We start from the raw sequence: 57,671 nt of genomic DNA, 5'->3' as shown, positions 1-57,671 counted from the left end.
CAGCACCCGGCCCGCACCCCCTCCCCCTCCCCGGACCCCCGCCACCCCTTGAGGGGTGACAAGGGTTTTCCCCGTATCGGGTTCACCACCCCGTTCCCTACTGTCCTCCCCACCGGCAGATATCATCCCCCGAGCGCACCCTGACAGGTGCATGCGGAGGGTGCTGTCCGCCGGTGGCGGCCTTGACCCGGGCCGTCGCGCCGGTGGCGGCGCACGGGCCCCCCAAGCCCAGGGAACGACGGAAGCGACCCCACTTCGCCCCGTGCGTCCCCGCGCCGCCGCCACTGCTCCGCAGTTACGTCGTACTCGAAAGGGCCACACCTTGAACGGTTCCAGGCGGAGAGTCATATCCGTGGTCGCGAGCGCCGCGATCCTCGGTGCCGCTGCCATGACTTCCGGGGCGTTCGCCGCCGCCCCGGTCGCAGCCACCCCGAAGCCGGCTCCGGCTTCGCAGGCGATGCGGGCGCTTCCCAGCGCCCCCGTCGAGAAGGTGATCGTCACCTACAAGACCCGGACGGCCGAGGCCGGTTCCAACACCGCCGCGAAGAGCGACACGGCCGAGAAGGCCGCGCAGACGGGCGAGAAGCTCTCGTTCGAGCGCCGCCTCGCCGGCGGTGCCGCCCTCGTCAACCTGGGCGGCCAGGCCACCAAGCAGGACGTGGCCGAGGTCATGGACGCCTTCCGCGCCGACCCGGCCGTCGCCTCGGTCGAGCCCGACATCCGCGCCTACGCGATGGCGGTCACCCCGGACGACACCGACTACGCCAAGCAGTGGGACCTCTTCGAGCCCACCGGTGGCATGAACGTTCCTGCGGCCTGGGACAGGACGACCGGCTCCGGCGTCACCGTCGCCGTCATCGACACCGGCTACGCCACCCACTCGGACCTGGCTGCCAACGTCATCCCGGGTTACGACTTCATCACCTCCTCCACCGACGCCCGCGACGGCAACGGCCGCGACGCGGACTCGAAGGACGAGGGCGACTGGAACGCCACCGACGGCGAGTGCGGCACCGGCTCCAAGGCCTCGACCTCCTCCTGGCACGGCACCCACGTGGCCGGCACGATCGCCGCCGTCACGAACAACACCAAGGGCATCGCGGGCATCGCGTACAACGCGAAGATCCAGCCCGTGCGCGTGCTCGGCAAGTGCGGCGGCTCGTCCTCCGACATCGCCGACGCGATCACCTGGGCCTCCGGCGGCACCGTGCCGGGCGTCCCGGCCAACCCGACCCCGGCCAAGGTCATCAACATGAGCCTGGGCGGCGCGAGCTCCACCTGCCCGAGCGTCTACCAGACCGCGATCAACGGCGCCGTCTCGCGCGGCACCACCGTCGTCGTCGCCGCGGGCAACAGCAACGCCAACGCCTCCGGCTTCACCCCCGCGAACTGCTCGGGCGTCATCACCGTCGCGTCGACCAACCGCGCCGGCAGCCGCTCGTACTACTCCAACTACGGCACCATCGTGGACGTGGCGGCGCCCGGCGGCGAGACCCGCAACGCCACCGACACGCCCGGCACCGTCACCACCCCCGAGAACGCGATCTACTCCACGCTGAACTCGGGCACCACGGTCCAGTCGACCGAGACGTACAAGCCCTACCAGGGCACCTCGATGGCCGCGCCGCACATCGCCGGCCTCGCCGCCCTGCTGAAGTCGGCCAAGAGCACCCTCACCCCGGCCGACATCGAGTCCACGATCAAGGCCAACGCCCGTCCGCTGCCCGGCACCTGCACCGGCGGCTGCGGCACCGGCATCGCCGACGCCGCGAAGTCCGTGGACGCGGTCCTCAACACCACCCCGCCGAGCGGCACCGTCTTCACCAACGCGACGGACGTCCAGATCCCGGACAACACCACCGTGTCGTCCTCGATCGCCGTCACCGGCCTCACGGGCAACGCCCCCGCCACCCTCAAGGTCGGCGTGGACATCAAGCACACCTGGCGCGGAGACCTGGTCATCGACCTGGTCGCCCCCGACGGCACGGTGCGCAACCTGAAGGCCTCGTCCTCCTCGGACAGCGCCGACAACGTCCTGGCCACCTACACGGTCGACGCGTCGAGCGAGGTCGCCAACGGCACCTGGAAGCTCCAGGTCCGCGATGTGGCCTCGGGTGACACCGGCTACATCGACTCGTGGAGCCTCACCTTCTGACGCACCGCCCGCACCACCTCTGAACCACCCCCCACATCAGCATCATTGCTGGTCAGCGACGCGCCCGTGGTCTACACCACTGGCGCGTTCTGGCGTTGCGGCGAGGGCGTGGGAGCGCATTCGCGCCAGGCCCCCTGTCCGTATGCCGGACAAGGGGCCTGGACTGTGCCGGTGGGCTCCGTATCCTCTGCGCACGGGGTCCATGGGCCGGACCCCGAGGGGCCGGAGGTGGTGGACAGTGACGACAGCTCCACAGAGCCCTGCCCCGGTGGGCCGCGAGGAACTCCTCACCCGGCTCGAACGGGCCCTTCACACACGGGGCCGCGCCCTGCTCACCGGACCCGCCGGCGTCGGCAAGACCGAGGTCGCCCTCGCCGAGGCGGCCCGTGCGGAGGCGCGCGGCGAGACCGTGCTGTGGCTGGCGACACTGCCGTCCGACCGTGAGATACCCGGGGCCGCCGCCGCGGCGCTCGTGGCCTCGGTGGCGGCGACCGTGACCTGGCCGGGCCTCGGCACCAGCCGTCCCGAACCGCCCGCCCCCGCCCCCACCGTCCCTCCCACCGAGCCGTACGGAGCCGAGCCGGCCGCCGCGGGCGCGCCCGCCGCCGGTCCGCCCGGCCCCGGCGCGCTCACCTCCGGGATCCTCGGCTCCGGCGTGCTGAACTCCGGGATCTTCTCCTCGGGCGTCTTCGACCAGCTGCCGGGACCGCAGCGCACCGCCGTCGCCATGCTCTGCCGCGAGGCGCCGATCGACGCGGGCGGCTGGGACCCGATCGCGCTGCGGCTCGGCATCGCCCGGATCCTGCGCGCCCTGACGTGCCGTGGGCCCGTGCTGCTCGTCGTCGACGGTGTGCAGCACGTCGACGCGGACAGCGCGGACCTGCTCCGGTTCGCCCTCCACCTGGCCCCGCCCTCGCTGCGGGTGGTGGCGGTGGAGACCCCCGAGCCGTACGCCGAGGCCCACGCCCCGTACCGGGAGAGCCACCGGTACGAGGACCCGCACGCCGCGCACCTGTGGGTGCCCTCGGAGGCGGACGTGCTGCGCGTCCCGCCGCTGCACGCCGACGAGATAGCCGAACTCCTCATCCACCACCGGCTGCCCTCCCGGATGGCCGGCCGCATCCACCGCGCCAGCGGCGGCAATCCGCGGCTCGCGCTCGCCGTCGGCCGCTCGCTCGCCGACGCGCGGACCCCGGTGCACCACGCCGAGGCGCTGACGCTCTCGGGGCGCGCCCGCGACCTCGCACGCCAGCTCCTGGGCGCCGCGCCCCCCGCCGTGCGCGAGACGCTGCTGCTCGCGGCGCTCGCGCTGCGTCCCTCGGCGACGCTGGTGCGGCGCGCCGGGCGGCCCACGGCGGAGGCGGACCTCGCGGCGGCCGAGCGGGCCGACCTGGTGTCGCTGTCCGAGGACGGCTTCGTGACCTTCACCGCGGGGCTGCTGCCCTCCACCCTGGTGCACGACGCCTGTTGGGCCGAGCGGAGCGCCGGGCACGCGGCGCTCGCGGAGGTCGTGGACGACCCGGTCGAGGCCGTACGGCACCGGGCGCTGGCCACCGAGCGGCCGGACGAGGAGCTGGCCGCCGAGGTCGCGGCCGCCGCCGATCTGGCCCGGCGGCGCGGGAACAGCGCGCTCGCCGCCGAACTGGCGCTGCTGGCCGCCGAGTCGACGCCGGGACGGCACGGGACCCGGCGGATCGCCCGGCTCGTCGACGCTGCCGAGGAGGCCGCCCGCGCGGCCCGTGCGGACCTCGCGATGCGGGCAGCGACGGATCTGCTCGCCCGGGACGCGGTGCCGTCCGACCGGGTGAGGGCACGGCTGGCCGTGCTCGACACCGCGGGTCAGGGACTCACGGGACTCGACGAGATGTACGTGCACGCCATGGAGGACTCCGAGGGCGACACCGCCCTGCGGGCCGCCGTGCAGCTGCGCCTCGCCGTCAAGTACGTCCTGGCGGACGGCGACCCGGAGCGTTCGCGCACGGCCGCGGTCGAATCGGCGGCGCTGGCCTCCTCGATGGGCGATCCCCGGCTCGCGGCGCAGGCCCTGACGGTGCAGGCGCGGATGGAGCGGGCCCTCGGCTCGCCGGACGCGGAGGCCGTGCTCGCGCAGGCGCGCGGTCTGGAGCTGGCCGAGCGTCCGCTGGGGATCCGCAACGCCGCCCAGATCCTGACGATCCGTCACGCCCTTTTCGACGACCGGCTGAACGACGCGAGGGACGAGCTGAACGCGCTGCTTCCGCTGGTCCAGCGGCGCGGCTCGGTGGAGGACACCATCGAGCTGTTCTCCACGCTGGCCGCGATCGAGTCCCGCAGGGGCGCCTGCGCGGCCGCCCTGTCGCACGCCGGGCAGTCCCTCGCGCTCACCCTGGAGGCGGGGCTCTCCCCCGGCCCCGCCTGGTACACCCTCGCGCTCGCGGAGACCGCCGGCGGCAGCTTCGCGCGGGCGGCGAGCTACGCCCGGCGCAGCGTGCAGGCCTCGGAGGAGGAGGGCGACCGCGTCTTCCTCTCCCGCAGCCGGTACGCGCTCGGACGCGTCCAGCTGATCACCGGCGACATCACGGCCGCCCTGGAGACGCTGCGGCGGGTGCAGGCCGACGAGCGCGCCCAGTCGACGGTGGATCCGTCGATGCTGCGCTGGCACGAGGAGCTGGCCGAGGCGCTGCTCGCGCAGGACGCGGGCGACGAGGCCCTGGCACTCCTGGCGGAGGTGCGGCCGGTGGCGGAGCGGCTGGGCCGGTCGACGGTCCTGCTGGGCTGCGACCGGGCGTACGCGCTGTGCCTGGCGGCCGAGGGGCGGACGGACGAGGCGGCGGAGCTGCTGACCCGTACGGCCGAGAGCTTCGGCCGGGCAGGACTGCCGCTCGAGCGGGGGCGGGCCCTGATCGCCCTGGCGCGGGTCGAGCGGCGCCGCCGTCGCCGGTCGGCGGCGCAGAGCGCCCTGCACGAGGCCGCCTCGGTGTTCGAGCGGGCGGGGGCGGCCCCGTGGCTGGCGCTCGCGAGCGAGACGCCGGCGGGCGAGGCGGCCGGTCCCGGCCCGGGGGGCGAGGAGTCGGTGTCCGCGCTCTCCTCGCTGACGGAGGCGGAGCTGCGCCTGGCCCGGCTGGTGGGCCAGGGCGCCAGCAACCAGGAGGCGGCGGCGAAGCTGTACCTGAGCGTGAAGACGGTGGAGGCGCGGCTGACCCGCATCTACCAGAAACTCGACGTCCGCTCCCGCGCCCAACTGGCCACGGCCCTGCGCCCGTGACGACGCGGGGGCGACGACAGCACGCCGCCCCCGGCACCCCCGGACCCGCACCCCGCAGGACCGCCCCACGCCCAGCTCGCGACGACCCTGCGCCCGCAGCAGACCCCGTACGCCGCCCCCGGCACCCGCCGACCCCCACGCGCACGACCGGCCCGCTCCTGCCGGGGCCCGGCCGGCCCCGTCCCACCCGAGGCCCCGCCCACGGCAGGCCCGTGCCGAAGCGCCCGGAGGGCGGGGTCCGTAAGACCGGACCCCGCCCTCCGGGACACCGTCGCGCGCGTCAGGCCTTCGCGGTGCCGAACCACTCCGTCAGGCGGCCGGCGAGCTCCTCCTGGGCCTCGCCGACCCAGACGACGTGGCCGTCGGGCCGCAACAGCACGGCGGGCACGTCGAGTTCCTCGCTGCCGTCGACGACGTGGTCGACCCGGTCCGACCAGCCGTCCACCGAGAGCCGGCCGGTCCGGTCGAGCAGAAGCCCGCGGCCGGCGTGCGTCAGCTCGTACAGGCGACCCTGCTTCAGCGTCAGGTCCCGCAGGCGCCGGCCGAGGAGTTCATGGCCCTCGCCGAGGTCGTAGCGGACGTCGACGGCCGTGATGATGCCGGTGATGTACCGGTTCACCTCCTCGAAGTCCATGAGCTTCGAGAAGAGTTCCCGCAGCGCGGTCGCCCCGGGATCGGTGCCGAGGAGGGTCATCTGCGCGCGGGTGTTCTCCACGACGCGGGCCCCGACCGGGTGGCGTTCGGCCTCGTACGTGTCGAGCAGCCCCTCCGGCGCCCAGCCGGCCACGGCGGCGGCCAGCTTCCAGCCGAGGTTGAAGGCGTCCTGGACGCCGAGGTTGAGGCCCTGGCCGCCGGTCGGCGGGTGGATGTGCGCGGCGTCGCCGGCGAGGAACACCCGGCCGACCCGGTAGCGCTCGGCCTGCCGGGTGGCGTCGCCGAAGCGGGACAGCCAGCGCGGCGAGTGCACCCCGAAGTCGGTGCCGGCGAAGGCCTTCAACCGGGTCTTGAAGTCGTCGAGGGTCGGCGGGGCCGTACGGTCCTCGGACACCCCGTCGGCCGGGACGACCACGCGGCACACGCCGTCCGCCAAGGGCTGGACGCCGAAGCGCAGTTGGGTCTTGCGGACCTCGGCGACGACGGCCGCGATCGTCTCCGCGTCCGCGGTCACCTCCATGTCGCCGAGGAGCGTCTCGACCGTGGCGGGCTCGCCGGGAAAACCGACGCCGAGCAGCTTGCGCACCGTGCTCCGGCCGCCGTCGCACGCGGCGACGTACCGCGCGCGCAATGCGGTGCCGTCCGCGAGCTCGACGGTCACCCCGTCCTCGTCCTGGCTCAGGCCGACCACCTCGCTGCCGCGCCGGATGTCGGTGCCGAGTTCCAGCGCACGCTCCTGGAGCAGCCGCTCGGTGACCGGCTGCGGCGTGGCGAGGCCGTACGGGTGGGCCGTGTCCAGCCGCTCGGGCCACGGCTTCGCCATGCCGCCGAAGAGGCCGCCGACCGAGAACGGCTCGCTGACCGCCCGGAAGCGCTCCAGGAGGCCCCGCTGGTCCATCATCTCGACGCTGCGCGCGTGCAGGCCCTGCCCGCGGGACTCCTTGGTCGGCTCGGCCAGCTTCTCCAGGACGACCACCCGCACGTCGTGCAGGCGCAGTTCGCTCGCGAGCATCAGGCCGGTCGGTCCGCCGCCGACCACGATCACGTCAATCATCCATACGCCCCGTGTTTCCGCAGTTCAAAGCTTCGAGCCGCGATTGTGCAGGACGCAGGGGGCCTTGCCGCAAGGCCCCCTGTGCGCTATATCTTGAGAGTGGCAAGGAGAGGACGTCCCTCCTTGCCTTCGTCGTTTCCGGGGCCGGTGGCCCCTCAGACGGTGAAGGGGCGTTGGTTCAGGAAGTCCTGGGACGGGGTGCCGGTCAGGTACAGGTTCGGGCTCTGGGTCGGGGGCAGCAGGCGCTGGATGCCCCGGTGGAAGCTGCGGTAGTCGCCGCGGAAGGCGCCCTCGTCCCACACCCGGAGCAGGGCCGCGGTGAAGGCGCCGTTGACGTCGCCGTCGGAGGCGACCTGGTTGTCCTGGCAGGCCGAGACGAGCAGCGCGTCGGGGGCCGTCCCGTCGGCGGGGGTGTCCTTGGCCAGGGTCCGCTGGAGCTCTTCGAGGGAGGACCGGTCGCGCTCGTAGAGCCTCTGCTGCCACGGTTCCGGCATGTAGCGGGCGGTGGTCTCCTCGGCGGCGCCGCCGGGGAGTTCGATGCTGCTGCCGCTGTGGCAGCAGTCGAAGAGGGCGACGATCCGTACGTCGTCGGCGAAGGCGCGGAAGGCCTGCTGCACCTCGTCGTCCAGGAACTGGCGGTCGTAGAGGACGAGGGTCTCGTCGAGTGCGTCGGGCTCGTCGTCGGGGCCCGTGACGTCGGGGACCTGACCGCCGTGGCCCGAGTAGGTGAAGAGCAGGATGTCGCCCGGGACCAGACGGGCGGCGGCCTCGCGGAGCACGGAGCCGACGTTGGCGACGGTGCCGTCGGCGGTGAGCAGCGTGGTGGCCTCGAAGCCGGCGGCCCTGGCGAGCCGCGCCATGTCGTGGGCGTCGTTCTCGCAGGCGTTCAGGGTGCCGTCCCAGCCCTCGTATCGGGCGGGGTCGACCCGGTTCAGTCCGACGTGCAGGGAGAGTCCGGTGGCCATGGGGTGCCTCCTCGTGCGGAGCGGAGGGATGCCGGGGCGGATGAATGTCGGTTTCCGGGACTGGGGGATGCCGCGGCGGGATGCCGGGGGGAATGTCTCGGCGGGGACGCCGGGGCGTCTGTTCGAGTGACCTGCGGTCCGGCGCCGAGCGCGACCCCCTCGGCGCGGTACTTACATCGTATGAACCCATCCGACGCGCCGCTCCCTCCCGACCGGGCGCCCGTCGCCGAGCGCCTGGCCGCCCTCGCCGACCGCACCGGCTACGACGAGGCCTTCCTCGGCCCCGTCGTCCCGCTCGCGCTTCCGGTCCGGGCCACCGTCGAGACGGTGATCCTGCCGTACACGCACTTCACCGTGGTCTTCCGGCCCGACCGGCGGCTCGCGGCCTCCACCGCGGTCTGCATCGAGGGCGCGCAGCTCCTGGAGGACGTGCCCCGGGAGGACGTCTGGGAGTACGACCCGCGGTTGCCGGAGGAGCAGCAGGCCGGCGACGACGTCTACCGCAACAACAGCCTCGACCGGGGGCATCTGGTCCGCCGGCTCGACCCCGTCTGGGGCGCGTCGGCCGTGGCGTCCCTGGCCAATACGGACACCTTCCACTTCACCAACGCCGCTCCCCAGGCCGACGTCTTCAACCAGGGCAAACAGCTCTGGCAGGGCCTGGAGAACTATCTGCTCGACCACGCCGCCGAGTACGACCGCAAGCTGACGGTCCTCACGGGCCCGGTGCTCCAGGACTCCGACCCGCCGTACCGCGGGGTGCAGGTCCCGATGCGGTTCTGGAAGGTGGCGGCCTTCATGCAGGACGGGGCGCTCGCCGCCGCCGCGTACGTCCTGGACCAGAGCCCGGACCTGAGCCGGGACGCGGAGCGGGCCCTGGCGGGCGCGAAGGCCGGCGCGCCGCCGCCGCTGGGCCCGTTCCGCACGTACCAGGTGCCCGTCTCGGACGTCGCGGAGATCACCGAGCTGGACTTCGGGCCGCTGCCGGACGTGGACGTGATGCCGCCGACCCGCGCGCCGGAGGAGCGCTGGCGGCGCCTGGAATCGTACGAGGACATCGTGCTGCACCCGTGACCACCGGCGGGTCGCGGGGCAGCGATTGCGACGGTTCGCGGCCGGTGAAACGATGAGAGGGATCAGCCAGTTCGTCTGGCCTCGGCCGGTCGTGTCCGGTCGCGACTGATCTCGTCGGGTCCGGCGCCGGAGCGACCGGCGCTGCGCGAAGAGCGCCGGGCAGGTGCGGTATGCCGCTCACCGAGACGGAGTGGGGGCTCGTCGCCAGCTGGGTGCGGGACCACCTCCTCGACTCCCCCGAGCCACGGGCGCGGCTGCTGCGCGCGGGCCTGCCCGCCGGCTTCGTCGAGGACCTGCCGCTCACCCCGGACCCTGGGCGCAACGCCCTGCTCGTGGTCGAGGCGGCCCGGCGCGACATCGCCCACCAGCGCCGGCTGCTCTCCGTGCTCGCGGGGCTCGACGCGCTGGCCGCGATCGACGATCCGCACGCCTTCGAGCAGGGCGCCGAGGCCCGCAACCTGCTGACCCGGCTGAGGGAGGACGAGCGGCTGCGCCGGTCCCCGCGGGATCCGTTCGACAGCACGCTCCTGAAGCACGGCACGGAGGTCTTCCTGGACCGGCGCGAGCTGCGCGGGAAGCTCCGGGAGTTCCTGGCCGACCCGGAGCAGACGGTCCTTGTCGTCGACGGGCCACCGGACAGCGGGCGGTCCTACACGTACGAGCTGATCCGCCACCTCGGCCAGCACTGCGACTTCCGCCCGGTCCGGGTCACGCTCTCCCGCACGTCCACGGCGGCGCGCCTGATGGAGCGGCTGTCGGCCTTCGTCGCGGGGCCGGAGGCCGACCGGGTGCCGCTGGATCCCACCCGGCTGAACGATCCGCTGCCCTCCCTCGAGGACGCCGCGCACCGGATCGTCGCCCGCGCCACCGCCGCCGAGGAGCGCTTCTGGCTGGTCCTGGACGACTGCGACCGGCTCGATCCGCGCTCGGACGTGTGGGACTGCATCGGCGTCCTCGCGCGGGCCGTCTACGAGCACACGCCGGTGCGGGCGGACACCGTGCCGCGTCTGGTGCTGCTCGGTTACGCGACGACGATGCGGCAACTCCCGTACGAGATCCGCAAGAACGAGTGCCGCGACACCACCCGCCTGGCCGACGAGAGCGATCTCCGGGACTTCTTCCGGGAGTTCTTCACGGACACGGCGGCGGCCGGGGGCGAGACGGCCGTCCGCGAGCTCACCGAGACGGCCGTGGCGGAGGTGCTGCGGGCCGTCGAGTCCCCTTCGGACGGCGACAGTTACATGCGCCGGCTGTGCACGGCCGTGGAGGACGTCGTACGGCTCCACCGGACGCTGCCTCCGACGGCGCCGTCGCCGGGCGAGGCCGGTCATGTGCTGCGCGACGCGCTGCGCACCGGCCTCGCCGCCCCCGCCGCCGCGCTGCCCGGACTGCGCAGGTCCTACCGCGAGGCCGCGTGCCTGCTGCAGGAGTTCGACCCGGCGCGGCTGCGGCTCCCGGGCGAGGAGCGGGCCACCGGGCGGGCCGTCCTGGAGCTGGTCGACGACTGCACGGCCCTGCCGGCCCCGGGGGCCACCGTGTGGACGCTCAAGCCGGAGGTCCGCGACGCGGCCCTGGCGGGCCTGGACGGCCCGGACGCCGCGCTGCGCGCCCTCCGGGCCAACATCGGCCTGCGCCCCGAGGGTCCGGGTCCCGAACGCACGGCACTGGCCCTGCTGACGGGTGCGGGCCTGCCCCTGACCGGGACCGGTCCGACTCCGGCGGCCACGGAGACGCCGGGCCCCGGCCCGGCCCCCCGCGACGAGGTCCAGGTGCTCTCCGACGCCCTCCAGGCCACGCTCTGGCTGAGCCGGGTCCCGGGGGTGACCGGGCTGCCGGGCGTCGACGAGGTGCAGCACCGTCTGGAGCGGGCCCGGCTGCTGCAGCCGATGCGCCGGCTCGTCCGGGGGACGTTCCACGGGCGCACCGCCGAGCTCGACGCCCTGCACGCCTATGTCGCGCTGCCCGAGGAGCCGGCGGAGCCTCCCGTCCTCCTGCACGGAGTCGGCGGCATCGGCAAGAGCACGCTGCTCGCCAAGTTCCTCGTCGACGCGCTCGCCGCGGCCGAGCCCGCCGGATTCCCCTTCGCCTACATCGACTTCGCGCGTCCGACGCTCTCTGTCCACGAACCGGCCACGGTGATCGCGGAGATGGCCCGGCAGCTCGGCGTCCACCATCCCGCCCACCGCGCCGCCTTCGAGGAGCTGGCGGACGAGTGCGAGCGGACAGCGGCGCTCCAGCGCGGCGAGCGCAACGAGCTCGACGAGCTGTACCAGCTGGCCGGCACCCGGGCGACGCTCGGCCGCGACTACTCCGCCGACTTCCACGCCCGGGCCAGCGCCCGTGAGCAGGAGCTCGCCCACCGGGTCGCGTCCCTGGTCGCCGAGGCGGTCCGGCCGGCGCCGGGCGCGTCGCCGCCGCCGCTGGTCGTGGTGGTCGACTCGTTCGAGGAGGCCCAGTACCGGGGTTCGCCCGTCATCGCCCGGATGTGGGCCGTCTGGACGGCCTTGCGGGCCGCGTACTCGCGGCTGCGGTTCATCGTCTCCGGGCGGGCCCCGATCGACCATCCGGCTCGAGTCCTGACTCCGCGCACGATGGAGCTGACGGAGCTGGACCACGAGGCCTCCGTGGATCTGCTGATGTCGTCGGGGGTGGAGGACGAGCCGCTCGCGGAGGACCTCGCCGACCGGATCGGCGGGCATCCGCTGAGCCTCAAGCTGGCGGCCCGGACGGCGGTCGCCCTGGGCGCCGACTCCCCGTCCCTCGGCGAGCTGCTGCGCGGACTGCCGTCCCGGCGGCGGTACTTCGACCGGCAGGTCGACCAGATGCTGATCCAGGGCACGCTGTACGACCGACTGCTCAAGCACATCGCGGAGGACGACGTCCGGGCCCTCGTGCAGGCGGGTCTCGCCCTGCGCTTCATCACCCCCGACCTGATCCGGGAGGTCCTGGCCGGGCCCGCGGGGCTGGTCGTCGAGAGCGCCGGGGAGGCCCGGCGGCTCTACGGTCTGCTCACCTCCCGCGTCGACCTGATGGAGTCGGCGGGACCGGAGGCGATCCGGCACCGCACCGATCTGCGGGCCATCATGCTGCGGCTCACGGACAGCGCCCGGACCGATCTGATGCGGGCGGTGGACCGCCGGGCCGTCGCCTACTACGCGGACCGCGAGGAGCCGAGGGAGCGCGCCGAGGAGATCTACCACCGGCTCCGGCTCGGCGAGAACCCCCGTACGGTGGCGGCCCGTTGGGAGCCGGACGTGGCGCCCTACCTGGGCGGGTCGACGTACCGCGAGATGTCGCACCGCTCGGCGGCGTTCCTCCTCGGCCGGATCGGTGGGCACGTGCCCGACCAGATCATGACCGAGGCGGACCAGGAGGACTGGGAGCGGATCGCCGCGCGCGAGGTCGAGGATCTGCTCACCCAGGGGTATGTGGAGGCCGCCGCGCAGCGGCTGGAGGAGCGCCGGCCGTGGACGCCGTGCAGCAGGCTGCACGCGCTGCTCGCGGAGACGCTCGCCCGCTCGGGGCGGACGGCCGAGGCGCGCGAGGGGGCCGAGCGGGCCGTGGACGGGGCGGAGGAGGCGGGCTGCGCGGAGACCCAGCTCGAACTGCTCCAGCTGTCGGCGCGGCTGGCCCAGGACTCGGGCGAGTTCGCGGAGGCGGACCGGGACCTCCAGGAGGCGGAGGAGATCGCCGCGGGCCTCGGGCTGCGCTTCGAGTCGCTGGGGGTGCTGGTCGCCCGCTCGCGCCTCGCGGCGCTCGCGGACGGCGACGCCGAGCCCACGCAGAAGCGGCTCGCCCGCACCCTGCGCGGGATGCCGGACGCGGACCTGGCCCGGCAGCCCTCCCTGGCGCGTACGGCGGCGGCCGCGGCCTGCCGGGCGGACCCGAGGCTCCTGGAGCACACGCTGCGGCTCGTGGGGCTTCCGGCGGACGAGGGAGCCGTGATCACCGAGCTGGCCCGCTGGATCGACACCACGCTCACCGACGAGCCCGGCCTGCGCGAGCCGCTGACCCGCATCCTGGAGTCCGCCGCCGGTGCGGAGCCCTCGTCCGGTGCCGGCCGTCCCGACCTGGAGCGGATCGAGCGGGACCTGCGGGAGGCCCGTCGGCGCGGCACCCTGGACGGCCTGGCCCGGCAGGCGCTGACGCTCCGGGACGGCAGCGGGGACCTGCTGCTCGGGGTGGCCTCCGCGATGGACGTCGGCCCGCCCCCGCGCGCGACCGCCCCGCACGGCACGGCCGCACGCGCGACGGCCCCGGCAGCACGAGGCGCCGAGGAGGGGCCCCGCACCGGCCTGTGGACGCGCCCGCCGCCGAACGCGGCCGGGGCCGCGCTCCGCAAGGTGCCGTTCCTGCCGCAGGAGGAGCTGGTCCGGGTCCGCAACGCCGCCCTGGAGGCCGGGCTCGCCGACCGTGCCCTGCGCCCCGCCCTGCTGAAGGGCATCCCGGGCCACTTCACGGCCACCCTGGAACCGCTGGACGACCCCCTGGAGCAGGCGCACGCCGACCTCAACGCGATGAACCAGGTCGAGCGCCTCGTCGACGGTCTGGTGCCGCTGGAGATCTGGCTGCACAACGCGATCGAGCAGACCCACGAGCAGGGCCCGCGCGCCGTCCTCCAGGGCGCTCTGGACGCGGTGGCCCGCGTGATCACCGGCGAGGCGGAGCTCCCGGCGGAGATGATGCCCGGGGAGATGAAGGAGGAGATCGTCCTCCAGGACGACACCGTGCCGTACGAGTTCCTGCACGGCGGCATCCGGGCCGGCGCGTCGGTGGCGCTGCTGCGGATCCCGCCGTACGAGTCGGGGGCGCCGCTGCTGCCCTCGTACCCGCACGGCGGCACCGGCTGGATGATCGCCCCGGGGCTGCTGATCACCAACCACCACGTGGTGATGGCCCGTTCGTGGGAGTCGGGGGTCCGGCCGTACGTCAGCGACGAGGACCTGCGGCTCCAGGCGCTGATGTCGCGCTCCCGCTTCGACTTCGTCGAGAACGCGGCGGCCGCGCCGGAGGCGACGGCGGGCGAGCTCGCCGCCTGGGACGAGACGCTCGACTACGCGATCGTGCGGCTCTCCGCCGGCCAGGAGGAGCGGCCGACGCTCCGGGTCGCCACCCGGCCGCTGCTCGTCCGCGAGCGGCAGCGGGTCCCGGTCAACATCATCCAGCACCCGGGCGGGCTGCCGAAGCGGGTCGCGCTGCGCAACAACCTGGTGTACCGGGCGGACGAGCGCGACATCCTGTACTTCACCGACACCCGGGGCGGCTCCTCCGGCTCCCCGGTCTGCCTCGACGACTGGACGGTCGTGGGGCTGCACCGGGGGACGCGGAAGGTGGACGAGGTCGAGTTCCAGGGCGCCCGGACGAAGTTCGTGAACGTGGGCACCCAGATGAGCGGCATCCTGGCCCATCTCAGGGAGAACCGACCGGAGTTGTACGAGGAGATCACGGCGGCCCAGTCGGGGCGGCCGGCCCGGGGGGAAGCGAACGCGAAGCCGAGGTGAACGACCATGCCGAACGGACCACGGAGCGTGTCGCCGGTGGCGACCGGAGCCGAGCGGATCTTCGACGATCTGCGGGAGGTCGCCGCACGGGTGCGCGCGGAGCTGGAGGCGGAGATCGCCGAGTCCACGCTCGAACTCCCCGCCGGCGTGGCACCGGCGGTGGAGATCTCCCGCTTCGCCCGCGAGGAGCGGGCCCGCGTCCTGGAGGCCGGGGTCAGCGGTCTGGAGAAGCTGGCCGCGCACCGGGAGGACGAGCTCGACGGGGACGAGACCTTCGGCGTGGAGGCGATCGTCCTCCTGGAGGGCCGGCCGGCGATCCTGGTGCAGCGCCAGGACTTCGCCCCGCAGCGGGACGAGTGGTCGGTCCTGGAGCCGCACCGGCCCGCGATCCGGGACTCGATCCTGCGGGTCGGCCGGGTCGAGGTCACCGGGCACCCCAGCCTGGACTGGATCGGCACGGCGTTCCTGGTGGGCCCGCGCACGGTGATGACGAACCGTCATGTGGCGGCGGAGTTCAGCCGTCTGGAGGGGGAGCGCTGGACCCTGGAGTTCGGCATGTCGGCGCGGGTCGACCCGGCGGAGGAGCTGCCCGTCGAGGGCGAGCCGGTCGGGCCCTCGGTGCCGTACGAGATCACCGACGTCATCGGCATCCACCCCGACGTCGACATGGCGCTGCTCCGCGTCGAGCCCTCCACGCAGGACGGTCTGCCGACGCCGCTCGCCGTGGCGGCGGACGGGCCGGCGGACCTGCCGGGCCGGCCGGTGTACGTGATCGGGTACCCGGCCTGGGACGGCCGGCGCAACGAGCCCGAGTCGATGCGCCGGATCTTCATGGACGTCTACAACGTGAAGCGGCTGCAGCCGGGCGCGGCCACCGAGTTCACCCCCGGTGGTCTGGTGATGAAGCACGACTGCTCGACGCTCGGCGGCAACAGCGGCTCCCCGGTGTTCGACCTCGCCGACCACCGGGTCCTCGGGCTGCACTTCGGCGGCCGCTACCGCACGGGCAACTTCGCCGTCCCGCTGTGGGAGCTGGTGGACGACCCGCTGCTCGCGAAGGCGGAGGTCAACTGGGTCTGAACTAAACCTGTTCGGCGAGGGCCACGGCGAACGCGCCGCGTGCGGTGGTCCCGTCGGCGAGCCGCCACTCGGCCGTGACCCGGCCGCGGCCCGGTCCGCCGTCCGCACCGGCGCGCAGGACCCGCCGGATCCGGAGCTTCAGCGGTGCGGCCGCGCCGGTCTCCCGTACCTCCACGTCGGTGTGGTCGGGGCCTTCCGTGACCCGTACGGGCTCCGCGCCGGTCGCGGCGGGTTCGAGAGAGGCGGCGACGGTCGGGTCGGGCGTGTTGTCGACGGACTGGGCCTGGGCCTCGGCGCGGCCGGCGAGCAGTGCGTACAACTCGGCGACGAGTACCGGGTCGTGGGTGCCGTCGTAGATCCAGCGGGTGCCGAGGACGCCGTGCTCGGAGGTGCCGATGAGGGCGTGCTCGGCGCCCTCCAGGGGCTCGCCGCGGTAGGTCATCGGGACCAGGTAGGTGACCGCGTCCGGGTCGGTGCCGTCGGTGACCGCCATGAACTCGATCCCGACCTCGCCCGCGGGGTCGTCGAGCCGGAAGCCGCCCGCCTTCACCGGGCTCGGCGCGTCGGCTCCGCCGGCGTACCAGGCGCGGCCGGGCAGCCAGGCGGTGAGCAGCTCCAGCTTGGTGGGCTGCATCGTGGTGTGGTGGATGACGGCCATCGTGCGCATCTCCCTCTGGGCCTGGGTGAAGACCCCGGCGGGTGGTGAAACCCGGGGGCGGTGAAACCTTGGACAAAGAACCGCAACCTAACAGACGAATCGGGTCGCGATGCGGGGGTGTCCACGCCGACCTAGCCTGGAGGTGGAGTGTTGTCCCCGGCCGGCAGGAGGCCCGCCGTGAGGTACTCGCACACACGGAACCGGCGGGTCTGCGCGACCCTCGCGGCCCTGGGCGTCCTCGTCGCCCCCGTGGGCGCGGGCGCGGCCTTCGCCGCCGAACTCCCGGCCCCCGCAGCCCTGGTGGCGTCGGACCCCTCTCCGTCGGCGGACGCCGGCTTCCCGGAGCTGACCCCGGCCGTCGCCGCGCGCCTTGACCGGGTGGTGCGGGACGTGATGAAGGAGACGGGCGTCCCGGGCGTCACGGTCGGCCTCTCCGCGCCGGGCAGGGGCACGTACATCCGCTCCTTCGGCGTCGCCGACAAGGCCACCGGGCAGCCCATGAACCCCGGGCTCTACATGCGGATCGGCAGCGAGACCAAGACGTTCACGGTGACCGCCCTGCTCGAACTGGTCGACCGGGGCGAGGTGAGCATCGACGACCCGATCTCGAAGTACGTGGACGGGGTGCCGAACGGTGACCGCATCACCCTGCGGAACCTGGCGTCCATGCGCAGCGGTCTCTTCAACTACTCGGCGGACGAGGGCTTCTACAAGGCGCTCACGTCCGACCCCTACCGGCCCTTCACCCCACAGGAGTTGCTCGCCTACTCGTTCAAGCACCCGGTCCAGTTCCAGCCGGGCACCGAGTTCGACTACTGCAACACGAACCTGATCCTGCTCGGCCTCGTGGTGGAGAAGGTCAGCGGGACGCCGCTCGACGAGTTCGTCCGGGAGAACGTGATCGAGCCGGCGGGGCTGCGCCACACGGTGTTCCCGACGGACGCGGCGTTCCCGAGCCCGCACGCCCACGGCTACACCGAGCAGACCGCCTCGGGAGAGCTGGAGGACTCCACCGACTGGAACCCCTCCTGGGGCTGGGCGGCCGGGGCGATGATCTCCGACCTCCGGGACCTGCGCACCTGGGCCCGGGTGGTCGCGACCGGCACCCTGCTGACGCGGAAGACGCAGGCCGAGCGGCTGCACACGTACCCCTCGGGCATCCCGGGCGCGGGCTACGGCCTGGGCATCTTCAACATCCAGGGCTGGATCGGGCACAACGGCTCCCTGCCGGGCTACGAGTCGCTCACGATCTACCTGCCGGAGGCCAGGGCCACCCTGGTCGTCCTGCTCAACACGGACGTGCTGCACGACAACACCGAGCCCAGCACGCTCTTCGGCCAGGCCATCACCCGCATCGTGACCCCGGATCACGTCTTCGACATCCCGGTGACGGAGCCCAGGCCGAGTCCGAGCGGAAGCTGACGCGCGTCCCCCGCTCCTCCCCCGACCCGCCTGTTAATCTCCGAATTGTCCTGAATGATCCTCGGCACTCGTGCGTGCCGCCGCAGAATCGGGAGCAGCAATGACCGGTGGACCCGAGCCCCTCAGCGCCGTCGCCCGTGAGGCGCTCGAGCGCGAGCTCGCCGAGCTGCGCACCGAACGGGAGGCCGTCGCCGTCACGCTGCGGGGCGGCGGTGGCGACGAGGTCGGCGACCGGGCGGACGAGGCCGACGAGTTGCGGCGCGCCGACGAGCTGGACCGGCTCGCCACCCGTATCGACGAGATCGAGGGGCGGCTCCGGGAGGGGTTCGTCGCGGGGGCGCCGTCCACCGACGCGGTCGGGGTGGGCAGCACCGTGACCGTGCGGTTCGCGGACGGCACCGAGTCCACCCTTCGGATCGGCGAGCTCGCGAACGCCCTCGACACGAACCTGGTCACCGCCGACAGCCCGCTCGGCAAGGCGCTGCTCGGCCACCGGGCCGGCGACACCGTCACGTACGACACACCCGAGGGCCGGACGACGGCGGTCGTGGTCTCCCTCGGCTGACGGCGTGCCGGAGACCCGCTCCCCCGCGCTCGCCCAGATCCGGGAGGCCGACCGGCAGGGCGGCCCCGGGCACACCGTCCTGGTCGCGCCGGCCCTCGCGGTGCCCGTCACGCAGCCGGCCTACACGATCGGCGGCGGCGACGGTGGCGCTGTCGCTGACGGTGCTCGTGCTGCCGTTCCTGGCGTTCGTCTCGGCCGTCGACGGGCAGGCGTGGACGTCGATCGTCGCCTGCCGGGTCACGGACGGCACGCGGGCCGAGAACGACCGTCTGATCGAGCTGAGCCGCAAGGGTGACGGCGTGGTCGGCTGGAACCTGGGCTCCGAGTAGATCTCCAACGGCCTCGCGTGCACGAGCGAGGCGAGCCGGTACGTGCGCGAGCCGTGGTGGCGGCGCTGACGGGTCAGCGACCGATGACGATTCCGGAGACCAGGTTGATGGTGGTGGCCAGGATGCTCGCGCCGAAGAGGTACGACAGCAGGCAGTGCCGCAGGACGACCGAGCGGACCGTGGGGCTGGACACGCTGGTGTCGGAGACCTGGTAGGTCATGCCGAGGTTGAAGCTGAAGTAGAGGAAGTCGCTGTACTTCGGCGGGGCCTGGGAGTTGAAGTCGATGCCGCCGCCGGGCTTCAGGGCGTAGTAGAGGTACGCGTACCGGGTGGCGTACATGAGGTGGAGCGCCGCCCAGGCCATGAAGACGCCGCAGAGCGCCGTCGCGGCCGCCGCGTGGCTGAGGTCGGTGTGGCCGACCAGGAGCAGTACGACGATGCCGACGAGCCCGCACAGGGAGGTCGCGACGACGACGAGCTCCTCGACGAGGGGCCGGAACTCCTCGCGCCGGACGTTCCGGTGGGTCGTGGTGGCGTCCATCGGCCACAGCACGAGCCAGCCGGTGATGACGAAGAGGGTCTCCGCCGCGGCGATGCCGGCGAGGACCCCCATCGGCGTGTGGGTCAGGGCGGCGACGACGGCGCCGGTCGCCGCGCCGAAGAGTGCCGAGACCGCGAGCCTCGGCACGGCGCCGCGCGGCGCCCGGTCCACGGCTCAGGGCTCCAGGACGACGACTGCCTCGTCCGTGTAGGCCAGGAACGTCAGGGTCTCCTGGAGGTACAGCTCGACGCTGCTCGCGTCGTGCGAGGTGTAGCCGATCGCCACGTCCTGGCCGAGGCGCAGCTCGAAGTCGCCGCCGCGGGTGGAGAGGACGAAGCCGCCGTCGAGGGCGGGCGCCCAGATCGGGGAGCCGTCGAGCATCCGGGCGAGGTGGGCCGCGATCGGGTAGCCGTGGTCGGAGGTCTCGCTGACGGCCCGGTACTGGTCGGCGCCGAGCAGCAGCGCGTACGGACCGTCGACGCCGGCGAGCCGCAGGGCGGTGAGGGCCCGGCTGAGCGCGTCGGGGTAGTCGAGGGGTTCCGTCGGCAGCCGCAGCACGGGGTTGGAGCTGCGGCCGCGCAGCCCCTCGACGCCGGCGGCCTCGTACCCCTCGAAGACCATGCGGTCCTCGATGAGCGCCAGGGCGCGGGCCGCGTCCTTGACGGGCTGCCAGTCGGAGTCCCTGGAGCCGCGCTCGACGTCGTCGACGGCGGCCCGGTCGACGGTGAAGGGCACCCGGACCTCGACGAGGGGCCTCGCCTCGCGCAGCCGCGCCCTGACCCCGGGCGCGGGCTCCGCGAGATCGGACAGGTGGCCAGTACCGACGGCCGAGAGCTCCGGTCCCGCCGGGTCGGGGACGTCGACGACACGGCGGCCCGCTACGTTGCGGCGGAAGGTGCGGCGTGCCTCCTCTTCGATCTCGGCCCACGCGGCGGCGGTGATCGGGGCGAGTTCGCGGTGGAGATTGCTGGTGGACTCGGGGGGCGTCATGGGGCCAGGGCTCCTTTCAGGCTGCCGATGCCCAGGGTCTCCCCGGGAGCCGCGGCGGCCGGCGGGGCGGGGAGGTCGTCGAGGAGGTCGGCACTGGGCACGAAGAAGAGGCCGCCGGTCACGGCCCGGGAGAAGTCGAGGATGCGGTCCGTGGTGCCGGGCGGCTCGCCGAGGAACATGTTGCGGAGCATCCGTTCGGTGACGGCGGGGGTGCGCGCGTAGCCGATGAAGTAGGTGCCGAACTCGCCGGTGCCGATCCGCCCGAAGGGCATGTTCGCGCGGAAGATCTGCTGCTGGACGCCGTTCTCGTCGGTGATCGTGTTCAGTGCGACGTGCGAGTCCGCGGGCTTGACGTCGTCGGACAGTTCGATGTTGGAGCCTTTGCCGCGCCCGATGACGTGCTCCTGCTGCTCGACGCTGAGCGCGTCCCAGGCCGCCATGTCGTGCACGTACTTCTGGACGACCACGTAGCTGCCGCCCCGGAAGTGCGGGTCCTCGTCGCCGATGTGGACCGCGTCGGCGGCCGTCACGCCCTCGGGGTTCTCGCTGCCGTCGACGAATCCGAGCAGGTCGCGGTCGTCGAAGTAGGCGAAGCCGTGCACCTCGTCGACGACGGTCACGGCGCTGCCCAGGGCGGCCACGATGTGCCGGGCCAGTTCGAAGCAGAGGTCCAGGCGCCGGGCCCGCAGATGGAAGAGCAGGTCGCCAGGGGTGGCCGGGGCGCGGTGGCGGGGGCCCTGCAGGGGCGTGAAGGGGTGCAGTTCATGGGGACGGGGACCGCCGACGAGCCGGTCCCATCCCTCGGAGCCGATGCCGGCGACGCAGGTGAGGTACGCGTCGGGGGCACGGAACGCCACCGAACGGGTCAGTCCCGTCAGGTCCTGGAGCGCCTCCCGCACCGCGGTCTCGCCGCCCGGGTTGACGGTGGCCACCAGGAAGACGGCCGCGCGGGAGGGCGGTGCGACGACGGACTGGGGTACGGCCATGGCGCTCCCACGAGAGATGCACGAAAGATGGACGAAAGGGACAGCGCCAGCGTAGGTGCGCATGATCCGGTACGCAGCCCGGCACACCGCCGCGCTCCGGGGCGGGTGGCAGGCGCCGGACGGCGGGCTCAGCCTGCCCGACGGGGGCCGTCCGTGTGCGTCCGCAGGGCGAGAGGGTGAAGCGCCAGGACGAGAGCACCGCCAGGGACGAGCTCGAACCCCGGGTGGGTCCGCGCCCCGAGGGTGAACCGGAATTCCGCCCGTACCACCACCCGGCGGCCGGCTGGGGCGCCGCGAAGGGCGTGACGAACTTCCTCGTGCGCGAGGGCGCGCTCGACGACGGGCCGCGCCCGAAGGACAGGGCGCCGTCCACGCTCTGCAGGGCGAGCGCGCCCCTCGGGGACAGTGCGCGCCCCAGCCGCGCGGCGCCGCGCCGCGGTCCGTCCGACGGGCGCCGGCGACGGGAATTCATGACCCGATCACCCTCGATGAATTCCCCTCGAAAGTCAGAGAAGCATTTCCGGAAAGGCAGTCGATAGGTCACACCTATCAGGTCATCGAAAACATCTCTTTGACTTCCCCGAGGAACGGGTCGAATCTGCTCTGCGGCGGGAATCCGAAATGCGCGAGAAAACGAGGCGGCCCAGAGCATGAGCGGTACAGAGGACCCGGTCGACGACCTGAAGGTCACCCCGCCGAAGACCTGGGCGACCGGGCTTCCCGCCGTGACGCACGCGCTCGGGTACTCGCTGGGCCAGACCACCGCGCGGCGCACCGCGCTGACGCTGCTCAACCTCAACCAGCCCGAGGGCATCGACTGCCCGGGCTGCGCCTGGCCGGAGCCCGGGCCGGGCGAGCGGCACAGGAACGAGTACTGCGAGAACGGCGCCAAGCACATCAACGACGAGGCCACCTCGCGGCGCGTCACCCGGGACTTCTTCCGCGCGCACTCGATCGCGGAACTCGACGGAAAGTCCGACTACTGGCTCAACCAGCAGGGCCGGCTCACCGAGCCGATGGTGAAACGGCCCGGTGCGACGCATTACGAGCCGGTCGGCTGGGACGAGGCACTCGGTCTGCTCGCCGACGAACTCAAGGGCCTCGACTCGCCCGACGAGGCCCTCTTCTACGTCTCCGGCCGCCTGAACAACGAGGCCGCGTTCCTGCTCCAGCTCTTCGCGCGCGCGTACGGCACGAACAATCTGCCGGACTGCTCCAACATGTGTCACGAGTCCAGCGGCTCCGCGCTGACGGAGACGCTCGGCATCGGCAAGGGCAGTGTCTCCCTGGACGACATCCACCACTCGGACCTGGTGTTCGTCGTGGGCCAGAACCCGGGCACCAACCACCCCCGGATGCTGTCGGCCCTGGAGGAGACCAAGCGGAACGGCGGACGGGTCGTGGCCGTCAACACCCTGCCCGAGGCGGGGCTCATGCGCTTCAAGCACCCCCAGAAGGCCCGCGGGATCATCGGCCGCGGCACGCCGATCGCCGACCAGTTCCTGCACATCCGCGCCGGCGGCGACCTCGCCCTCTTCCAGGCCCTGAACCGGCTGCTCCTGGAGGCCGAGGACGCAGCGCCCGGCACCGTCCTCGACCACGAGTTCATCCGTACGCACACCACCGGCTTCGCCGACTTCTCCGAGCACGCCCGCAAGGTCTCCTGGGACGACGTCCTGGCGGCCACCGGCCTCGGCCGCGACGAGATCCGGGAACTCTTCGAGCGGGTCCTCGCGAGCGAACGGATCATCGTGTGCTGGGCGATGGGCGTCACCCAGCACAAGCACGGCGTGCCCACGATCCGCGAGATCGTCAACTTCCTGATGGCGCGCGGCAACATCGGCAGGCCCGGCGCGGGCGTCTGCCCGGTGCGCGGTCACAGCAACGTCCAGGGCGACCGCACGATGGGCGTGTGGGAGCGGATGCCGCGGGCCTTCCTCGACGCCCTGGGGCGCGAGTTCGGCTTCACCCCGCCGGCCCGTCACGGTCTGGACGCGGTGAACGCCATCCGCGCCATGCGCGAGGGGCGCGCCAAGGTCTTCCTGGGCGTCGCGGGGAACTTCGTACGGGCCACCCCCGACAGCGCGGTCACCGAGGAGGCGATGCGGGGCTGCCGGCTCACCGCGCACGTCTCCACCAAGCTCAACCGCTCCCACACCGTCTGCGGCGAGACCGCCCTGATCCTGCCGACGCTCGGCCGCAGCGACCGTGACGTGCAGGACGGCGTCGAGCAGTTCGTCACCGTCGAGGACTCCATGAGCGACGTCCACGCCTCCCGGGGCAAGCTGCCGCCGGCCTCCCCCGACCTGCTCAGCGAGGTCGCGATCGTCGCGCGGCTCGCCGCCAGGACCCTCGGTGACGAACCCGCCGTCCCCTGGGAGGAGTTCGAGCGCGACTACGGCATCATCCGGGACCGCATCTCCCGGGTCGTGCCCGGCTTCGAGGACTTCAACGCGCGCGTGGCCCGGCCCGGCGGCTTCCACCTGCCCAACCCGGTGAACCACGGTGTCTTCCGCACCCCGAGCGGCAAGGCCGTCTTCACCCGCAACGCGTTCACCATGCCGCACGTCCCCGAGGGGCACCTGCTGCTGCAGACCCTGCGCTCGCACGACCAGTGGAACACCGTCTGGTACGCGCCGAACGACCGCTACCGGGGCATCCGCGACGCCCGCCGGGTCGTCCTCGTCAACCCGGCGGACCTCGACGCCCTCGGTCTCGCCGACCGCGCGCTCGTGGACCTGGTGAGCGTCTGGCACGACGGGCGGGAGCGGCGCGCGGAGGGCTTCCGGGTGGTCGCGTACCCCGCGAGCCGCGGCTCGGCGGCGGCGTACTACCCCGAGACCAATGTCCTGGTGCCACTGGACAGCGTCGCCGACATCAGCAACTGCCCGACGTCCAAGGGTGTCCTGATCCGCCTGGAACCGTCCCGTGCGACCGGCTGCGCGCGAGGCACCGGGTCCGCCGGTTCGGGGTGACGGCGGTGGCGACTGGCGCCGCGGCGGGCCGTCGGGTAGACCCGTGACGTGCTGTTCCGTCAACTCGAGTACCTCGTGGCCCTCTCCCGGGAGCGTCACTTCGCCCGCGCCGCCCAGGCCTGTCACGTCTCCCAGCCCGCCCTCTCGGAGGCGGTCCGGAAGCTGGAGGAGGAGCTGGGCGTCCCGCTGGTGCTGCGCGGCCGCCGGTACGAGGGCCTCACCCCCGAGGGCGAGCGCGTCGTGGTGTGGGCGCAGCGGCTCCTGGCCGACCGTGACGCCCTGAAGAGCGAGGCCGGTGCGCTGCGTACGGGTCTGAGCGGCCGGATGAGGATCGGTTCGGTGCCGACCGCGTCGGGTGCGGTCGCGCTGCTCACGGAACCGTTCTGTCTGGCGCACCCGCTGGTGACGGTGGAGGTGGCGACGGACCTGCGGTCGGAGGACGTCCTGCGGCAGCTGCGGGACTTCGAGATCGACGCCGGCGTGACGTATCTGCACAGGGGGCTGCCGGAGAACGTCCGGGCGGTGCCGCTGTACGAGGAGCGGTACGTGCTCCTGACCGGCGCGGCCGACGCCCCGGCGCACCGGACGACGGCGACCTGGGCGGAGGCCTCGCGGCTGCCGCTCTGTCTGCTGAACGGCACCATGCAGGGGCGCCGGGTCCTCGACGAGGTGTTCGCCGAGGCCGGGGTGCGGCCCTCGCCGCGGGTGGAGACGGACTCGGTGGCGGCGCTCTTCGCGCATGTGCGGACCGGCCGCTGGGCGGGCATCGTGCCGCACGCCTGGCTGCACGTCTTCGGGGTCCCGCACGGCATGCGGGCGGTGCCGATGACCGAGCCCGCGCGGTCGGTGCCGGTCGGTCTGGTGACGGTCGTGCGCGAGCCGGAGTCCGTGATGGCCCGCGCGCTGCGGGAGGTCGCGGGTCGCACCGATGTCGCCGCCGCCCTGGACAGGCTCCCGGGAGACTCCGTACCGCGCTGAGCTCCCGGGAGGTCCGTACGAGCGGCCGTCAGGGGGCGGCGGCGCCGCTCTGCGCGGCCTCGTGCCTGCGGACCGTGCAGTGCAGCGAGTCCTCGATGACGTCCGCGACGATCGTGTCGCCGGGGTCGGCCTCTCCGCCGAGCAGCAGGGAGGCGACGCGGTTGTCGAGCTCGGTCTGGATCGTGCGGCGCAGCGGCCGGGCGCCGAACGCCGGCTGGTAGCCGTGGGCGACGAGGAGCTTCTTCGCCGCCTCGGTGACCTCCAGGGTCAGGCCCTGCGCGTGGACGCGGTGCTTGCTCCGGTCGAGGAGGTGGTCGAGGATCTCCGACAGGTCCTCCTCGGTGAGGCTGTGGAAGACGATGATGTCGTCGATGCGGTTGAGGAACTCGGGCAGGAACCGCCCCCGCAGGTCCTCCATCAGGTCGTCCTTCAGCTCGGCCGCGTCGCCCTCGTGGGCGAGGATGCGGTGGGCGCCGATGTTGGACGTCATGATGACGACGCAGTGCCGGAAGTCGACCGTGCGGCCCTGGCCGTCCGTGAGGCGGCCGTCGTCGAGGATCTGGAGCAGCGTGTTGAAGACGTCGGGGTGCCCCTTCTCGATCTCGTCGAAGAGCACGACGCTGTACGGCTGGCGCCGGACCTTCTCGGTGAGCTGGCCGGCCTCCTCGTAGCCGACGTATCCGGGAGGCGCGCCGACGAGCCGGGCGACCGTGTGCTTCTCCTGGAACTCGCTCATGTCGAACCGGATCATGCGGTCCTCGGCGCCGAAGAGCAGCTCGGCGAGGGTCTTGGCGAGTTCGGTCTTGCCGACGCCGGTGGGCCCGAGGAAGAGGAAGGAGCCGACGGGCCGGTCGGGGTCGCCCATGCCCGCCCGGTTGCGGCGCACGGCCTCGGAGACCGCGGTGACCGCCTCGTCCTGGCCGACGATCCGGGCGTGCATCTCCTCCTCCAGCCTGAGCAGCTTCTCCTTCTCGCTGGCGGTGAGCTGCGAGACCGGGATGCCGGTACGGCGGGAGACGATGTCGGCGATGTCGGCCGCCGTGACCGAGACGACGCCCTCGCGGCGCTCCTCGATGCCGGCGAGCTCGCCCTCGACCTCGGCGATCTGCTCCTTGAGCTCCTTGGCCCGCCCGAAGTCCTCGGCGGCGACGGCCTGGTCCTTCTCGCGGCGCAGCTTCGCGAGCGTGTCCTCGCGGCTGACCACCTCGGTGGAGCGGCCGCCGCTGCGGAGCCGTACGCGGGCGCCTGCCTGGTCCATCAGGTCGATGGCCTTGTCGGGCAGGAAGCGGTCGCTGATGTAGCGGTCGGAGAGTTCGGCCGCGGCCGCGAGGGCGCCGTCGGCGAAGCGGACCTGGTGGTGGGCCTCGTACGCGTCCCGGAGTCCTTCGAGGATCTGCACGGTCTCCTCGACGGTCGGCTCCGGGATGAGGACGGGCTGGAAGCGGCGTTCGAGCGCGGCGTCCTTCTCGATGTGCTTGCGGTACTCGTCGATGGTGGTGGCGCCCACGACGTGCAGTTCGCCCCGGGCGAGCGCGGGCTTGAGCATGTTGCCGGCGTCCATCGAGCCCTCGCCGGTGGCGCCCGCGCCGACGACGGTGTGCAGCTCGTCGATGAAGAGGATGATCTCCCCCTCGGCCTGCTGGACGTCCTCGATGACCTTCTTCAGGCGCTCCTCGAACTGCCCGCGGTACTGCGCTCCGGCGACCATGCCGGACAGGTCGAGGGAGACGACCCGCTTGTCCTTGAGGGTGTCCGGCACCTCCCCCGCGACGATCCGCTGGGCGAGGCCCTCCACGATGGCGGTCTTGCCGACGCCGGGCTCGCCGATGAGCACGGGGTTGTTCTTGGAGCGGCGGGAGAGGATCTCGATGGTCTGCTCGATCTCCTCGGCCCGCCCGACGACCGGGTCGAGCTTCCCCGCCCTCGCCTCCTCCGTCAGGTCCCGGCCGTACTCGTCGAGGGTCGTGGCCGGCTGCTTCGCGGCGGCGGGGGCGCCGCCCTGCTCCGGGCGGGCGGCCTGGTCGGTGAGGCCGCGCAGCTTCTTCACGTCGAGGTCCTCGGCCCGCAGGAAGCGGGAGGCGCCGGAGTCGGCGTCGCCGAGGAGGGCGCTGAGGATGTGCTCGGGGCCGATGTACGAGACCCCCGCCGCCTGTGAGTAGGCGTGGGCGGTCGCCAGGGTCCGCTTGGCCGCCGGGGTGAGTCCGGGCTGGGCGGACGGCTCGGCGGACTCCCGGGGGAGGACCTGGGCGAGCTGGTCGGCGAGCTTGTCGGGGTTCACGCCGCCCTGGGAGAGCAGCCGGCGGGTCGGCTCGACCTGGGTCGCGGCCCACAGGAGGTGTTCGGTGTCGAGGTCGGAGCTGCCGTCCTCGTCGGCCTTGCGGGCGGCCGTGTTCAGGAGTTCGTGGGAGGACTCCGTCAGCAGCCGTCCGATGGGCACGCGCTGCACCGCCGGGGGCGAGGACGCGGGCGACATTCCGAAGAAGCGGTCGAACAGGTCGCTGAACGGATCCGACGAACCGAAGGGTGAACCGAACGCCATCGACATGGCAGCTCCTGAAAGCGCGAAAGGGGGTCCTGCCCACTCAAACCCGGCGCCCCGGCCTCCGCAATCGGAGCGGAACCGGGGCCACGTCCGACACGCCCACCCGCATGGGCGACCGAAATGCCCGGATCGAGGGGCGGGCCGCCGACGATGGCCCCATGACCTCCGCGATCCCCCCGAACGCTTCGGAACCCGGGCCCGGGCCCGGGTCTGAACCCGGCCCCGGTCCAGGCCCAGGCCCTCAGGTCCGTGCCTCCGCGCTCGTACGGCACGCCAAGCTGTGGCTCGTACCGACCGTCCTGTGCTGTCTGGTGTCGCTGCTGCTCTCGCTCCTCTACATGGGAGGCATCCTCAGCCCGAGCGACCACCTGGACCGGCTGCCCATCGCCCTGGTCGACGAGGACGAGGGCCGTCCGCTGCCGGGCCAGTCGGAGAACCTGGGGAAGCAGATCACCGACTCGGTCGCCACGGTCGGCTCCTCGAAGACCACCATCGACTGGCACCGGTTCGACAGCACGGCCCAGGCGCAGGACGCCCTGGCCTCGGGCAAGGTCTTCGGCGCCCTGGTCGTCCCCAAGGACTTCACCGCGACCGTCGCCGCGCTGGCCACCAACCGGGCGACGGTCCGCCCGACGCTCACCGTCCTCACCAACCCCGGTCTCGGCAGCCTGGGCTCGTCACTGGCTGCCCAGATCAACCAGGGCGCGGCGCACCAGGCCTCGCTGACCATCGGCAGACAGCTCTCGGCCACGGCCGACGTACCGACCACCCGGCTGCTCCTGACCGACCCCGTCGCCGTCACCACCCGCGTCGGCCATCCGATCGGCCGGCACAGCGGCCTGGGCCTGACCGCCTTCTACTACACGCTGCTGCTCGTCCTGGGCGGCTTCATCGGCGGAAACCTCGTCAACGCCGGCGTCGACACAGCGCTCGGCTACGCCGACAGCGAGCTCGGGCCCTGGCACACCCGCCGGCCGACCGTTCCCATCAGCCGCACCCAGACGCTCGTCCTCAAGATGCTGATGACCGCGGGGATCTCGCTCCTGACCACCACGCTCGTCATGGTCGCCACGATCGGCATCCTGGGCATGGACGCCGACCACCTGCCGATGCTGTGGCTCTTCTCCTACTGCGCGACGGTCGCCGTCGGCCTGGGCGTCCAGGCCATCAACGCCGCCTTCGGTGGCATCGGCCAGCTCGTGTCCATGTTCATCTTCATCGCGCTGGCCCTGCCCTCCTCGGGCGCGACCGTGCCCTTGGAGGCCACCCCCGCCTTCTACCGCTTCCTGGGCATCTTCGAGCCGATGCACCAGCTCAGTTCGGGCGTCCGGTCCATCCTGTACTTCGACGCCCGGGCCGACGCGGGCCTCGCCCGGGGCTGGATCATGATCGCGGTCGGCACGGTGGGGGCCCTGGCGTTCGGCTTCGGCATGACGCACTACTACGACCGCCGGGGCCTGCGGCGCCTCACGCCGCAGCCCGAGTGACACGGCCGTGGTGCCGGAGGCCGTGGCGGACCGCTCCGCCACGGCCTCCGGCAACCGGAATGCCTCCCGGGCTACTCGTCCTCGTCCCACGGCGGTTCGAGCTCGTCGAGGTCGAACGGCGGCTCCTCGTCGTAGAACGGCCCGGCGTCGTGCACCGGCGGCGCGACAGCAGCAGGCGCCTCGGCCCGGGAAGCGCCCGGGGCGGGCGCGGTGGCAGCACGCGCGGGAGCCTGAGTCGCGGATTCGGCTGCCGTGTCCGTCGCGGCGCCGCCGGACTGCGCCAGGGTCTCGAGGACGCCCTCGGCGTACTTGCCGAGCTTGGCCTCGCCGACACCGCCGATGGTGCCGAGCTCCGCGACCGTGGCGGGCATCAGGGTCGCGATCTCGCGCAGCGTCGCGTCGTGGAAGACGACGTACGCCGGCACGCCCTGCTCGCGGGCCGTCGCGGCCCGCCAGGCGCGCAGGGCCTCGAAGACCGGCACGGCGGCCGCGGGCAGATCGACCGGCACGCGGGCGCCCTTGCCGGAGCGGGCCGCGGACTCCTTGCGGGCCGGGGCGGGCGCCTTCTCCTTGCGCATCGGGACCTGGCGGCGTCCGCCGAGGACCTCGCCGCTGTCCTCGGTCAGCACGAGCGTCCCGTAGTCGCCCTCCACGGCGAGCAGCCGCTGCGCGAGGAGCTGGCGCACGACCCCGCGCCACTCGGCGGTGCCCAGGTCGGACCCGACGCCGAACACCGACAACTGGTCGTGGTCGAACTGGATGACCTTGGCGGTCCGCTTGCCCTGGAGGATGTCGATGATCTGCCCGGCGCCGAACTTCTGGCGCCGCTCCTTGGCGAGCCGCCACACCGTGGACAGCAGCTTCTGGGCGGCGACGGTCCCGTCCCAGGACTCGCCCGGCGTCAGGCAGGTGTCGCAGTTCCCGCACGGATCGCCGGACTGGCCGAAGTACTCCAGGAGCCGCACACGGCGGCAGTCGACCGTCTCGCAGAGGGCGAGCATGGCGTCCAGGTGCATCGCGAGGGAGCGGCGGTGCGTCTCGTCGCCCTCGGAGCCGTCGATGAGCTTGCGCTGCTGGACGACGTCCTGGAGGCCGTAGGCCAGCCAGGCCGTGGCCGGCTCCCCGTCGCGGCCGGCGCGGCCGGTCTCCTGGTAGTAGCCCTCGACCGACTTCGGCAGGTCGAGGTGGGCCACGAAGCGTACGTCCGGCTTGTCGATGCCCATGCCGAAGGCGATGGTCGCCACGACGACGATCCCGTCCTCCCGGAGGAAGCGGGCCTGGTTCGCCGCGCGCGTCCGGGCGTCCATGCCGGCGTGGTACGGGACGGCGTCGATGCCGTGCTCCACGAGGGCCGCCGCCGTCTTCTCCACGGAGGCCCTCGACAGGCAGTAGACGACGCCCGCGTCCCCGTCGTGCTCGGTCCTGATGAGCTCCAGGAGCTGCTTGAGCGGGTTGTTCTTCGGGACGATGCGGTACTGGATGTTCGGCCGGTCGAAGCCGGCGACGAAGTGCCGGGCCTCCTCCAGACCGAGCCGCTTGGCGATCTCGGCGTGGGTGGCCTTGGTGGCGGTCGCCGTCAGGGCGATCCGCGGCACCTTCGGCCACCGCTCGTGGAGCATGGAGAGGGCGAGGTAGTCGGGCCGGAAGTCGTGGCCCCACTGGGCGACACAGTGCGCCTCGTCGATCGCGAAGAGCGACACCGTGCCGCGGTCGAGCAGCCGCTGGGTGCCCTCGGTGCGGAGCCGCTCCGGGGCCAGGTAGAGCAGGTCCAGCTCGTCCGCGAGGAACGCCTGCTCGACGGCCTGCCGCTCGTACGGGTCCTGTGTCGAGTTCAGGAAGCCGGCCCGCACCCCGAGCGCCCTGAGCGCGTCCACCTGGTCCTGCATGAGGGCGATGAGGGGCGAGATCACGACGCCCGTGCCCGCTCTGACCAGGGCCGGGATCTGGTAGCAGAGCGACTTGCCGCCGCCCGTCGGCATCAGGACGAGCGCGTCGCCGCCGCCGACGACCTGCTCGATGATCTCCTGCTGCTCCCCGCGGAAGGAGCTGTAGCCGAAGACACGGTGGAGCACCCGAGCGGCGTCGGAGATCTCGGCGGAGGCGTCGGGGGCGGCAGGAGTGTCTAGAGCGGCAGAGGCGTCGGAAAGGACCATTTCTGAAGCCTAGCCGCCCGCACCGACACCCCGGCCCCGCCCGCGACGACCTGTGGACAACCCCGGGGGGCCGGCGCCCGCCGGCCCCCGACAGGACCGGCGCCGGCGCACACCGACGCCCCCGGGGCCCACCGCCCTCAGCGCACCCCCGCCCCCGCCGGGCTGTCGTCGAGGAAGCCGCCCGACTGGTGCTGCCACAGCCTCGCGTACGCGCCCTCGGCGGTGAGCAGCTCTTGGTGCGTGCCCTGCTCGACGATCCGTCCGCGGTCGAGGACGACGAGCCGGTCCATCGTGGCCACCGTGGAGAGCCGGTGGGCCACCACGAGCGCCGTGCGTCCGGCCATGAGCGCCCACAGCGCGTCCTGGACCAGGACCTCGCTCTCGGAGTCCAGGGCGCTGGTCGCCTCGTCGAGCAGGAGGATCGGCGCGTCGCGCAGGATCGCGCGGGCGAGTGCGACCCGCTGGCGCTGGCCTCCGGAGAGCTTCACGCCGCGCTCGCCGACCATGGTGTCGAAGCCGTCGGGGAGCGCGTCGGCGAACTCGGTGACGTGCGCCGCCTCGGCCGCGCGCCGGATCTCGGCGTCGGTGGCGTCGGGCCGGGCGAAGGCGATGTTCTCCCGGAGGGTGCGGTGGAACATCGCGGGGTCCTGCGGCACGTACGCGATCATGCTGCGCAGTTCGGCCTGCCGGAGCCTGCTGATGTCCTGGCCGCCGATGGTGATCCGGCCGCCGTCGATGTCGGTCATCCGCAGGAGCAGCCGGGTGAGCGTGGTCTTGCCGCCGCCGGACCGGCCCACGAATCCGATCTTCGCTCCGCTGGGCACGTCCAGGTCGAGGTCCTCGAAGAGCGGCTTCGCGCCCGCGTGGGCGAAGGTCACCTTCTCGAAGCGCACCTGGGCGTCCTCGGGCCGGAGGGGTTCGGGGGATTCCGGGTCGAGGACGGTCGGCTCGTCGAGGAGGAGTTCGGTGAACTGCGCGGCCTCCGTCATCGAGCTCTCCAGGCGCCGGTAGATCTGGTTGAACTCGAACATGATCCGGGTCGCGTTGGCGTAGTACGTGAAGGCGACGATGACGGCCTCCACGCCGTGCTGTCCGCCACCGAGGGTGACGGCGAGGACGAGTCCGAGGACGTTCGTCAGGACGGACATCGGAGCGACGAGCGTGTCGATGCGCAGGTTGCCGTAGTCCCAGGAGCGCAGGGTGAGCCGCCGGGACTCCGCGACGCGGGACCGGTGCTCGGCGGCCTCGCGCTTCTCGGCTCCGAAGGACCGGACGGTGTCCATGTTCGTGAGGCTGTCGGCGACGTGTCCCGAGACCCGGGCGATGGCCTGCTCCCGCTGGGCGACGAGCGCCTGCCTGCGCCGGATCAGTGGGGCCACGCCGACGCCGGTGACGGTGATGAGGACCAGGAGACCGACCACGAGCAGCGGGTCGTACTGCCAGAGCACCACCGACGCGAACAGCAGGGGCACGAAGCTGCCCATGACCGAGAAGGTCAGCGTGTCGACGAACTCCTCGAAGCGGGAGGCGAAACTGAGGACCCGCTTGGTCAGCGATCCCGCGAAGTTGTCGTGGAAGAACGCGGCGTCCTTGGCGAAGAGTTCGTCCATGCCGATGACGTAGAGGTTCTCGATGCCACGGGCGTCGAGGCGGTTCAGGCAGTGCAGCCCGACGCGCCACAGTGCCTCGCCGAGGAGCAGGACGCCGGCGAAGACGAGGACGTAGGGGAGGAGCGGACCGAGCCCCCCACCGGTGCCGTCGCCGGCGATGTGACCGACGAGCTTGGCGACGACCAGCGGGGCGATGTAGTTGATGCCGATGTTGCCGAGAGCCGGCAGCAGGAGAGCGGGAAGCGTCAGCCATCGGAGGCGGAGCAGTTCCCGTAGATAGAAGCGGAGTGCGAGGAGTACCGAGCCCTTGTCCGGCGAACCTTCGTGCGATTGCGGTGATCCCATACCCAACCCTGTGATGTGGTACCGAAGGTGAGCAAAAGGAGTCTCCCGCGCCGGAGCTCTCCCGGTCCAAGCATTTTCGTCCGGGTCCGCGTGGTTCAGGAGCCTTGCGCCGGCGTCGGATTGACGGCGGCGAAGACTACGATCCGGGCGCGGGGATCGAGAGGGAACGAAGCGGTGTGGACGTTCCGGGTGACCTCGGCGGAGAACTCCTCGCTCGTCCGCCACTCCGCGCCCTTGGGCACCTTGGGCGTGATGCCGCCGGGGACGGTCGGCGGCTCGTCGGCGGGCACCCAGTGGTACTCCTTCAGGAGCCGCCGGACGTCCGCCTCGGCCAGGGTCGCCACCCCGGAGAGCCGGGCCCCGTGACGACACGCGGAAACACCATGTGGTGGCCGGGATGATCCCGACCACCACATGGTGTTTTTCCTGTGTCCGAGGGGGGACTTGAACCCCCACGCCCGATAAAGGGCACTAGCACCTCAAGCTAGCGCGTCTGCCATTCCGCCACCCGGACCGGTAGCCTGCCGCGCTCCCGCATCTCTGCTGGTCGCGGCGACAGAGAACAATCTACCAGGCTTCCGGGGTGCTCTTCACCCACGTTTCCGGTGGTCAGCGGGGTGCCGGGCGCGCGTCACGGGGAGACGGTGGCGGGCGGCGGGGTCCACCGTCGGGTGCGGGGCGGTCCCGACGGGAGGCCGTAGTCCTTCTTGAGGTGTTCGGGGATCGCGTAGTGCATGACGCGCCCGCGGGTGAGGGAGGAGAGTTCCAGGACGGTGGTGAGGTGCCCGAGGCGGTCCAGGGCCCAGGCGCCGAGCGGGGAGCGGTCCTCGATGCTCTCCAGGACGCCGAGGAGGTGGGGGACGGACTTCACGACGGTGTCCCAGGGGGTGCGGGGCACGTCGAGCCAGTCTCCGCAGGTGTCGCCGACCAGGTGGCGGATGAGGGCGGAGACGACCGGGTCGAAGAAGGTGCCGGGGACGACCTCCTCGTACAGGTCGATCAGCTGGCGTGTCAGATGGACGCCCTCGGGGGACGGCCCCATGTGGCGGACCATGTACAGGTCGAGGAAGCGGCGGGCCTCGTCGAGCGTCCTGGGGACGGCGTCCTGGTCGACGCCCAGCATCGCGCCGACCACGCGCCAGGCGTAGTAGTAGGCGTCGGCCCCCTCGGAGGACATGTGGATGCCCAGGCGGTGCAGGCTGTCGAGGACCAGCATGGAGAAGAACATCTGCCCGCCGATCATGTCCTCCTGACAGATCGGCACCCCCAGGGCCTCGACGTCCCAGCGGTTCTCGCGCCTGAGGTGGTGCCGGATGGAGGCGTGCAGCAGGCGGACCTTCTGCGCGGCGGGGATGAAGCGGCTGCCCGCCTCGAAGGCGTCGGGCTGCATCAGGTAGACGGTGAACTGGCCCGTCTCGGCCATCCGCTTCGAGGGGTACTTCAGTCCGTGCGTCGCCGACAGCAGCTTCGCCACGTGCGGGACGAGGTAGCAGGCGGGCATGGACGCGAAGGACAGCGCGGTGGAGATGTGCACGTTGTTGTCGATGAAGAACAGCCGGGCCTTCTCCATCTCCGCCCAGTCCACCCAGGACGGCGGCGCGCTCGTGGCGTGAAGGTACTCGCGGGCGACGTCGGGCAGCCCGTCCGGGAGCGGGGATCCCGCGGTGGACACGTACCGCATGAGCGTGTTGAAGGTGCCCACCTCCCCGCGTTCGAAGAGGGCGGTGACCGTGGCGTCGGCGAGTTCGTCGCCGGTCCGCCGCAGGGCGTCCATCGAGGCCTCGGTGGTGCTCATGGGCTGGGCTCCTTGTTCTGCGTCAGGAACGGCGTACGGCGGCCGAGTGCGCCAGGGCGGTGAGCGCGGCGGCGGGGGCGGCGGGCAGGTTCAGCTCGTCGAGGGCGCGCAGGGCCTCCCCGACCCGCTCGGCGATCATGGCCTCGACGCGCTCGGGCGCTTCCAGTCGCCGCATCACCTCGCGTACGGCCTCCAGGGCGTCCCCGTCGTGCTCGCGCGGGGCGAGCAGTTCGCGCAGCCGCGCGCGCTCCTCGTCGCCGGCGAGCCGCCAGGTCTCGGCGAGCAGGGTCGTGGGCCGGTTCCCGCGTACGTCGTCGGAGCCGGCCTTGCCGGTGGTCCCGGGGTCGCCGAAGAGGCCGAGCAGGTCGTCCCTCAGCTGGAAGGCCTCGCCCAGCGGCACCCCGTAGGCGGAGTAGCCCTCGCGCAGCCGTCCGCCCGCCCCCGCCAGGGCGCCGCCGATCAGCAGCGGCTGCTCGACGGTGTACTTGGCGGTCTTGTAGCGGATCACCTTGAGCGAGGCACTCGTGTCCGGGGAGGCTCCGGTGTGCAGGATCTCCAGGCATTCGCCGGCGACGAGGTCGCGGGCGAGGGCCGCCCAGAGCGGGCGGGCCCGGCCGAGGTAGGCGGCGGGCAGGCCGCTGGTGACGAAGAGCTGCCCGGCGAGCGACATCAGCAGGTCGCCGACGAGCATCGCGAGCGACCGGGCTCCGGCGGCGGGCCGCGGATGGTGGTCCAGGGCGGCGCGCAGGGCCAGGTGTGCGGTGGGCCGGCCGTGGCGCAGCGGGCTGTCGTCGATCAGGTCGTCGTGCACGACGGCGGCCGCGTGGACGAGCTCCATGGCGGACGCCGCCCGCACCAGGGCGTCGCTGTCGGGCTGTCCCACGGCGCGCCAGCCCCAGTAGCAGAACGCCGCCCGCAGCCGTTTGCCGTCCGCGACGGCCGATTCCAACTGCTCGGCCACCGGGCCGAGCGCCGGGTCGACCGTGGTGAGCCCGTCGGCCTCCCGTGCGACGTAACCGCGCAGCACTTCGTCGACGCGCGTCTTGAACGCGGCCGACTCCCACCGCTCAGTCACCGTCGCCGGCCCGGCGCGCCAGCACGTGCCGGGCGAGGACCTCCAGGTGGGCGGGGGGCGGGGACATGTACCGGTCGAGCGCGAGACGGCCGCGCGCCTCCAGGTCACGTTCCGCCTCGGCCGCCACCTCGGCGGCGTCCGAGCGCCTCAGCAGGCCCCGTACGAGCCCGATGCCCGACCCCAGCGTGCTCACGGCCAGATCCGCGAGGCCCGCCGCCAGTAAGACCGCCCGCTCGTCCAGGCCCTCACGGGGTCCCGTCTCTCGCGTCACATCCACTCCCCACCGAACGTGTCGACGTCACTCCTCCCAGCGTCGCGGCGGACGTGCGACGACGACCGCGGAACTCACGAACGAGTGATCATTCGCGAAAGGCCGAACACGCCCGTCGCTCCCAACCCGGCACGCCCTCTTGCCACTTGGGCGACTCCCTTCAAAGAATGCACATGACAACCGAAGGATTCTCGGTTGCACGGTCATTCAGAGGGGAACCCCCACATGAAGAAGCCTCTCGCCGGCGCCCTGCTCGCCCTGCTCCTGACAGGAGCGGCGGCAGTCCCGGCCGCGGCCTCCGCACCCCGGGAGACGGTCGCCCAGGCACCGGCCACAGCGTCCAGGACACAGGCCGTGGCCGCCGTCGACTTCGCGGGAACGGTCGCGCTCAGCAACTGTTCCGGCTCCGTCGTCCGCACCCCCAGCTCTCTGCCCGGCGACTTCGCGCTGGTCCTCTCCAACGGGCACTGCCTGGAGACCGGCATGCCTGCGCCGGGCCAGGTCATCAAGGACCGGCGGTCCAGCCGCTCGTTCACCCTGCTCAACTCGGCCGGCACCGGCGTCGGGACGCTGCGCGCCAGCAAGATCGCGTACGGCACGATGACCGACACGGACATCTCGATCTACCAGCTGACCAAGACGTACGCGCAGATACAGAGCCAGTACGGCATCAGCGCCCTCACCCTCAACGACGTCCACCCGACCCAGGGTTCGTCGATCAGCGTGGTCTCGGGGTACTGGAAGCGGATCTACAACTGCAGCATCGACGGCTTCGTCTACCGCCTGAAGGAGGGCGGGTGGACCTGGAAGGACTCGGTCCGCTACACCTCCTCGTGCAACACGATCGGCGGCACCTCCGGCTCGCCCGTGATCGACACGGCCACCGGCAAGGTCGTCGCCGTCAACAACACGGGCAACGAGAACGGTGAGAGCTGCACCGTGAACAACCCGTGCGAGGTCGACGAGAACGGCACCGTGACCGTCCGCCAGGGCATCAACTACGCCCAGGAGACGTACACGATCGTTCCCTGCGTCGGCCCCGGCAACGTGATCGACCTGAACCGCCCGGGCTGCGTCCTGCCCAAGCCGTAACACCCCTGCCGTCTCCGGGGGCCGGCCGGATCCGGCCGGCCCCCGGGGAGGGCGCACGACCTGTGCGGCTCCGGCCGCTACCCGGGTCAAGACCGTCGGCAGCCCCGACGGCCGGGACTGTGTGGCAGACGGCCAGGAGCCGCCGGAGGGCTGGGTCCGCCACCCGGCCGGCCAGGCGCCCGGGCACGTGGGCCACGCATGGGACCGCCCCTGGTCCACGGTCACCGTGGACCAGGACGGCCGGATCGTGGCGGACTGACGGATCCTCAGGGATTCATCTCGTACGCCCCCGACAGCGCCTCGACGCGCTGCCAGACCCGCCCCGACCGCGCCTCGTCGACGACGGGACGGCGGACGGCGCCGAGCGCCCAGAGCTGCTGCTGCTCGGTCGCCGAGTCCTTGCCGTGCAGCTCGACCGCGTGCGCGGAGAAGTCGCGGACGAGGACGGCGAACAGCTCGTCGAGGACGTCCTCGTCGAGACCGGTCAGGGCGGCCTGCTCCAGGACCAGCTGCCCGTGGACGACGAGCGCGAAGAGCTGGCCGACGGCGAGGAGGAGGTCCAGGTCGCGGCTCTGCTCCTCGTCGGGGGCGGCCTTGAGCACGAACTCGCAGAGCGCGTCGGCCTGTTCGCGGAAGCGGGCGACGTTGGCCACGTGGGCGTAGGTGTCGTAGGCCGGGCGCCAGTCGTGGAAGCGGACCGAGCCGAGACCGCGGGCAGGACCCTGACGGAAGAGGAACGTGTCGTCGGCCGCGTCGAGGCGGGTCGGGACGGGCTCGTACGCGACCGGGTCGAGGAGGTGGTTGCGCATGAACTTCAGGATCAGCGCCAGGTTGACGTGGACCGTGCCCTCCAGCTTGGGCAGACCCCGGATCTCCACGGCGGCCTCGGCGAAGTAGTTGTCCTTCTCGAAGCCCTTCGCGGCGATGACGTCCCACATGAGGTCGATGACCTTCTCGCCCTCCGTGGTCACCTTCATCTTCGTCATCGGGTTGAAGAGGAGGTAGCGGCGGTCGTCGGGCCCGGCGGTGCGGAAGTAGTCGACGGCACGGTCGCTGAACAGCTTCATGCCGACGAGCCGGACGTACGCGTCGGTCAACTCACGGCGCACGTGCGGGAAGACGGTGACCGGACGGCCGTACAGGATGCGGTTCTGCGCGTGGGTGACGGCCTCGTACATCGCGTGCTCGCAGATGCCGATCGAGGCGGTGCACAGGTTGAACTTGCCGACGTTGACCGTGTTGAGGGCTGCGTCGAAGGCGGCGCGGCCGGTGTGCAGGACGTCCTCGGCGGCGACCGGGTAGTCCTCCAGGCGGAACTCGCTGACGTACTTCGAGGAGTCGACGACGTTCTTCACGAGGTGGTAAGCCGGGTGGCGGCTGTCGGCGGCGAAGAAGACGTAGCCGTCGGGGCCCTCGACGTCGGTGCGGCGGCCGAAGACGGAGACGAGACCGGCGGCGTTGCCGTTGCCGATGTAGTACTTCGAGCCGGTGGCGCGGAAGCCGCCGTCGCCGTCGGGCGTGAGCAGCATGTCGGTGGAGTAGATGTCCGCGCCGTGCGACTTCTCGGAGAGACCGAAGGCGAACACCTCGCCCTGGCTGAGGAGTTCGGCGGCGCGGGCGCGGGCGGCGGCGTTGTCGCTCTGCCAGACCGGGCCGAGGCCGAGGATGGTGACCTGCCAGGCGTACCAGTAGTCGAGGCCGTAGAAGCCGAGGATCTCGTTGAGGGCGGCGATGCGCGCGGTGTCCCAGCGCTTGTCGCCCTCGTCCGCTCCGGCGGCGGAGCTCGGCGTCAGGAAGGTCGCGAAGAGGCCTTCCTCCGCGGCGAAGGCGAGGAAGTCGCCCAGCCAGGCCCGGGTGCGGTAGTCCTCGATGATCCGGCGCTTGCCGCGCGACTCGAACCAGTCGACGGTGGCGCGCAGCAGCCGGCGGGTCTCCGGGTCGAAGTGGGCGGGGTCGTAGGTGTGCGGGTTGAACAGCAGCGGGTCGGCCATGACGTCCGCCTTTCGGGAGTCGAGGGGTGGGTACGGCTCGGTTCAGCGGTCGGCGTCGAACCGGGCGAGCGTGGCGAGGACGTCGTCGAGCCAGGCGATCATCATCCGCTCGTAGGCGATGCCGCCGCGGAGCACGGCGTGCTGGAGCTCCCGCTCGGCGTCGAGCGGACCGCCGGCACCGGACGCCGGGAAGTCCCGGGCCTCGCCCGCGAGGTAGTGCTCCAGGCGGTCGGTGTGCGCCTGCCGGTGCCGCTCGACCTCGCCGATCAGTGCGGCCGGGTCGTCGAAGGCGGCGCCGCGGATCTTCACGGCGAGGTCGTGCCGCACGCTCTCGGGCTCGATCGGTGCGGCCAGCCACGCGGAGAGCGCGTCACGGCCGGGCCCGGCGACGGAGTACTCCTTCTTGTCCGGGCGGCCCTGCTGCGGCACGTCCCGGACGGCCACCCAGCCGTCGCTCTCCATGCGCTTGAGCACGCGGTAGATCTGCTGGTGGGTGGCGGTCCAGAAGTAGCCGATGGACCGCTCGAAACGCCGGGCCAGCTCGTAGCCGGATCCGGGCTTCTCGAGCAGGGAGACGAGGATCGCGTGGTCGAGCGCCATGCGCCAGATCTTGCTATGCAACGAGTTGCATAGCAAGGCGGACGGGGGCGATGAGACACGGCTCACGGGCGTTGTCAGTGGTCCGCGATAGCTTCGAGATCGTTCGGAAGAGGGCACGAAGAGGGGGAAATCGTGGGTGTCGAGCGTGCGTTGAAGGTTGTTCTCGTCGATGTCAACGACGAGGTGGTGACGGCCTGGAAGTCCGCGTTCGCGGACACGCCGGCGGTCGAGATCCGGCAGGGTTCCGTTCTCGACGTGGACGTCGACGCGTGGGTGTCCCCCACCAATGCGCGGGGCCGGATGGACGGAGGCGTCGACGCCGTCGTCAAGCGGCACCTCGGCGCCGGGGTCCAGGTGCGGGTGCAGCGGGCGATCCGGGAGCGGTTCGGCGGGAGCCTGCCGGTGGGCAGCGCGGTGTGCGTGCCGTCCGGGGCGGCCGTGCCGCGGTATCTGATCTCGACGCCGACCATGCGGCAGTCCTCGCAGAACGTCAGCGACACGATGAACGTGGCGCTGGCGTGCGCGGCCGCGTTCCAGGCGGTCCACCTGCAGAACCTGGCGAAGCCGGGCAGCATCCGTTCGGTGGCGCTGGTCGGGATGGGCGCGCGGACGGGCCAGGTGCCCGCGCAGGTGTGCGCGAACCTGATGTGGACGGGCTACACGCTCTTCCACGACCACGGGTTCGCGGACTACGACGAGCTGCGGGCGGCGGTACTGGGGCAGCTGGACGACATCGAGGGCGCGGGCCCGACGCAGCGGGTACGGATCAAGACACCGGCCCAGGCGCCGGGCGGGACCCAGGCTCAGGTGCCGGCGCAGGCATCGGACCCGGCACCGGCCCAGACGCCGGACCCGATCCAGCCCCAGACCGCCGGCTCGGCCGAGGCGCCGGATCCGACCCAGCCCCAGGCCCCGGCATCGGCCCAGGACCAGGCCGAGAAGCCTGCCCCCGCGCCCTCGGCCGACCCCCTGGGGCTGGCCGAGCTGTTCAAGGGCGGTGGTGAGCCGTGGCTGCCGCTGCTCGCCCCGGTGATCGAGGCGCAGCCGGGGGCCGGCGCGTTCATCGGCCCGAAGCGGAGCCCGGAGGTGGTTCCGGTGCGGGAGCTGACGTTCCAGGCGCTGAAGCCGCATCCGCCGCACAAGTGGAAGGTGGTCGCCTTCGGGCAGAACCCGTATCCGCGGGCGGAGAGCGCGACGGGCATCGCGATGTTCGACAACACCTTCCACGACTGGAAGGACAGTCAGTTCGGCCGGGTGGTCAGCATTCGCTGCATCATCAAAGCGGCCGCGATGTGGAAGTACGGCATCGCCAAGAAGACGCCGATCGCCGACGTCCGGGCCTTGTTGAAGAAGGAGGACACGGTCCAGCCGCCGGAGTGGTTCCAGGCGATGCTCACCCAGGGCGTGCTCCTGCTGAACGCCTCGCTCACGGCGAGTGCGGACGGGGCGGTGCCGACCGATCAGCACACGTCCTTCTGGCGGCCGGTGGCCGAGCAGATCGTCGAGGAGATCCTCCGCGCGAAGCAGGATGCCGCGGAGGAGGACCGCGGGGTGGTGTTCGCCTGGTGGGGCGCGCACGCGCGGAGCCTGAAGAGGGTCGTCCAGCGGCTCGAGAAGAAGTACCCGGGGGTCGAGGTCCGGCACCTGGACCACGCGAATCCGGCGGCGCAGGGGGACATCTTCTGCGAGGGCGACCACTTCGCCCGGGTGAACGACGCCCTGGCGGCGGTGGGCGCGGAGCCGGTCGACTGGCTGCCGGGCAAGGGCTGGGACCAGCACACGACGGACACCGCCGGTTCGGAGCGGATGGGCGCGTTCATCGCGTCGACGATGGAGCTGCACCAGCTCTATCTGGAGCGGCTCACGAGCGTCAAGGACGAGGGCCTCGTCCTGCCGCCGATCACCGGAGTGTTCGACACGCCGCTGATGGACTTCCGCGAGGCCGTCGAGCCGGTGACGCGGGTGCTCGCGAATCTGGACCGGTACGTCGAGCGGTCGACCCGGTTCGCGGAGACGAAGGCGGCGCAGCCGGAGGCCTCGGGCGGCCTGTCGGCCGACGCGATCTCCGCGCTGTACCTGTACACGTGCGAGTCGGCGTTCTACCGCGAGATCAACGCCGTGCTGAGGTCCCCCGACCGGGAGAGGCTGACCCCGTACCTGCCGTACCTGAGGCTGCTGTTCTCGGCCGTGGCCGACCTTCCGGCGCAGACGCGGCCGCTGTGGCGCGGTGTGGCCCTGGACCTGCGCTCCCAGTATCCGCTGGGCCGCACGGTCACCTGGTGGGGCGTGTCGTCCTGCACGTCCGAGCCGAGCGTGGCCCGGGCCTTCCTGGGCAGCCGCGGCCGCCGCACCCTCTTCGAGGTGACGCCGGCCCGGGCGGTGGGGATCCGCCGCTTCTCCGCGTTCACGGGTGAGGAGGAGTACATCCTCACTCCGGGCACCCGGTTGAAGGTGACGGACGTGAAGACCGAGCGCGGCGGCCTGTGCACGGTCCGCCTGACGGAACTGGAGGGCGAGGCGCTGGTGTCCTAGGAGCGGACGCCGGGGGCGGATGATGTCGGATCATGATGGAGAGTGAAGCGCCCCGCGAGGCGGCGGAGATCGTGGCCGCGGAGTGGCGCAGGGTCCTGGGGATGAGCGAGCGGCGCATCGACCCGGCGATTCCGCGCGCGGCCCACGCACAGCCCGAGTTGCGGGAGCTGTTTCCCATGGTCAGCCATGGCGCGTTGTACTTCAGCCGGTGCACCCGGTCCCCGTGGACCCATGATGTCGCCGCCCTGTTCGCCCGTCCCGGCGGGTTCCATGTGTTCCGGCACTCCGACAAGACGGTGCTCGGTGAACCGGACGCCGTGGAGGAGGCCGTGCGGCTCATCGTGGCCCACCTGCCCGACGGCTGCGGCCCGGCTGTAGACGGAACTCCGGACGACCTGTGACGTACCCGCCCGGGCCGCGACCGGCCCGGGCGGGTGCTTCGGACCGGTCGCGACGGTGTCGTGTCCGTCGTGTCGTCAGGAGACGGTGATGAACCGGGAGATGCTCGGCACCCCCTGGGCGTCCAGGGCGAAGAGCATGTAGGTGCCCGGCAGGACCGTGCCCTTGTCGGCCGGGACGGTCACCGTGTACGTGCCGGTGGCCGTGGCCGTGGAGGCCAGCGGGACCCGCCGCTGGTCGTTGTCCGTGGAGTGGGTCGCGGCCGCGGCCCGCATCAGGACGAAGGAGGCCACCGGCCTGTCGGTGGTCACGGTGAGCGACGTGCCTGCGGCGGCCCGGGCCGGTACGCCGCCGGTGATGGCGGGACGCGGCTTCGGCGAGCCGTCCGCGTTGAGCAGGTACGGCGGGGTGAACACGGCCCCGTCGGCGTGGTTGGTGGCGCAGGTGCCGCACAGTCCGCCGCCGCCGGAGAAGATCCGGCCGTCGGGCAGCAGGTTCGCCACGCTGTGGTAGTTGCGCGGAATGGCCATGGTGGCGAGCGGGGTGAAGCGTCCCGTCGCCGGGTTCCACAGCTCGGGGGTCAGCACGGACGTGGCGTCGCTGAACGGCACGGGATAGGCCTGCCCGCCGAACACCGCGACCTTGCCGTCGGGCAGGACGACGCTGTTGGCGAAGGCGCGGGCGTAGCCCATGTCGCCCGTGCGGGCGGTCTGCACCTGAGTGCCGTCGGTGCTCACGGTGTACGCGCGCCGGGTGGCGGGCGTCTTCTCGTACGCGGTCGAGCCGCCCAGGGTGAGCAGCTTGCCGATGTCGTACGCGACGGCGTTGCCGGTCATGGCGTCCTGGCTGTCGGCCCGGGTGCCGGCGGAGGTGATGGTCCCGTTCCCGCCGGTCGTGATCCAGTTCATCTGCTTGCTCGGGCCGAGCTGGAGCACCTTGCCGCCCGAGGTGGCGTACAGCCACATGTGGTTGTCGGCGCGGTAGGCGCCGGCCGGGTCGGCCGTCATGGCGGGGGCGGCCGGGACGCCGGGAAGCTTGCGCCAGGTGCGGGTGGCCGGGGACCAGACCTCGCCGGCCTTGTCGCCCGTGCCTCCGCTCCAGGATCCGCCGAGGACGAAGGCCTCGCCGGTGGAGAGCAGGGTCATGGCCTGGTAGCCGCGGGCGATGTTCATGTCGGTGGTCGCGGTCCAGGCGTCGGTGGCGGGGTCGTAGATGCTCGCCTTCTGCGCGTTGCTGCCGCCGGTGACCAGGACCCGGCCGTCGGCGAGCATCGCTATGCCCGGACAGAACATGTCGTGGCCGGTGTTGTCGATGCGGCGCTGGGTGACCAGGCCCGTCTTGAGGTCCAGGATCGCGGTCTGGGTGTAGCCGTTGCTGCCGCCGAAGCGGTCGACGGCGTACGCCGACCAGGCCAGGAGTTTGTCGCCCGGCAGGACCGCGGTGGCCACCGGCACCAGCGGGAAGCCGGTGATCCGGCTCCAGGAGCCGTGGGCGGCCGGGTTGGCCGGTCCGCTCAGGCGTATCTCGGCGGCGGAGGTCCAGGGCCCGCGGTTGCCGGCTTCACGGGTCACGGTCAGCCGTATGTAGCGGGCGCTGCTCGCGCGGATGAAGGTGGCGGTCTTGACGGTGTCGTCGTCGCGCCAGGTGCCCGTGGCGACCGCTGCGCCGAAGGTGACGCCGTCGGTGCTGGTGGTGATGGTGTAGGCGCCCGCGCGCCCGTTGACGCCGTCCTTGCGGGGTTGGTAGACGAGGGCGGAGACGGTCGCCGTGCGGTGCATGTCGATGGTGATGCTGTGCGGCAGCGGGACGGGGGTTCCGTAGTACCTGCTGTGCCAGATGGTGCCGGCGTCGCCGTCGAGGACGTTGGCCGCGCGGCCGTTCTCCTTGACGGTCTCCTCGTCGCTCGCCGTGGCGGTCCAGCCGGTCCGGGGCAGGTCGACGGTGGCGGCCGGGGTGCCGGGATCGCCGAGGAGGTTGATCTCCGCGGCCGAGCTCCACGGGCCGCGGTTCCCGGCCTCGGTGAGTGCGGTGAGCCGGACGAACCGGGCGCCCTGCGGGGCGAATCCGAGGGTCTTGGCGCTGGCGTCGTCCGCGAGCGTGCCGGTGGCGACCGGACTGCCCCAGCTCTGGCCGTCGGCGCTCACGCTGATGCTGTACTCACCGATGCGACCGTTGATCCCGGTGGTGCGGGGCTGGTAGACGAGTCCCGAGACCACCGCCGTGCGGTGCATGTCGATGGTGATGCTGTGCGGCAGCGGGGCCGTGGTCCCGGAGTACCTGCTGTGCCAGATGGTGGCCGTGCTGCCGTCGAGGACGTTGGCCGCGCGGCCGTTCTCCCGGGTGGTCTCCTCGTCGCTCGCCGTGGCGGTCCATCCGGTCCGGTCGAGCAGGGGAGCCGCCGGCTCCATGGCGTTCGCCGGCGCCACGCCGTGGTGGGGCGACTGCTGCCCGGTCTGATGGTCGACGGCCCCGGGCGTCGGCCGGGGTGTCGGGCCACGGCCGCCCGGCCAGGTGCTCGCCGCACCGAGCAAGGGGGTGAGCCCGACGAGCAGCGAGCCGAGGGCGAAGGCGATGAGCAGAGGGGAGCGGCGGAAGGCTCTGGCAAGGGCGCGCATGCGTCTGTGCTGCAACCGGACCTCCTGGACGGACCGTGAAAGCGTTGCGGGCCCCTAGAACATAGGGCAGAACGACTCAACTCGACCGTGAAACAGTGGAGTTGGCACGAACCGCCATTGCCGGGAACATCCCCGACGCGATGGGCGACCGTCCGGTCACCCTCCGAGGTCACACCGGGCACGGCCGGGCCGCGGCTGTGATTGCAGCGCCACAGGCACACGCCTAGCGTGGAGGTGAGGAGGCGGTTTCCGTCACTCCGGAAGCCCTGGGAGCTCCGGAAGCTCCGGGACTTCCGGGCACGCAGCTCATGAGGGACGTTTCCCGCGTGATCCGGGCGATGCTGCTGAGAGTGCACGACCGGCCCACCGGCCGTCGGCCCGCGCTGCGCCCGCCTCGGAGCGCACGCTCCCCGCCCCCGCACCCGCTCCCCCGTCCCGCCTGCCACCCCAGGCGGATGTCTCTCAGCAGGAGGAGCACGCCATGACATGGACCATCTCCGGCAACTACGTCGCCGGATGTTCGTGCGCCGTGATCTGCGGCTGCGCGGTCGATGCGAAGCCGCGGGACGCGCAGGGCGGAGAGGAGTGCCTCGGTGTGGGCGTCTTCCACATAGCCGAGGGCCGGCTGGACGACACCGATCTGTCCGGCGTGGACTTCGCTCTGTACAACCAGTTCCCGTCGAACCTGACCTCGGGCAACTGGAAGGTCGGCATCGTCGTCGACAGCGGCGCGAGCGACGACCAGGCGCAGGCCGTCGACACGATCGTGTCCGGCCGCGCGGGCGGCCCGTTCGGCCAGCTGTCCCAGTTCTTCGGCGAGTACCTGGGCATGGAGCGGGCCGACGTCGCGCTCTCGGACGGGGACAAGCCCCGTCTGTCCGTGGGCGGGCGGAGCAACATCGAGTTCACCGCGCTGCGGGGGCCCGACGGAAATCCGACCACGGTGAAGAACGCCCTCTTCGGCTTCGCGCCGGAGTTCACACTGGGGACTGCCAAGGGCACGTCCGAGGCCTTCGGCCTCACCTTCGACAGCTCGTACGGCGAGATCGGTGATTTCACCTTCTCCACCGAGCAGGCCGAGGGCGCCCCGACCGGCCGGTGACCGGCACGCGAACGGGAGCCCACGGACCACCGGTCCGACCAAGGGACCACCGGACATCATCCGGCCCATGAGCCGCCGGACATCATCCGGCCCATGGACCGCCGGACATCATCCGGTCCACGGACCACCGGGCATCATCCGGTCCACCCGGACATCATCTGGTCCATGGGCGTCCCGTCCGTCCCCAGACCCGGAAGCAGCCACTCCTGGAACGGCGCGAGGACGGCAAGGACGACAAAGGCGATGCCGAGCGCGCGGCCGAGCCAGGGGCCGTGGCGCCACAGCTTCTCCAGGAAGATGACGGCGGCCACACCCGCCATGGCCGCCACGTTCATGACCCCGAGCGGGATGAGCACGATCATCAGGCCCCAGCAGCACCCCAGGCAGTAGAGCCCGTGATGCGCACCGACCCGCAGGTCCCGCAGTCGGGGCCGGAAGCGTGCGTACTGGAGCAGCTGATACATCGGGGAGCGGCAGTGCCGGAGGCAGACGCCCTTGAGCGGCCCCAGCTGCTGCAGGCCGGCGACGAGGAAGACCCCGGCACCGATCCAGCGGCCGGCCGTCTCGTGTTCCTGCACCACGTCCGCCGTCAGCGTGAGCAGCCCGTACGCGACGAGGCCGAAGGCCGTCCAGACGAGTAGGTAGCCGCTCACGAACTCCGTGGTGCGTACGGCGCGGCGCCACCCGGACGACTGGCGGCCGATGGCGTGCGCCCAGGTGATGGCCACAGGTGCCACCGAGGGGAACATCATCGCCACCATCATGACCAGCCAGAGCAGCAGGAAGAGCGGCAGCGTCATCCCCATCGTGCCCGGCCCCACCCCCATGCCCCGCGCCTGAGCGGCGGTGAGCACCCAGGCCAGGGCGGCGAGCAGCACCATCAGGGTCCAGGCGAAGGCCAGATCCCGCTTCGGCAGCAGGGCCGGGGACTCGGCCGCCGCCGAGGGCGCGGGGCGAAGACGTGGCATGGGCGCCTCCTCCGGGAGGAAACGCTGACTCCTCCAGAACAGCACACATCCCGGCGGTGAGCCCCTCGGGCGAGTGGCCCTCACACCGCCCCCAGCTGGCGATACCCCTCCCTCGTATCCAAATCCCCCACGCCGCCTTGCATGGTCGGCGACGGCGTCAACGACGCCGCCGCCCTCGCCCAGGCCGACCTCGGCCTCGCCATGGGCCTTCTCCCCCGTCTTCGTCGTCGGCAACAGCCTCCGCCTCCGCGGCTTCCAGGCCGCGGACAAGTAACGGAACGTCAGGATCGGCGGGCCCCGGCAGAAGCCGGGGCCCGCCGCCGTCTCCCCCGCCCCGCTTACTCCGGGCGATCCGCGGTGACCAGCCAGGACATGCTGCGCAGCCGGACGGTGCCGTCCGCCGCCTCGTGGCCGCGCAGGTGGTCGGCGAGGGCGCGCCTGGCGCGGGCCTGCGCGGCCGAGTCGACCTGGCCCATCCAGTGGCCTCCGGGCCCCGTGCCCAGCAGGAACTCCGCCGCGTCGTCGGCTCCGTGTCCCCATGCCCCCTGCGCCGCGACCCGGTCGACGGCCGTGCCGGTGAATCCGGCCGCGGCGAGGAGGGCGTGGATCCGCTCCGGGAACGACAGGGAGAACATGCCGGGCTGCCCCGGCGTACCGAAGTCGCCGACCGGCAGGACGTCGCGCAGTGCCTCCATGGCCACCACCCAGTCGTTGAGGGAGGGCTCGGCCGGGCAGACGAACGCGAGGCGCCCGCCGGGGCGGAGAGCCCGGCGGATGTTGCCGAAGGCCGCTTCGGGGTCGGAGAAGAACATCACCCCGTAGCGACTGATCGCCGCGTCGAAGGCGCCGGCCTCGAAGGGGTGCGTCTGCGCGTCTCCCTGCGTGAACGTGGCGTTGGCGATGCCCTCCCGCGCCGCCTCGGAGCGCGCTTCGGCCAGCATGGGACCCGACAGGTCGAGGCCCACGGCGATGCCTCGGGGCGCCCGGGAGGCGGCGAGGCGCGTCGTCTGCCCGGAACCGCAGCCGAGGTCGAGGGTCCGATGACCCCCGGTGATTCCGACGGCGTCGAGCAGCGGCTCGTTGAAGCCCTCGTTCACGGCGTTCCAGCGGTCCCGGTTGCGGGCCCACTGGGCCCCTTCGGGACCGTTCCACGCTTGCGCCTGCTCGGTGTTGACGACGTCCGGCACGGGTTACTCCTGACAGCACGAAGAAGAATGGGCGTTCGCCCAAACAGTATGGGCGTGTGCCCATACTTGCAAGGGGCTTAGGATCCAGGGGTCGCGCCGCGCGCTCTGCCGTGGCGCCGAACACCGGAAGGAAGAGAGGCCGATGTCCCCCCGTGGTGTGGCGACTCCGGACGTACGCGAGCGACTGTTCGCGGCCGCCGAGCGGATCGTGGAGAGGGACGGGCCGGGTGCGCTCACCAGCCGCTCCGTGACCACCGAGGCGGGCTGCGCGAAGGGGCTGCTGCACACGCACTTCGCGGGACTCGACGAGTTCGTGGCCGAGCTCTGCCTCGACCGCTTCGCACGGACGGCGGCCCAGGCGCGCGCCCTCGCGGAGCTGGCCGGGCAGGGCACGGTGTCCGGCAATCTCGACGTCGTCGTCATGGCGCTCTTCGACCGCGGCGGGCCGGCCCTGTCCGGCCTCGCCCTGACCCGCCCCGCCGCGGCGCAGCGCTTCCGCGAGGCCCTGGAGGGCGGCGCGCCCGGCTTCGCCGCCATTCAGGAGGCGGTCGCCGACTACGTGGAGGCCGAGCGCGCCCTCGGCCGGGTGGCGGACACGGTCGACCCGCACACCGTGGCCCTCGCCGTCGTGGGCACGGCCCACCACCTCTTGATGACCACCTGGCCCGACTCCCCCGACCCGCTACCGGCCATCAAACGCCTGGTGGCCGCACTGGTGGACAAGTAGGACCGGAGAAAAGAGGCGACTCTGCGGGCCCTGAACATCCACCCGCTCCGTAGCGCCTCTTATCGAACCCTGAAATCAGACAACCGACCGAGCACCTGAACGACTTATTCACGCCATGTTTTCGGGAGGGAATTCCGAACCGCACCGAAGAGATGGTTAAGATAACGACGTGATTACAGTCCGGTCGCGCTCGTGCGCGCCGCATTCCCGCCGTCCGGCGGGCCTGCGACGCCTACTCGGCCTGGCCGCACTCCTGTTCGGCCTCCTGGCGGGGCACGGAGTGGACATGGACGGCGTCGCCATTGCCGCGTCGCCCGCCATAACCAGCCTTTCCCACAGCATTCACGGGACCCCCTCCGACCACGGTCCGGAGCACCCGACACACGAATGCACGCCGAGGCCGCCCGAGGGAACACCGGCACCCCAATCCTCGTGTTCCTCCCGACCGGCCGATGCGCCTTGCTCCGCCGCCCCCTGTCTCCGCATTGCCGGCAACGCGGCCGACGCGAACACGGCGCCGGCGGCCGCCCCGAGAGTCCCGACAGTCCTTCAGGTGTAGCTCGCCCCCGCCGCCCGCTGCCCAGGCGCGACCGCGCACCGGGCGGCGAGCAGTGCGACGCGTTCCGCCCCCTGCCCCTGATCTCTCTCGCGGGTACCGCTCCCTCCTGTCACCGAGGGACCGAGACGGTACGGCCCCGCCCGGAGGAACTGTGCCTCGCCCTTCCCACACCCCGCTGATCGGCACCGTGATCGGCGCCCTGCTGCTGTCGGCGCTCCTCTGTCTCACTCCCCTCGGTGGCGCCGGGCATCAGCACTCCACCGACAGAGGACCCGCCACCACCGCGACGCTCAGCCTCTCCACCGAGCACACGGAAGACCAGCCCCCGCAGCACCGGCACCACAACCACGGCACCGACTGCTCCTCGTCGACCCTCGCGACCTCCACCCACCTCGCGACGCGGCACGCTCCCGACGCCCTCGCGCCCGCCGCGTCCTCCGGCGACACCCCCGCCTCGCCGCCCGGCCAGATCCGGACCCCGCCGGACGACCGTACGCCGATAGCCCAGCCCGGCCGCTCGACGCAGACCCGCGTCTGTCGGTGGCGCATCTAGACCGTTCGGCCCCGGCCGCGCACCACGCGGCCCTCTCCCGAACGAGTACGTGACGCGCACCCACCGAAATGAGAGCGGAAAAAATGCACTCCTCCACCACGGACGTCACACCTCCCACCCGCTCCGCCCTGTCCGGGCTGGTAGGCAACACCCCCCTCCTCCGCGTCTCGGAGCCGCTCGCCCCCGCGGGCCGCGGCTTCTGGGCGAAACTGGAGGGCTTCAACCCCGGCGGCATCAAGGACCGCCCGGGCCTCCACATGGTCGAGCGGGCCCGTGCCCGCGGCGACCTGCGCCCCGGCGCACGCGTCATCGAGTCCACGAGCGGCACGCTGGGACTCGGCCTCGCCCTCGCCGGCATGGTCTACGGGCACCCGGTCACCCTGGTCACCGACCCGGGCCTCGAGCCGTCCATGACCCGACTGCTGTCCGCGTACGGAGCCCAGGTCGAGGTCGTCTCCGAACCGCACCCCGCCGGCGGCTGGCAGCAGGCCCGCCGCGACCGGGTCACCCAGCTGCTCGCCCAGCACCCCGACTCCTGGTGCCCGGACCAGTACAACAACCCGGACAACACCACCGCGTACACCCCGCTCGCCCTCGAACTCGCCACCGAGCTCGGCCACATCGACGTCCTGGTGTGCAGCGTGGGCACGGGTGGGCACTCGGCCGGCGTCTCCCGTGTCCTGCGCCAGCTGTATCCGGACCTGACGCTGGTCGGCGTGGACACCATCGGGTCCACGATCTTCGGCCAGCCGGCCCGGACCCGGCTGATGCGCGGCCTCGGTTCGAGCATCTACCCGCGCAACGTCGCGTACGACCAGTTCAGCGAGGTGCACTGGGTGGCCCCGAGCGAGGCGGTGTGGACCTGCCGCCGGCTCGCCACCTCCCACTACGCGACCGGCGGATGGAGCGTCGGCGCCGTCGCTCTGGTCGCCGGCTGGCTCTCCCGCGCCCTGCCCCGGGAGACCCGTATCGCCGCGGTCTTCCCCGACGGACCACAGCGCTACCTCGGCACCGTGTACGACGACGAGTACTGCGCCGCCCACGGCCTGCTCGACGGCCCGCCGGCAGCCGAACCCGACGTCATCGGCCGCCTGGACGAGAAGGAGGTCACCCGCTGGACCCGGTGCACCACCGTCGTCGACCCGCTCACGCTGACCGACGAGGACCGGGCAGCCGCCGACGCCGGCGATGCGGACGTGCTCCCTGACGCCGCGGAGGAGCGGGCCTGATGAAGGGCACCTACTCCCAGTTCCGTTCGTACGAACGCAGCGTGCGGCTGCTGATGGTCAATCAGTTCACCATCAATCTGGGCTTCTACATGCTGATGCCGTACCTCGCCGCCCATCTGGCCGGGCCCCTCGGGCTCGCCGGCTGGCTGGTCGGCCTCGTCCTCGGCGTACGCAACTTCAGCCAGCAGGGCATGTTCCTCGTCGGCGGCACCCTCGCCGACCGGCTCGGCTACAAGCCGATGATCATCGCCGGTCTCGTCCTGCGCACGGTCGGCTTCGCCACCCTGGGCCTGGTGGCCTCCGTTCCCGCGCTCATCGCCGCCTCCGCGGCGACGGGCCTGGCCGGCGCCCTGTTCAACCCGGCCACCCGCGCCTACCTCGCCACCGACGCGGGCGAGCGCAGGGTGGAGGCGTTCGCGCTGTTCAACGTCTTCTACCAGGCGGGCATCCTGCTCGGGCCACTGGTCGGGATGGTGCTCACCGGAGTCGACTTCCGGGTCACCTGCCTCGTCGCGGCCGGCACCTTCGCCGTACTGAGCGTGGTGCAGATCCGTGCCCTCCCCGCCCGCCGGGCGGAGGAGACGAAGAAGAAGGAGGGGCGGAGCGTGCTCGCCGAGTGGCGCGGCATCCTCGCCAACCGGCCGTTCCTGCTCTTCTCGGTGGCCATGATCGGCTCGTACGTCATGTCGTTCCAGGTCTACCTGGCGCTTCCCCTGGAGGTGCGACGGCTCGGAGGCGAAGGCACGTTCGGCACGGCGGCCGTGGCCGTCCTGTTCGCCGTGTCCGGACTGAGCACGATCCTGTTCCAGACGAAGGTGACCTCCTGGTGCAAGGCCCGCATGGAGCCGGGGCGGGCTCTCACCTGGGGGCTGCTCACCATGGGCGTGGCGTTCCTGCCGCTGCTCGTCACCTCGGCGGTTCCCGCGCCGGGCGAGGGCGTCGGCCTGTGGCTGCTCGCCGCCGTACCGCCGACGCTCGCCGCGCTGCTGCTGGCCGTGGGCACGATGATCGCGTACCCCTTCGAGATGGACACGATCGTCCGGCTCTCGGGCGACCGTCTCGTGGCCACGCACTACGGCCTCTACAACACGGTCTGCGGAGTCGGCATCACCGTGGGGAACCTGTTGACCGGAGCGGCTCTCGACGCAGCGCGGAGGGCCGGGCTTTCGGCGCTCCCGTGGCTGGCGCTCACCGCGCTCGGCCTGGCGTGCACCGCCGCCCTGTACGGGCTGCACCGCACGGGCCGGCTCGCGGCTCCCCCGGCCGAGAGGCGCCCGGAGCCCGTCACGGTCTGACGTCACCGTCCGTCCAGCACCGACGGCAGGGGGGCGGGCGCCCACAGAGCGCCCGCCCCCCATGTGGTGATGGACCGTCAGCGCGCCCAGAGCACGTGGGTGATGACCCTGTTCCCGTTGCCGAGGTCCTTCACGTACGTGTCGGCGCCCGAGGAGTGCTCCACGCGCGTGCCCCAGCCGGACCGCTCGTTGCCGACCTGCGGCACGGCGGCGGACTGGTCGACGGTGCTCGTCGAGTCGAGGTGCGCGTAGATCGTCGCCAGCTGGTCGTAGTCGTGCTGGTTCGGGTGGGTGTTGGTGCCCGGGTTGTTCGTGTAGTCCATGCAGGTGCCGAGGTTCGGGTTGTCGAAGATCTCGTCCTGGTGGTCGAGCCCGAAGGTGTGGCCGACCTCCTGGCAGGTGACCAGCTGCTTCCACGCCGGCGTGTTGTACGTGGCGGTGCTGAAGTACGTGTCGTTGAGCTTGACCGTGCCGGCGGTGATGTGGCTGCCGCTGGCCGAGATCGACGCGATGCCGAGCCAGCCGTTGTTGCCGTAGGTCCCGTTGCACACCTCGACGCGTCCGCTGGTAGCGCCGCAGCGCTTGGACGAGGACTGTCCGGCCACGACGGTGGTGTCCAGCACCGAGGACTTGCTCCAGTCGGTCGACGCGGTGCTCAGGTAGCTCTTCCAGCCGGAGCTGAGGTTGTCGCCGATCTTCAGGGTGAACGGGTTGGAGGTACGCGCCCAGTGGTAGCTGCCCCACGAGTGATTGGCCTGGGCGGTGGAGCTGAACGTCAGCGTGGCGAGCGATGCGGCAGCGGTGGCGGCGACGAGCATCTTGAATCGCACGAGGGGTCTCCTCCGGTGATCGGGGACGTGAGCCACGCACGATCCGGCGGGCGCCCTCGGGTACACGGCGCGGCCAGATCGTGAACTACCTTGCGGTGGTGCGTGAGTGACTGACCGTTCGACCGGACGGCAGGCCGTGACGAGGCCCTACCGGTGGGGCTCCGGTCGGTTCGAGTGACCGAACCGGGGGAAGCGTAGGGCACCGTTCCCACACTTGTCATGTACGCCGCATGCTGAAATTCCTTGGGATTCAAGGGAGTTCGCGAGCCGTACGGCTGCTCACCGACGAGCAGCCCTGCGGCCAGCCACCTCGGGGTACGTGACGGGGGCTGGCTATGATCGCGCCGTGCTCACGGAACCCACGGCGGCGAGGAAGCCCCGCGCGCGGTCGCCGCTTCCGCCGCGGGCGCGTCTGCTGTGGCTCGGAGCACTTCTCTTCGGACTCCTGTACGCCCACGGCCTCCACGCCGACAGCAGCGCCGGGCACACGGCACCGGGCAGCGTGGCCATGGCACCCGCCGACCACGAGCACGACTCCGCCCACGTGCTCGACCTCGACGTCGACCCAGTGGTCGCCCTCGGCCTCGGCCACGAACAGCCTTCCGGCGACGGACACGACACCGACGGCGCACCGACGCACGCCGTGCCGGACTGCGCGACCGGGCAGCCCGCCTCGGACTTCTCCATCGCCCCGCCCGCCGTGTCACCGCTCGACCACGAGCTCGGCCTCCACGACGAGGTGCGCGCCGGCCGTCCCGCCGTGGGCGCTCCACCGACGGCGGTCCCCTGCCCCGCATCGGTCGTCCTGCGCGCATAGCGGGCGGTAGAGGTGACGGCCGCCTGAGCCGGTCCGTCCTTCTCCCCCGGCTCGGCACCGAGCCGGCTTCCGTCACGCCCACCGCGCCGTCCCACCGAGAGACGGCGCGCACCCGTTCCCCCGTGCGCCCGCGGCCGCCTCCACCGTCCCCGACGAAAGGTCCCGCGCGCCCGCTCCGCCTTGGGAAGGCTTCCGTGTCTCTGCTCACCGACGGGCCCGCACCGCATCGGCGTGCCGCGGCACGTCGCGCCGCTCACGCGCGCTGAGGCGCCACCCACGGGCCTCGCGTGCGGCACGCCCGCGCGATGCGTGGAATTACTCGTTTGCCCGTGTTGGTCCCCTTCTCTCGGCGTAACCGCTGACATGCTGCCTGCCGATGGCGGACCACACCGTTCCGCCCGCCGGGGAAGGGGATCACGTGGAAGCCGCGGGTTGGGAACCGGTCGCGCTTCTGCTCGGGGTCGTCCTGGCCGGTGTGTTCCTTCTCCACGGCCTCGGGTGGGCCGTCCGCTCCGTGCGGGAACCGCTGCACACGGGGCCGTTCAGCGGTGGCCTCGAACCACGGGAGCATCCGGTCTCGCGGTTCCACGTGCGCTGGTACCCCATCACGATGATCTTCCTCGCGTTCGACATGGAAATGCTCTTCATGTACCCGTGGACGAAGGTCGTCCCCGAGGTCGGCGTCTCCGCCGTCGTCGAGATGTTCCTCTTCCTCGGCATCCTGCTCGCCGGCGTGGGGTACGCCTGGCGCGAGGGAGCGTTCCGGTGGACCTGAGGACGCGCCTCGGCAGGGCGGCTCTGGCCCGACCGGCTGTGCTGCTCGTGTCGAGCCCGGGGGCGACGCGCGTGCGGTTGGCCGTCGAGGCCGAACTCGCACGGAGGGGCTGGCCGCAGGCCGCAGGACCGGCTTCCGCGGACCTGGTGGTCTTCGCGGGTACGCCCCCTCCGGTACGGGGCGAGGACTGGGCGGAACGGGTGTGGGAGGGCGTACCGGCTCCCAGGGCCCGCTTGACCGTCACGGATGCCGAACACACGGCGCACGCGCTGGACCACGGGCACGCGGCGCTGCTGAAGCCGGTCGCGCGGCAGGCCGGGCGCCAGGGGCACATGGAACACGCGGGCCGCAGCGCAGAGCATGGGCACGGTTCCGGGCACGACGAGCACGACTCCAAGCACGATGACCACGGCGGGCACGGCTCCGGGCACGGTGAGCACGGCCGGCACAGCGGCCGCGATGAGCACGGCGGGCACAGCGCACACGGTGGGCACAGCGGACACGATGAGCCCGACGGCCACGGCGGCCACGCCGGCCACCAGCACCACATGGCCCCCGTCGCCGGTCTCCCCATGGCCGAGCGGGCCGACGACCGGGACGGGTTGCGGCTCGACCGGCTCCACGTACCCCTCGGGCCCGCGCTGCCGGACTGGCCCGCCGGCCTGGTGCTGCGTCTGGAGCTTCAGGGCGACGTCGTACAGCGCGCGGAGGTCGACCCGGTGCCCACGCCCGCCGCGTCCGGGCCCGCGTTCTGGAACGAGCCCTGGCTGAGGGCCTCGGCCGGTGAGCCGGTGACGGTCGGCGCGGCCGCCCGTCGGCGGTGCGCGGCACACCTCGACAGCCTGGGCAGGCTCCTCGGGGTCGCGGGGTGGAGCGATGCGTCGGCCAGGGCGCGCGACGCCCGGGACAAAGCGCTCGGCGGCACCGTACGGAACGAACTCGTCCGGCACGTCCGCCCGTTGACCCGCCGCATGCGCCGGTCGTGGACTCTGCGCTGGCTCATGGCGGGAGTCGGCGCCCAGGCCCGAGGGCCGGTCGGCGAAGACGTACACGGCAGGCTCCTCGCATGGCTGGACGCCGTCGAGCACTCCCTCGACGGCCTCGACGACCCCGCGCCCCTGCCCGACCACACCCTGCGCGGCCCCCGTGGCCGCCTCGGCACCGATACTCCTCCCTCACGGCGTCTTCTGGACGCGCTGCCCGAACTCCTCGCAGGCGCCGAGTTCGCCTGCGCCCGGCTCATCGTGGCGAGCCTGGACCCCGACCTCGACGAACTGGCCCCGCGCCAGATGTCCGGAGCCCACGGCCATGGGTGAGTCCGCTCCGCTGTGGGCGGTTGCCGTCCTCCCCGCCGTACTGGTGCTCGCCGCATGGGCGTCGGCGGCCGTCGACGCGCGGTCGACCGGGCCGGGGCGGGAGGCACTGCGCCTCCTGATGCAGCAGCGCAGGGTCACGAGGGCCGCCGACCTCCCTCTGGTGCGGGTGGGAACGACGCTGCTCCCGGTCGCCGCCGTGCTCGCCGCGGCCGTCCTCCCCCTCGGTTTCCGTCCGGTGTCCGACCTCCCGGACGGGATCGTGTGGTTCAACGCCATGGAAGCGCTGGCCTGGGCCGCCGTGTGGCTGACGGGATGGGGCCCGAACTCGACGCTGTCGCTGATCGGCGGCTACCGGTTCCTGGCACAGGGTCTTGCCTACGAGGTGCCGCACATGCTGGCGATCACGACGGCGGCGCTCGGGGGCACGTCCCTGCGGGTCGGGGCGGTGGTGGACGCCCAGTCCGGGCTGTGGTTCGCGGTGTGGATGCCGGTCGCGTTCGGGATCTACCTGCTGAGCGCGCTGGCGATGGCCTTCTGGGGGCCGTTCGACCAGCCGGCCGGGGCGGACGTGGCGGGTGGCGCGTCCGGCGAGCTGTCCGGGGTCGACCGGCTGGTGTTCCTCGGCGGGCGGTGGC

At 72.4% G+C, this 57,671-nt stretch carries 42 protein-coding genes, 1 tRNA gene and 1 pseudogene (1 of these 44 running past the window's edge); 24 read left to right on the top strand and 20 right to left on the bottom strand.

Annotation, left to right across the window (positions count from 1 at the left end):
• The first annotated feature begins 388 nt into the window (after window positions 1–388).
• Both ABT041_RS20965 and ABT041_RS20960 read left to right on the top strand, forming a co-directional pair.
• Complete coding sequence (locus ABT041_RS20965; protein ID WP_502976564.1) at window positions 389–2,155, top strand: S8 family serine peptidase; 1,767 nt, start codon at window positions 389–391, stop codon at window positions 2,153–2,155.
• A gap of 202 nt (window positions 2,156–2,357) precedes the next feature.
• The gene (locus ABT041_RS20960; RefSeq protein ID WP_502976563.1) at window positions 2,358–5,399 is read left to right on the top strand and encodes a helix-turn-helix transcriptional regulator; all 3,042 of its coding nucleotides are present in this window, start codon (window positions 2,358–2,360) and stop codon (window positions 5,397–5,399) included.
• A 280-nt stretch (window positions 5,400–5,679) separates the two neighbouring features.
• Here the strand turns inward: ABT041_RS20960 and rox are convergent, their stop codons facing one another.
• Window positions 5,680–7,107, bottom strand: a complete 1,428-nt coding sequence (gene rox, locus ABT041_RS20955) for a rifampin monooxygenase (protein WP_351186517.1) — start codon at window positions 7,105–7,107, stop codon at window positions 5,680–5,682.
• A 155-nt stretch (window positions 7,108–7,262) separates the two neighbouring features.
• Window positions 7,263–8,072 (bottom strand): caspase family protein, encoded by an 810-nt coding sequence (locus ABT041_RS20950; protein ID WP_351186515.1) that lies wholly within the window; start codon window positions 8,070–8,072, stop codon window positions 7,263–7,265.
• 180 nt (window positions 8,073–8,252) lie between these two features.
• On the opposite strand from ABT041_RS20950, the gene ABT041_RS20945 reads away from it, so the two are divergent.
• From ABT041_RS20945 to ABT041_RS20935, 3 genes are all read left to right on the top strand, one after another.
• Window positions 8,253–9,146: a DNA/RNA non-specific endonuclease gene (locus tag ABT041_RS20945; protein ID WP_351186513.1), complete on the top strand. Its 894-nt coding sequence runs from the start codon at window positions 8,253–8,255 to the stop codon at window positions 9,144–9,146.
• Window positions 9,147–9,316: 170 nt separating this feature from the next.
• On the top strand, window positions 9,317–14,647 hold the full coding sequence (locus ABT041_RS20940) for a trypsin-like peptidase domain-containing protein (protein ID WP_351186511.1): 5,331 nt from the start codon (window positions 9,317–9,319) through the stop codon (window positions 14,645–14,647).
• A 6-nt stretch (window positions 14,648–14,653) separates the two neighbouring features.
• Complete coding sequence (locus ABT041_RS20935; protein WP_351186509.1) at window positions 14,654–15,727, top strand: trypsin-like serine peptidase; 1,074 nt, start codon at window positions 14,654–14,656, stop codon at window positions 15,725–15,727.
• A gap of 1 nt (window position 15,728) precedes the next feature.
• Here the strand turns inward: ABT041_RS20935 and ABT041_RS20930 are convergent, their stop codons facing one another.
• Entirely contained in the window at window positions 15,729–16,385 is a 657-nt protein-coding gene (locus tag ABT041_RS20930; RefSeq protein ID WP_351186507.1) for a maltokinase N-terminal cap-like domain-containing protein, read from the bottom strand.
• A gap of 177 nt (window positions 16,386–16,562) precedes the next feature.
• Between ABT041_RS20930 and ABT041_RS20925 the strand changes: the two genes are divergently transcribed.
• From ABT041_RS20925 to ABT041_RS20915, 3 genes are all read left to right on the top strand, one after another.
• Window positions 16,563–17,807, top strand: a complete 1,245-nt coding sequence (locus ABT041_RS20925) for a serine hydrolase domain-containing protein (protein WP_351186505.1) — start codon at window positions 16,563–16,565, stop codon at window positions 17,805–17,807.
• Window positions 17,808–17,907: 100 nt separating this feature from the next.
• Window positions 17,908–18,372: a GreA/GreB family elongation factor gene (locus ABT041_RS20920; RefSeq protein ID WP_351186503.1), complete on the top strand. Its 465-nt coding sequence runs from the start codon at window positions 17,908–17,910 to the stop codon at window positions 18,370–18,372.
• Between the two features lie 143 nt (window positions 18,373–18,515).
• A complete protein-coding gene (locus ABT041_RS20915) occupies window positions 18,516–18,701 on the top strand; it encodes a hypothetical protein (protein WP_502976562.1) in 186 nt (61 codons plus the stop codon).
• A gap of 73 nt (window positions 18,702–18,774) precedes the next feature.
• Here ABT041_RS20915 and ABT041_RS20910 read toward each other — a convergent pair whose 3' ends face one another.
• From ABT041_RS20910 to ABT041_RS20900, 3 genes are read right to left on the bottom strand one after another with little or no spacing between them, the layout of a single operon-like run.
• On the bottom strand, window positions 18,775–19,413 hold the full coding sequence (locus ABT041_RS20910) for a DUF1345 domain-containing protein (RefSeq protein ID WP_351186501.1): 639 nt from the start codon (window positions 19,411–19,413) through the stop codon (window positions 18,775–18,777).
• Window positions 19,414–19,416: 3 nt separating this feature from the next.
• Window positions 19,417–20,232 carry a family 1 encapsulin nanocompartment shell protein gene (locus ABT041_RS20905; RefSeq protein WP_351186499.1) on the bottom strand — a complete coding sequence of 272 codons (816 nt, stop codon included), beginning with the start codon at window positions 20,230–20,232 and terminating at the stop codon, window positions 19,417–19,419.
• Window positions 20,229–21,218, bottom strand: a complete 990-nt coding sequence (locus ABT041_RS20900; protein WP_351186497.1) for a Dyp-type peroxidase — start codon at window positions 21,216–21,218, stop codon at window positions 20,229–20,231. Before ABT041_RS20900 ends, ABT041_RS20905 begins: the two co-directional genes overlap by 4 nt.
• Before the next feature lie 650 nt (window positions 21,219–21,868).
• Here ABT041_RS20900 and ABT041_RS20895 point away from each other — a divergent pair.
• Both ABT041_RS20895 and ABT041_RS20890 read left to right on the top strand, forming a co-directional pair.
• Window positions 21,869–24,193 (top strand): FdhF/YdeP family oxidoreductase, encoded by a 2,325-nt coding sequence (locus ABT041_RS20895; RefSeq protein ID WP_351186495.1) that lies wholly within the window; start codon window positions 21,869–21,871, stop codon window positions 24,191–24,193.
• Between the two features lie 48 nt (window positions 24,194–24,241).
• Window positions 24,242–25,171 carry a LysR family transcriptional regulator gene (locus tag ABT041_RS20890; RefSeq protein WP_351186493.1) on the top strand — a complete coding sequence of 310 codons (930 nt, stop codon included), beginning with the start codon at window positions 24,242–24,244 and terminating at the stop codon, window positions 25,169–25,171.
• A gap of 28 nt (window positions 25,172–25,199) precedes the next feature.
• Here ABT041_RS20890 and ABT041_RS20885 read toward each other — a convergent pair whose 3' ends face one another.
• The gene (locus tag ABT041_RS20885) at window positions 25,200–27,716 is read right to left on the bottom strand and encodes an ATP-dependent Clp protease ATP-binding subunit (protein WP_351186491.1); all 2,517 of its coding nucleotides are present in this window, start codon (window positions 27,714–27,716) and stop codon (window positions 25,200–25,202) included.
• 155 nt (window positions 27,717–27,871) lie between these two features.
• Here ABT041_RS20885 and ABT041_RS20880 point away from each other — a divergent pair, with 155 nt between their 5' ends.
• Complete coding sequence (locus ABT041_RS20880; protein WP_351186489.1) at window positions 27,872–29,200, top strand: YhgE/Pip domain-containing protein; 1,329 nt, start codon at window positions 27,872–27,874, stop codon at window positions 29,198–29,200.
• 71 nt (window positions 29,201–29,271) lie between these two features.
• On the opposite strand, the gene recQ is transcribed toward ABT041_RS20880, so the two are convergent.
• The 7 genes from recQ to ABT041_RS20845 form a co-directional block, all read right to left on the bottom strand.
• Window positions 29,272–31,353, bottom strand: a complete 2,082-nt coding sequence (gene recQ, locus ABT041_RS20875) for a DNA helicase RecQ (protein WP_351186487.1) — start codon at window positions 31,351–31,353, stop codon at window positions 29,272–29,274.
• A 137-nt stretch (window positions 31,354–31,490) separates the two neighbouring features.
• Window positions 31,491–33,308: an ABC transporter ATP-binding protein gene (locus ABT041_RS20870; RefSeq protein WP_351186485.1), complete on the bottom strand. Its 1,818-nt coding sequence runs from the start codon at window positions 33,306–33,308 to the stop codon at window positions 31,491–31,493.
• 95 nt (window positions 33,309–33,403) lie between these two features.
• On the bottom strand, window positions 33,404–33,652 hold the full coding sequence (locus tag ABT041_RS20865) for a hypothetical protein (RefSeq protein ID WP_351186483.1): 249 nt from the start codon (window positions 33,650–33,652) through the stop codon (window positions 33,404–33,406).
• Window positions 33,653–33,737: 85 nt separating this feature from the next.
• Window positions 33,738–33,822: transfer RNA gene (locus ABT041_RS20860), tRNA-Leu, on the bottom strand.
• A gap of 117 nt (window positions 33,823–33,939) precedes the next feature.
• Entirely contained in the window at window positions 33,940–35,103 is a 1,164-nt protein-coding gene (locus ABT041_RS20855) for an oxygenase MpaB family protein (protein WP_351186481.1), read from the bottom strand.
• A gap of 22 nt (window positions 35,104–35,125) precedes the next feature.
• On the bottom strand, window positions 35,126–36,178 hold the full coding sequence (locus tag ABT041_RS20850; RefSeq protein WP_351186479.1) for a polyprenyl synthetase family protein: 1,053 nt from the start codon (window positions 36,176–36,178) through the stop codon (window positions 35,126–35,128).
• Window positions 36,171–36,449, bottom strand: a complete 279-nt coding sequence (locus ABT041_RS20845; protein WP_351186477.1) for a polyprenyl synthetase — start codon at window positions 36,447–36,449, stop codon at window positions 36,171–36,173. Before ABT041_RS20845 ends, ABT041_RS20850 begins: the two co-directional genes overlap by 8 nt.
• Window positions 36,450–36,674: 225 nt before the next feature.
• Here ABT041_RS20845 and ABT041_RS20840 point away from each other — a divergent pair, with 225 nt between their 5' ends.
• Window positions 36,675–37,541 carry a S1 family peptidase gene (locus tag ABT041_RS20840; RefSeq protein WP_351186475.1) on the top strand — a complete coding sequence of 289 codons (867 nt, stop codon included), beginning with the start codon at window positions 36,675–36,677 and terminating at the stop codon, window positions 37,539–37,541.
• Window positions 37,542–37,635: 94 nt separating this feature from the next.
• Window positions 37,636–37,800: pseudogene (locus ABT041_RS20835) on the top strand (SCO0607 family lipoprotein); the annotation flags it as partial.
• Between the two features lie 7 nt (window positions 37,801–37,807).
• Here the strand turns inward: ABT041_RS20835 and ABT041_RS20830 are convergent.
• Both ABT041_RS20830 and ABT041_RS20825 read right to left on the bottom strand, forming a co-directional pair.
• Window positions 37,808–39,532: an acyl-CoA dehydrogenase family protein gene (locus ABT041_RS20830; protein WP_351186471.1), complete on the bottom strand. Its 1,725-nt coding sequence runs from the start codon at window positions 39,530–39,532 to the stop codon at window positions 37,808–37,810.
• 42 nt (window positions 39,533–39,574) lie between these two features.
• Window positions 39,575–40,132 (bottom strand): PadR family transcriptional regulator, encoded by a 558-nt coding sequence (locus tag ABT041_RS20825; RefSeq protein ID WP_351186469.1) that lies wholly within the window; start codon window positions 40,130–40,132, stop codon window positions 39,575–39,577.
• A gap of 132 nt (window positions 40,133–40,264) precedes the next feature.
• Between ABT041_RS20825 and ABT041_RS20820 the strand changes: the two genes are divergently transcribed.
• Both ABT041_RS20820 and ABT041_RS20815 read left to right on the top strand, forming a co-directional pair.
• On the top strand, window positions 40,265–42,664 hold the full coding sequence (locus ABT041_RS20820; protein ID WP_351186467.1) for a macro domain-containing protein: 2,400 nt from the start codon (window positions 40,265–40,267) through the stop codon (window positions 42,662–42,664).
• Window positions 42,665–42,696: 32 nt separating this feature from the next.
• Window positions 42,697–43,065, top strand: a complete 369-nt coding sequence (locus ABT041_RS20815; protein WP_351186465.1) for a DUF6193 family natural product biosynthesis protein — start codon at window positions 42,697–42,699, stop codon at window positions 43,063–43,065.
• Between the two features lie 75 nt (window positions 43,066–43,140).
• On the opposite strand, the gene ABT041_RS20810 is transcribed toward ABT041_RS20815, so the two are convergent.
• A complete protein-coding gene (locus ABT041_RS20810) occupies window positions 43,141–45,693 on the bottom strand; it encodes a galactose oxidase family protein (protein WP_351186463.1) in 2,553 nt (850 codons plus the stop codon).
• A gap of 466 nt (window positions 45,694–46,159) precedes the next feature.
• Between ABT041_RS20810 and ABT041_RS20805 the strand changes: the two genes are divergently transcribed.
• The gene (locus ABT041_RS20805) at window positions 46,160–46,780 is read left to right on the top strand and encodes a DUF1326 domain-containing protein (protein ID WP_351186461.1); all 621 of its coding nucleotides are present in this window, start codon (window positions 46,160–46,162) and stop codon (window positions 46,778–46,780) included.
• Between the two features lie 134 nt (window positions 46,781–46,914).
• On the opposite strand, the gene ABT041_RS20800 is transcribed toward ABT041_RS20805, so the two are convergent.
• The gene (locus ABT041_RS20800) at window positions 46,915–47,748 is read right to left on the bottom strand and encodes a DUF2182 domain-containing protein (RefSeq protein ID WP_351186459.1); all 834 of its coding nucleotides are present in this window, start codon (window positions 47,746–47,748) and stop codon (window positions 46,915–46,917) included.
• A 338-nt stretch (window positions 47,749–48,086) separates the two neighbouring features.
• Window positions 48,087–48,935, bottom strand: a complete 849-nt coding sequence (locus ABT041_RS20795; protein ID WP_351186457.1) for a class I SAM-dependent methyltransferase — start codon at window positions 48,933–48,935, stop codon at window positions 48,087–48,089.
• A gap of 142 nt (window positions 48,936–49,077) precedes the next feature.
• Between ABT041_RS20795 and ABT041_RS20790 the strand changes: the two genes are divergently transcribed.
• From ABT041_RS20790 to ABT041_RS20775, 4 genes are all read left to right on the top strand, one after another.
• Entirely contained in the window at window positions 49,078–49,662 is a 585-nt protein-coding gene (locus ABT041_RS20790; RefSeq protein ID WP_351186455.1) for a TetR/AcrR family transcriptional regulator, read from the top strand.
• A 710-nt stretch (window positions 49,663–50,372) separates the two neighbouring features.
• Window positions 50,373–50,774 carry a hypothetical protein gene (locus ABT041_RS20785; protein WP_351186453.1) on the top strand — a complete coding sequence of 134 codons (402 nt, stop codon included), beginning with the start codon at window positions 50,373–50,375 and terminating at the stop codon, window positions 50,772–50,774.
• An 83-nt stretch (window positions 50,775–50,857) separates the two neighbouring features.
• Window positions 50,858–52,003 (top strand): PLP-dependent cysteine synthase family protein, encoded by a 1,146-nt coding sequence (locus ABT041_RS20780; RefSeq protein WP_351186451.1) that lies wholly within the window; start codon window positions 50,858–50,860, stop codon window positions 52,001–52,003.
• Entirely contained in the window at window positions 52,003–53,298 is a 1,296-nt protein-coding gene (locus tag ABT041_RS20775) for an MDR family MFS transporter (RefSeq protein WP_351186449.1), read from the top strand. The genes ABT041_RS20780 and ABT041_RS20775 overlap by 1 nt, the downstream gene beginning before the upstream one ends.
• A 77-nt stretch (window positions 53,299–53,375) precedes the next feature.
• Here ABT041_RS20775 and ABT041_RS20770 read toward each other — a convergent pair whose 3' ends face one another.
• Window positions 53,376–54,128, bottom strand: coding sequence for a zinc metalloprotease (locus tag ABT041_RS20770; RefSeq protein ID WP_351186447.1), 753 nt, complete (start codon window positions 54,126–54,128; stop codon window positions 53,376–53,378).
• Window positions 54,129–54,474: 346 nt separating this feature from the next.
• Here ABT041_RS20770 and ABT041_RS20765 point away from each other — a divergent pair, with 346 nt between their 5' ends.
• From ABT041_RS20765 to ABT041_RS20750, 4 genes are all read left to right on the top strand, one after another.
• Window positions 54,475–54,945, top strand: a complete 471-nt coding sequence (locus ABT041_RS20765; protein ID WP_351186445.1) for a hypothetical protein — start codon at window positions 54,475–54,477, stop codon at window positions 54,943–54,945.
• A 418-nt stretch (window positions 54,946–55,363) separates the two neighbouring features.
• Window positions 55,364–55,720 carry an NADH-quinone oxidoreductase subunit A gene (locus ABT041_RS20760; RefSeq protein ID WP_502976554.1) on the top strand — a complete coding sequence of 119 codons (357 nt, stop codon included), beginning with the start codon at window positions 55,364–55,366 and terminating at the stop codon, window positions 55,718–55,720.
• Window positions 55,711–57,036, top strand: coding sequence for a hypothetical protein (locus tag ABT041_RS20755; RefSeq protein ID WP_351186441.1), 1,326 nt, complete (start codon window positions 55,711–55,713; stop codon window positions 57,034–57,036). Before ABT041_RS20760 ends, ABT041_RS20755 begins: the two co-directional genes overlap by 10 nt.
• A protein-coding gene (locus ABT041_RS20750) for an NADH-quinone oxidoreductase subunit H (RefSeq protein WP_351186439.1) crosses the window boundary here: on the top strand, window positions 57,029–57,671 show its 5' portion. Its footprint extends 245 nt past the window's final position; 643 of the gene's 888 nt are visible here — the first part of the coding sequence; it begins with the start codon at window positions 57,029–57,031; the stop codon falls past the right edge of the window. Before ABT041_RS20755 ends, ABT041_RS20750 begins: the two co-directional genes overlap by 8 nt.

It is taken from the genome of Streptomyces sp. NPDC002825 (assembly GCF_040295385.1).
Classification (GTDB): Bacteria; Actinomycetota; Actinomycetes; order Streptomycetales; family Streptomycetaceae; genus Streptomyces.
Note: the sequence above shows the minus strand (reverse complement) of the source record. Positions and strands in the feature narration are given on the sequence as shown.

Excerpts from the sequence above, each read along its gene's own strand:
- ABT041_RS20825 (WP_351186469.1), bottom strand. The coding sequence starts at position 40,132 with ATGGCGCTCGACCACGCGATCCTCGTCTCCCTGCTCGAGAAGCCCGGA.
- ABT041_RS20905 (WP_351186499.1), bottom strand. The coding sequence starts at position 20,232 with ATGACGCCCCCCGAGTCCACCAGCAATCTCCACCGCGAACTCGCCCCG.
- ABT041_RS20930 (WP_351186507.1), bottom strand. The coding sequence starts at position 16,385 with ATGGCCGTCATCCACCACACCACGATGCAGCCCACCAAGCTGGAGCTG.
- ABT041_RS20920 (WP_351186503.1), top strand. The coding sequence starts at position 17,908 with ATGACCGGTGGACCCGAGCCCCTCAGCGCCGTCGCCCGTGAGGCGCTC.
- ABT041_RS20840 (WP_351186475.1), top strand. The coding sequence starts at position 36,675 with ATGAAGAAGCCTCTCGCCGGCGCCCTGCTCGCCCTGCTCCTGACAGGA.
- ABT041_RS20895 (WP_351186495.1), top strand. The coding sequence starts at position 21,869 with ATGAGCGGTACAGAGGACCCGGTCGACGACCTGAAGGTCACCCCGCCG.
- ABT041_RS20855 (WP_351186481.1), bottom strand. The coding sequence starts at position 35,103 with ATGAGCACCACCGAGGCCTCGATGGACGCCCTGCGGCGGACCGGCGAC.
- ABT041_RS20805 (WP_351186461.1), top strand. The coding sequence starts at position 46,160 with ATGACATGGACCATCTCCGGCAACTACGTCGCCGGATGTTCGTGCGCC.
- ABT041_RS20965 (WP_502976564.1), top strand. The coding sequence starts at position 389 with ATGACTTCCGGGGCGTTCGCCGCCGCCCCGGTCGCAGCCACCCCGAAG.
- rox (WP_351186517.1), bottom strand. The coding sequence starts at position 7,107 with ATGATTGACGTGATCGTGGTCGGCGGCGGACCGACCGGCCTGATGCTC.
- ABT041_RS20880 (WP_351186489.1), top strand. The coding sequence starts at position 27,872 with ATGACCTCCGCGATCCCCCCGAACGCTTCGGAACCCGGGCCCGGGCCC.
- ABT041_RS20780 (WP_351186451.1), top strand. The coding sequence starts at position 50,858 with ATGCACTCCTCCACCACGGACGTCACACCTCCCACCCGCTCCGCCCTG.
- ABT041_RS20960 (WP_502976563.1), top strand. The coding sequence starts at position 2,358 with ATGGGCCGGACCCCGAGGGGCCGGAGGTGGTGGACAGTGACGACAGCT.
- ABT041_RS20885 (WP_351186491.1), bottom strand. The coding sequence starts at position 27,716 with ATGTCGATGGCGTTCGGTTCACCCTTCGGTTCGTCGGATCCGTTCAGC.
- recQ (WP_351186487.1), bottom strand. The coding sequence starts at position 31,353 with ATGGTCCTTTCCGACGCCTCTGCCGCTCTAGACACTCCTGCCGCCCCC.
- ABT041_RS20900 (WP_351186497.1), bottom strand. The coding sequence starts at position 21,218 with ATGGCCGTACCCCAGTCCGTCGTCGCACCGCCCTCCCGCGCGGCCGTC.
- ABT041_RS20815 (WP_351186465.1), top strand. The coding sequence starts at position 42,697 with ATGATGGAGAGTGAAGCGCCCCGCGAGGCGGCGGAGATCGTGGCCGCG.
- ABT041_RS20790 (WP_351186455.1), top strand. The coding sequence starts at position 49,078 with ATGTCCCCCCGTGGTGTGGCGACTCCGGACGTACGCGAGCGACTGTTC.
- ABT041_RS20775 (WP_351186449.1), top strand. The coding sequence starts at position 52,003 with ATGAAGGGCACCTACTCCCAGTTCCGTTCGTACGAACGCAGCGTGCGG.
- ABT041_RS20935 (WP_351186509.1), top strand. The coding sequence starts at position 14,654 with ATGCCGAACGGACCACGGAGCGTGTCGCCGGTGGCGACCGGAGCCGAG.
- ABT041_RS20940 (WP_351186511.1), top strand. The coding sequence starts at position 9,317 with ATGCCGCTCACCGAGACGGAGTGGGGGCTCGTCGCCAGCTGGGTGCGG.
- ABT041_RS20800 (WP_351186459.1), bottom strand. The coding sequence starts at position 47,748 with ATGCCACGTCTTCGCCCCGCGCCCTCGGCGGCGGCCGAGTCCCCGGCC.
- ABT041_RS20950 (WP_351186515.1), bottom strand. The coding sequence starts at position 8,072 with ATGGCCACCGGACTCTCCCTGCACGTCGGACTGAACCGGGTCGACCCC.
- ABT041_RS20870 (WP_351186485.1), bottom strand. The coding sequence starts at position 33,308 with ATGGGATCACCGCAATCGCACGAAGGTTCGCCGGACAAGGGCTCGGTA.
- ABT041_RS20830 (WP_351186471.1), bottom strand. The coding sequence starts at position 39,532 with ATGGCCGACCCGCTGCTGTTCAACCCGCACACCTACGACCCCGCCCAC.
- ABT041_RS20945 (WP_351186513.1), top strand. The coding sequence starts at position 8,253 with ATGAACCCATCCGACGCGCCGCTCCCTCCCGACCGGGCGCCCGTCGCC.